The 57,671-nt window shown below is 42.8% G+C and carries 45 protein-coding genes and 1 riboswitch (2 of these 46 only partly in view); of the genes, 28 read left to right on the forward strand and 17 right to left on the reverse strand.

The window, feature by feature from the left end:
* Positions 1-336 carry the 3' portion of a 2-amino-4-hydroxy-6-hydroxymethyldihydropteridine diphosphokinase gene (folK, locus tag L3V25_RS06200; protein WP_237294578.1) on the forward strand. The gene continues 147 nt to the left of window position 1, outside the view, so the window shows 336 of its 483 coding nt (coding positions 148-483); its start codon lies beyond the left edge, outside the window; it ends in the stop codon at positions 334-336.
* Between the two features lie 96 nt (positions 337-432).
* Here the strand turns inward: folK and L3V25_RS06205 are convergent, their stop codons facing one another.
* Together L3V25_RS06205 and L3V25_RS06210 are read right to left on the reverse strand one after the other, a co-directional pair.
* Positions 433-1,203 carry an undecaprenyl-diphosphate phosphatase gene (locus L3V25_RS06205; protein ID WP_237294579.1) on the reverse strand — a complete coding sequence of 257 codons (771 nt, stop codon included), beginning with the start codon at positions 1,201-1,203 and terminating at the stop codon, positions 433-435.
* Positions 1,204-1,327: 124 nt separating this feature from the next.
* Positions 1,328-2,551 carry a multifunctional CCA addition/repair protein gene (locus L3V25_RS06210; RefSeq protein ID WP_237294580.1) on the reverse strand — a complete coding sequence of 408 codons (1,224 nt, stop codon included), beginning with the start codon at positions 2,549-2,551 and terminating at the stop codon, positions 1,328-1,330.
* Positions 2,552-2,714: 163 nt separating this feature from the next.
* Between L3V25_RS06210 and L3V25_RS06215 the strand changes: the two genes are divergently transcribed.
* The 4 genes from L3V25_RS06215 to L3V25_RS06230 all read left to right on the forward strand — a co-directional run bounded on the left by L3V25_RS06215 (position 2,715) and on the right by L3V25_RS06230 (position 7,797).
* Complete coding sequence (locus L3V25_RS06215; protein WP_237294581.1) at positions 2,715-4,457, forward strand: AAA family ATPase; 1,743 nt, start codon at positions 2,715-2,717, stop codon at positions 4,455-4,457.
* A complete protein-coding gene (locus L3V25_RS06220; RefSeq protein ID WP_237294582.1) occupies positions 4,457-5,299 on the forward strand; it encodes a general secretion pathway protein GspB in 843 nt (280 codons plus the stop codon). The genes L3V25_RS06215 and L3V25_RS06220 overlap by 1 nt, the downstream gene beginning before the upstream one ends.
* 132 nt (positions 5,300-5,431) lie before the next feature.
* Positions 5,432-6,430 (forward strand): hypothetical protein, encoded by a 999-nt coding sequence (locus tag L3V25_RS06225; RefSeq protein WP_237294583.1) that lies wholly within the window; start codon positions 5,432-5,434, stop codon positions 6,428-6,430.
* Positions 6,431-6,540: 110 nt separating this feature from the next.
* Positions 6,541-7,797 carry a uracil-xanthine permease family protein gene (locus L3V25_RS06230; RefSeq protein WP_237294584.1) on the forward strand — a complete coding sequence of 419 codons (1,257 nt, stop codon included), beginning with the start codon at positions 6,541-6,543 and terminating at the stop codon, positions 7,795-7,797.
* 94 nt (positions 7,798-7,891) lie between these two features.
* On the opposite strand, the gene L3V25_RS06235 is transcribed toward L3V25_RS06230, so the two are convergent.
* The 3 genes from L3V25_RS06235 to L3V25_RS06245 all read right to left on the reverse strand — a co-directional run bounded on the left by L3V25_RS06235 (position 7,892) and on the right by L3V25_RS06245 (position 10,850).
* Complete coding sequence (locus L3V25_RS06235; protein ID WP_237294585.1) at positions 7,892-8,503, reverse strand: TIGR04211 family SH3 domain-containing protein; 612 nt, start codon at positions 8,501-8,503, stop codon at positions 7,892-7,894.
* A gap of 290 nt (positions 8,504-8,793) precedes the next feature.
* Entirely contained in the window at positions 8,794-10,053 is a 1,260-nt protein-coding gene (locus L3V25_RS06240) for an inorganic phosphate transporter (RefSeq protein ID WP_237294586.1), read from the reverse strand.
* A 116-nt stretch (positions 10,054-10,169) separates the two neighbouring features.
* Positions 10,170-10,850, reverse strand: a complete 681-nt coding sequence (locus L3V25_RS06245) for a TIGR00153 family protein (protein ID WP_237294587.1) — start codon at positions 10,848-10,850, stop codon at positions 10,170-10,172.
* A gap of 226 nt (positions 10,851-11,076) precedes the next feature.
* Between L3V25_RS06245 and L3V25_RS06250 the strand changes: the two genes are divergently transcribed.
* Positions 11,077-12,600, forward strand: coding sequence for an inorganic triphosphatase (locus L3V25_RS06250; protein WP_237294588.1), 1,524 nt, complete (start codon positions 11,077-11,079; stop codon positions 12,598-12,600).
* 113 nt (positions 12,601-12,713) lie between these two features.
* On the opposite strand, the gene L3V25_RS06255 is transcribed toward L3V25_RS06250, so the two are convergent.
* Positions 12,714-13,469: an ion transporter gene (locus L3V25_RS06255; protein WP_237294589.1), complete on the reverse strand. Its 756-nt coding sequence runs from the start codon at positions 13,467-13,469 to the stop codon at positions 12,714-12,716.
* Positions 13,470-13,623: 154 nt separating this feature from the next.
* Here L3V25_RS06255 and glnE point away from each other — a divergent pair, with 154 nt between their 5' ends.
* Together glnE and hldE are read left to right on the forward strand one after the other, a co-directional pair.
* On the forward strand, positions 13,624-16,482 hold the full coding sequence (gene glnE, locus L3V25_RS06260; RefSeq protein WP_237294590.1) for a bifunctional [glutamate--ammonia ligase]-adenylyl-L-tyrosine phosphorylase/[glutamate--ammonia-ligase] adenylyltransferase: 2,859 nt from the start codon (positions 13,624-13,626) through the stop codon (positions 16,480-16,482).
* A gap of 99 nt (positions 16,483-16,581) precedes the next feature.
* On the forward strand, positions 16,582-18,012 hold the full coding sequence (gene hldE, locus L3V25_RS06265; protein WP_237294591.1) for a bifunctional D-glycero-beta-D-manno-heptose-7-phosphate kinase/D-glycero-beta-D-manno-heptose 1-phosphate adenylyltransferase HldE: 1,431 nt from the start codon (positions 16,582-16,584) through the stop codon (positions 18,010-18,012).
* Between the two features lie 113 nt (positions 18,013-18,125).
* Here hldE and tolC read toward each other — a convergent pair whose 3' ends face one another.
* Positions 18,126-19,481: an outer membrane channel protein TolC gene (gene tolC / locus L3V25_RS06270; protein ID WP_237294592.1), complete on the reverse strand. Its 1,356-nt coding sequence runs from the start codon at positions 19,479-19,481 to the stop codon at positions 18,126-18,128.
* A gap of 230 nt (positions 19,482-19,711) precedes the next feature.
* Between tolC and nudF the strand changes: the two genes are divergently transcribed.
* From nudF to parC, 6 genes are all read left to right on the forward strand, one after another.
* Positions 19,712-20,338, forward strand: coding sequence for an ADP-ribose diphosphatase (gene nudF, locus L3V25_RS06275; RefSeq protein WP_237294593.1), 627 nt, complete (start codon positions 19,712-19,714; stop codon positions 20,336-20,338).
* A 77-nt stretch (positions 20,339-20,415) separates the two neighbouring features.
* Positions 20,416-20,847, forward strand: a complete 432-nt coding sequence (locus L3V25_RS06280; RefSeq protein ID WP_237294594.1) for a DUF1249 family protein — start codon at positions 20,416-20,418, stop codon at positions 20,845-20,847.
* 72 nt (positions 20,848-20,919) lie between these two features.
* The gene (gene cpdA, locus L3V25_RS06285; RefSeq protein ID WP_237294595.1) at positions 20,920-21,729 is read left to right on the forward strand and encodes a 3',5'-cyclic-AMP phosphodiesterase; all 810 of its coding nucleotides are present in this window, start codon (positions 20,920-20,922) and stop codon (positions 21,727-21,729) included.
* 66 nt (positions 21,730-21,795) lie between these two features.
* The gene (gene yqiA, locus L3V25_RS06290; protein WP_237294973.1) at positions 21,796-22,383 is read left to right on the forward strand and encodes an esterase YqiA; all 588 of its coding nucleotides are present in this window, start codon (positions 21,796-21,798) and stop codon (positions 22,381-22,383) included.
* Between the two features lie 238 nt (positions 22,384-22,621).
* Positions 22,622-24,508, forward strand: a complete 1,887-nt coding sequence (gene parE / locus L3V25_RS06295; protein WP_237294596.1) for a DNA topoisomerase IV subunit B — start codon at positions 22,622-22,624, stop codon at positions 24,506-24,508.
* Positions 24,509-24,539: 31 nt separating this feature from the next.
* Entirely contained in the window at positions 24,540-26,813 is a 2,274-nt protein-coding gene (gene parC / locus L3V25_RS06300) for a DNA topoisomerase IV subunit A (RefSeq protein ID WP_237294597.1), read from the forward strand.
* Positions 26,814-26,916: 103 nt separating this feature from the next.
* Here the strand turns inward: parC and L3V25_RS06305 are convergent, their stop codons facing one another.
* The 4 genes from L3V25_RS06305 to zapG form a co-directional block, all read right to left on the reverse strand.
* Complete coding sequence (locus L3V25_RS06305) at positions 26,917-27,792, reverse strand: DMT family transporter (protein WP_237294598.1); 876 nt, start codon at positions 27,790-27,792, stop codon at positions 26,917-26,919.
* Positions 27,793-27,817: 25 nt separating this feature from the next.
* Complete coding sequence (degS, locus tag L3V25_RS06310) at positions 27,818-28,882, reverse strand: outer membrane-stress sensor serine endopeptidase DegS (RefSeq protein ID WP_237294599.1); 1,065 nt, start codon at positions 28,880-28,882, stop codon at positions 27,818-27,820.
* 131 nt (positions 28,883-29,013) lie between these two features.
* On the reverse strand, positions 29,014-30,387 hold the full coding sequence (locus L3V25_RS06315) for a Do family serine endopeptidase (protein WP_237294600.1): 1,374 nt from the start codon (positions 30,385-30,387) through the stop codon (positions 29,014-29,016).
* Between the two features lie 94 nt (positions 30,388-30,481).
* Positions 30,482-30,922 (reverse strand): Z-ring associated protein ZapG, encoded by a 441-nt coding sequence (gene zapG, locus L3V25_RS06320; protein WP_237294601.1) that lies wholly within the window; start codon positions 30,920-30,922, stop codon positions 30,482-30,484.
* 182 nt (positions 30,923-31,104) lie between these two features.
* Between zapG and zapE the strand changes: the two genes are divergently transcribed.
* The 9 genes from zapE (at position 31,105) to metA (ending at position 38,887) form a co-directional block, all read left to right on the forward strand.
* Complete coding sequence (gene zapE / locus L3V25_RS06325; protein ID WP_237294974.1) at positions 31,105-32,205, forward strand: cell division protein ZapE; 1,101 nt, start codon at positions 31,105-31,107, stop codon at positions 32,203-32,205.
* A gap of 319 nt (positions 32,206-32,524) precedes the next feature.
* Positions 32,525-32,953: a 50S ribosomal protein L13 gene (gene rplM / locus L3V25_RS06330; RefSeq protein ID WP_017024950.1), complete on the forward strand. Its 429-nt coding sequence runs from the start codon at positions 32,525-32,527 to the stop codon at positions 32,951-32,953.
* Between the two features lie 15 nt (positions 32,954-32,968).
* Positions 32,969-33,361, forward strand: coding sequence for a 30S ribosomal protein S9 (gene rpsI, locus L3V25_RS06335; RefSeq protein ID WP_027697786.1), 393 nt, complete (start codon positions 32,969-32,971; stop codon positions 33,359-33,361).
* A gap of 518 nt (positions 33,362-33,879) precedes the next feature.
* Complete coding sequence (gene petA / locus L3V25_RS06340) at positions 33,880-34,473, forward strand: ubiquinol-cytochrome c reductase iron-sulfur subunit (RefSeq protein ID WP_237294602.1); 594 nt, start codon at positions 33,880-33,882, stop codon at positions 34,471-34,473.
* Positions 34,473-35,741, forward strand: coding sequence for a cytochrome bc complex cytochrome b subunit (locus L3V25_RS06345; protein ID WP_237294603.1), 1,269 nt, complete (start codon positions 34,473-34,475; stop codon positions 35,739-35,741). The genes petA and L3V25_RS06345 overlap by 1 nt, the downstream gene beginning before the upstream one ends.
* A complete protein-coding gene (locus L3V25_RS06350) occupies positions 35,738-36,478 on the forward strand; it encodes a cytochrome c1 (protein WP_237294604.1) in 741 nt (246 codons plus the stop codon). Before L3V25_RS06345 ends, L3V25_RS06350 begins: the two co-directional genes overlap by 4 nt.
* A gap of 157 nt (positions 36,479-36,635) precedes the next feature.
* A complete protein-coding gene (sspA, locus tag L3V25_RS06355) occupies positions 36,636-37,271 on the forward strand; it encodes a stringent starvation protein SspA (RefSeq protein ID WP_027697782.1) in 636 nt (211 codons plus the stop codon).
* A 2-nt stretch (positions 37,272-37,273) separates the two neighbouring features.
* The gene (sspB, locus tag L3V25_RS06360) at positions 37,274-37,759 is read left to right on the forward strand and encodes a ClpXP protease specificity-enhancing factor (RefSeq protein WP_237294605.1); all 486 of its coding nucleotides are present in this window, start codon (positions 37,274-37,276) and stop codon (positions 37,757-37,759) included.
* A gap of 186 nt (positions 37,760-37,945) precedes the next feature.
* On the forward strand, positions 37,946-38,887 hold the full coding sequence (gene metA / locus L3V25_RS06365; RefSeq protein WP_237294606.1) for a homoserine O-succinyltransferase: 942 nt from the start codon (positions 37,946-37,948) through the stop codon (positions 38,885-38,887).
* Between the two features lie 146 nt (positions 38,888-39,033).
* Here the strand turns inward: metA and L3V25_RS06370 are convergent, their stop codons facing one another.
* The gene (locus tag L3V25_RS06370; protein WP_237294607.1) at positions 39,034-40,377 is read right to left on the reverse strand and encodes a sodium:proton antiporter; all 1,344 of its coding nucleotides are present in this window, start codon (positions 40,375-40,377) and stop codon (positions 39,034-39,036) included.
* 217 nt (positions 40,378-40,594) lie between these two features.
* Between L3V25_RS06370 and metH the strand changes: the two genes are divergently transcribed.
* The gene (metH, locus tag L3V25_RS06375) at positions 40,595-44,293 is read left to right on the forward strand and encodes a methionine synthase (protein ID WP_237294608.1); all 3,699 of its coding nucleotides are present in this window, start codon (positions 40,595-40,597) and stop codon (positions 44,291-44,293) included.
* A 243-nt stretch (positions 44,294-44,536) separates the two neighbouring features.
* On the opposite strand, the gene lysC is transcribed toward metH, so the two are convergent.
* A complete protein-coding gene (gene lysC, locus L3V25_RS06380) occupies positions 44,537-45,886 on the reverse strand; it encodes a lysine-sensitive aspartokinase 3 (RefSeq protein WP_237294609.1) in 1,350 nt (449 codons plus the stop codon).
* A 127-nt stretch (positions 45,887-46,013) separates the two neighbouring features.
* A riboswitch (Lysine riboswitch) is annotated at positions 46,014-46,194 on the reverse strand.
* 303 nt (positions 46,195-46,497) lie between these two features.
* Between lysC and L3V25_RS06385 the strand changes: the two genes are divergently transcribed.
* The gene (locus tag L3V25_RS06385) at positions 46,498-47,619 is read left to right on the forward strand and encodes an alanine--glyoxylate aminotransferase family protein (RefSeq protein WP_237294610.1); all 1,122 of its coding nucleotides are present in this window, start codon (positions 46,498-46,500) and stop codon (positions 47,617-47,619) included.
* Positions 47,620-47,805: 186 nt separating this feature from the next.
* On the opposite strand, the gene L3V25_RS06390 is transcribed toward L3V25_RS06385, so the two are convergent.
* The 4 genes from L3V25_RS06390 to L3V25_RS06405 all read right to left on the reverse strand — a co-directional run bounded on the left by L3V25_RS06390 (position 47,806) and on the right by L3V25_RS06405 (position 54,452).
* Positions 47,806-49,596 carry a PglL family O-oligosaccharyltransferase gene (locus L3V25_RS06390; protein WP_237294611.1) on the reverse strand — a complete coding sequence of 597 codons (1,791 nt, stop codon included), beginning with the start codon at positions 49,594-49,596 and terminating at the stop codon, positions 47,806-47,808.
* A gap of 177 nt (positions 49,597-49,773) precedes the next feature.
* Positions 49,774-52,599, reverse strand: coding sequence for an excinuclease ABC subunit UvrA (uvrA, locus tag L3V25_RS06395; protein ID WP_237294612.1), 2,826 nt, complete (start codon positions 52,597-52,599; stop codon positions 49,774-49,776).
* Positions 52,600-52,820: 221 nt separating this feature from the next.
* Positions 52,821-53,672: a UTP--glucose-1-phosphate uridylyltransferase GalU gene (gene galU, locus L3V25_RS06400; RefSeq protein WP_237294613.1), complete on the reverse strand. Its 852-nt coding sequence runs from the start codon at positions 53,670-53,672 to the stop codon at positions 52,821-52,823.
* A gap of 120 nt (positions 53,673-53,792) precedes the next feature.
* Positions 53,793-54,452, reverse strand: coding sequence for a LuxR C-terminal-related transcriptional regulator (locus tag L3V25_RS06405; protein WP_237294614.1), 660 nt, complete (start codon positions 54,450-54,452; stop codon positions 53,793-53,795).
* 310 nt (positions 54,453-54,762) lie between these two features.
* Between L3V25_RS06405 and L3V25_RS06410 the strand changes: the two genes are divergently transcribed.
* From L3V25_RS06410 to L3V25_RS06420, 3 genes are all read left to right on the forward strand, one after another.
* The gene (locus L3V25_RS06410; RefSeq protein ID WP_237294615.1) at positions 54,763-55,302 is read left to right on the forward strand and encodes a single-stranded DNA-binding protein; all 540 of its coding nucleotides are present in this window, start codon (positions 54,763-54,765) and stop codon (positions 55,300-55,302) included.
* Positions 55,303-55,440: 138 nt separating this feature from the next.
* Positions 55,441-57,432, forward strand: a complete 1,992-nt coding sequence (gene csrD, locus L3V25_RS06415; protein ID WP_237294616.1) for an RNase E specificity factor CsrD — start codon at positions 55,441-55,443, stop codon at positions 57,430-57,432.
* Positions 57,433-57,539: 107 nt separating this feature from the next.
* Positions 57,540-57,671, forward strand: partial view of an MSHA biogenesis protein MshI gene (locus L3V25_RS06420; RefSeq protein ID WP_237294617.1) — the 5' end (the start) only. It continues 1,236 nt past the right edge of the window; 132 of the gene's 1,368 nt are visible here — the first part of the coding sequence; it begins with the start codon at positions 57,540-57,542; the stop codon falls past the right edge of the window.

Here is a 57,671-nt window from a genome sequence, read left to right on the forward strand (position 1 = left end):
TATAACCTAGTGTTTGAGTTGGAAACTTCATTAAGTTTGTCTGAATTGCAAATCAAGCTTAGAGATATTGAGTTGAGGTGGGGCCGCGAGGTTGAAGCGAAAAAATTCCAAGACCGAACGTTAGATCTGGATATTTTGTTGTATGGAAACATGGCTTCAACGGTTAAGCCGATCTTGCCAAGAGCCGATATTTTTAATTATGAGTTTGTGTTGCAGCCGTTATATGAATTATGCCCAGATTTGAGCGTACCCAATGATGGCCGAACTATTCGCCAGCTATGGGATAGTTTTACGCCGAAAGGTAGTCTTCAAGCGGTTCCGTTTAATTTTAGATAACAAGACCCATTTTTAGGTGAAATAGAGACAAAATGGGAGTGATACTTAACCGTATCACGCCCATTTTATTATATTTGAACCTGTCGGTAGGTTTGATTAACCCCAAGCCATGCCAAGTAATAACATGCCAAATAGAATGCGGTAGATACCAAACCCGACAAAGGTGAACTTAGCTAAGAAGCTGATAAACCACTTAATGACAAAGTAAGCCACAATGAAGGCTGTCACAAAACCAACTGCAAGGTTAGTAAAGTCAGCGGTAGTGAAGTCTTGGTAGTGCTTTAATAAATCATAACCTGATGCTGCGGCTAAAACCGGTAAGCCTAGTAGGAATGAAAACTCAGCACAAGTTTTACGATTCAACCCGACAAGCATGGCACCAATAATGGTGGAGCCTGCGCGGCTAGTACCTGGAATCAAAGCAAATATCTGCGCGAAACCAATCCACATCGCTTGCTTCATAGTGACGTCATTGACATCGGTGGTTGGGCAGGATTCTTCTTGGTAATATTTTTCTACTGCGATGAAAATAATCCCGCCGACGATAAACATTACTCCCACTACCGTGACACTAAACAACGCTTTCACCACATCACTCATTAGAAAGCCAATGATACCGATAGGTAAGAAAGCCACCGCAACTTTTACCCAAAGATCAAAGAATCTAGGATGAAACTTTTCTTTATAGTTAGCGATAACGGCCAAAATGGCGGCTACTTGAATAATCACTTCAAAAGCTTGGTTGGTATCGGTATTGGCAATGCCTAACCAATCACCGACAACAATCATGTGTCCAGTCGATGAAATAGGTAAAAACTCAGTAATACCTTCGATTATTCCGAGGATAATGGAATCAAAAATGGTCATTGGAAGTGTGTATCCCTAGTTAGATAGTGTTGCTGGTAAAATCACTTACCGGACTACGTTTATTAATGTGGTAATGCAAAAATTGGCCGCATTGTACGATGATTCCCATAGATAATACAGGGGATTATTTGAGCAGTTTTACCGCCTGAATGGCCGCTGTTCTTTGCTTATCTAATTCCTCTCGGATAGCTTGCCCAGCAAAGCCTTGGGAGATAATCGCTTGAACATCAATGCTTACTGCTGCGCGGTAATAATCTAACATGCGTTTTTTTTGTGGATAGGGTTGTGACTCCAATCCTAAGCGTCCTTGATGATCGGCCTGACAGCATAATAAGACTTGTTCAAAGCGTTGTGGTTTGCGCCAAGCATCAAGCTGGTTGAGCAATTTGAGTACCGTTGAGGCTTTGAGTTCCATGGTGCGATGAATATTAGAATGATGCTGGCAAACCAATAGTGCTAAATCGCGGCATTCATTAGGAACCGTTAAGCGTTGGCAAAGTTGTTTGATCAGTTTTAGGCCAGAATGGCAATGCATTTTATGGCTTGGCCATTCTGATTCAGGAGTGACGGCTTTACCTAGATCATGCACTTGCGCGGCAAATCGTACCGCAATATCAGAACTTAATTGCGCGGCTTGTTTAGCGACCATTAAAGTGTGAATGCCAGTATCAATTTCAGGGTGCCAACGCTCAGGTTGCGGGACGCCAAATAATGCATCGATTTCCGGTAAAATCACGGCCAGTGCGCCACATTGTTTTAAGGTTTCTAGAAAAACCTGTGGAGAGTCGGTGTTTAATGATTTTTGCCATTCTTGCCACACGCGCTCAGCCGTCAAATATTGTAATTCTCCAGAATCCACAATTTGCTGCATTAACAGCATGGTTTCAGGGGCGATGGTAAAGCCAAAGGGGTGTAATTTAGCGGCAAACCGTGCAACACGTAACACACGCAATGGATCTTCGCTAAAGGCGGGGGAGACATGACGTAGTATTCGAGCTTGTAGATCTTTTTCGCCGTGGTAAGGATCGTGCAATGTACCATCTGGGCTTTGTGCTATGGCATTAATGGTTAGATCGCGGCGGGCCAAATCCTCTTCTAGGGTTACATCGGGTGCGTAATGGCATTCGAATCCAGTATAACCTTGCCCCGATTTGCGTTCGGTACGAGCCAGTGCGTATTCTTCTTGCGTTTTAGGGTGAAGAAATACTGGGAAATCTTGCCCAACCGCACGAAAGCCTTGTGCCAACATTTCTTGTGGACTGCTACCAACCACCATCCAATCTTTATCGTAACTTGGAATGCCAAGAAGTCGGTCACGCACCGCACCACCTACCAGATAAATTTCCACCTGAATTCCTTATTTACCGTCATATTGATCGGCATTTTAGCAATAAACTAGAACTTCGCCACGATGAAGCGGTCAGTAAGTATAAATTTAGCCTTGATTGGTGTACTTTAGGGCATCTGATTTTAGCTATCGATAGCTTTTCTTTTCTGGTTTGAGAGTGTACATGTACAAGGATTTTTTTGGTTTATCAGAACTGCCGTTTACGATTGTTCCTAGCTCTCGTTATATATTTCTGAGTGCGCGTCACCGTGAAGCCATGAATCACTTGCAAGCGGGTTTAGGTGGCGGGGGCGGTTTTGCCTTGCTCACCGGTGAAGTTGGCACGGGAAAAACCACCGTTTCTAAAGCGTTGCTTTCAGTATTAGAGTCGAATGTTAAAACCGGACTATTGTTGAATCCAACCTATACCAGTACAGATTTGTTAGAAGCAATTTGTGATGAGTTTTCTATTGGATACCAAGAATCAGCCAGCCTTAAGCAACTCACCCAAGCGATCTACCAATACTTACTAGACAATCATGGTAAGGGCATCAAAACACTACTGCTGATTGATGAAGCGCAGCACTTATCAGCCGATGTGTTGGAGCAATTACGCTTATTGACCAACTTAGAAACCGAAAGCCAAAAGCTACTTAGAGTGCTATTGATTGGTCAGCCTGAGCTGCAATATAAGCTGCAAACCGAAGAGTTGCGTCAACTTGCGCAACGTATCACTGGGCGTTATCACCTACTGCCTTTAACTACCGATGAAGTCTCGCAATATATTCAATTTCGCTTGCAAGTAGCGGGTGGGCAATATGACATTTTTACGGCCAAAGCGGTTAAGCTGATAGCCAAGCAAACTCAAGGTGTGCCTCGTTTAATCAACCTAGTGTGTGATAAGTGCATGCTGTATGCCTACTACAGTGGTGAAGCTCATATTTCTTTGTCTAACGCGGAAAAAGCGTGTGAAGATGTGATGAGCTTTCAGCGTCCAATTGGCCGTTCTAATCCTGCGTTAAATGGTAGAACCGAATCGGCCAATCAATCTCAACCTTGGCTAGCGTATATCGCAAGTTTGTCGGTGGGGTGTTTGTTAGCGGCGGCAGCGTGGTTTTGGTTACCGGGTTGGATGGCCAATGAAAAATTTGAGAGTGCTAAGCTAGAGTCAGTTACCGCGCCAGTCTCACCACAGGTGGATCGAGCTGACAATTTAGCTCAGCCTTTAGATGCTCAAGGTAGCAATGATTTATCATCTCAAAGTAGCATTTCTCAAAACAGCAGTTCTAAAAACGACAATGTCGCCGAGTTGGTTGAGCCGCTGATTCGCCAAAGTTATAACCCCATTGCCGCGATGAAAACATTAATGGCTTTATGGGGATATAAGGTGGCGAATGATGAAGCCAATTGCCAACAAGCTGAGCGCGCGAATTTATACTGTTACCAAGATTCCGGTACTTTAAATGATCTGGCGGTGATTAATCGCCCAGCCATGTTGACACTACAAGATCAATACCATTCTTATTTTGCCATTTTATATAAATTATCTGATGACAAGGCGCAATTACTACTCGCTGAGAAAAGAATTGAAGTTCCAACCGAATGGCTGAAACAACATTGGAGCGGAGAGTATCAGTTGTTGTGGCATAGTGAACTGGCCGATCAAACCTTGAAGTTAAATTCTGAAGGGCCAGAAGTGACGAAACTGAATAATCTATTATCTCAAGTACTAGGTGAGCCACTGAAAGAGCGTCGTCAGTTTGACCAAAGTGTGAAAAATAAAGTGGAAGCCTTTCAAATGTGGCAAGGCATTAATGTTGATGGTATCGCAGGTAAAAGAACACTGATGCTGCTTGATAGCTACGTTAATAATAAAGCGCCCAGTGTGGTTGATAATATCTTACCGTTAGCCACGGAGGATAAGTAATGTCTGAAGTCATGAAAGCGCTTCAACAATCAGAGCAAGCTTATCAAGCGCAAATATCACAGCCTCATTTATCCTCCCCAGCTCGCGTTAATGCCAGCAAAACCACGCGCTGGTGGTTGGTTGGGGTATTTGCTGTGTTACCTATTATTGCGATATTGGCAGTAATGGCTTATTTGCATTTCAATCAGACAGAGAATACATCCTCTCAGCTTGAAGCTACTGATGCTTCAAAAAATCAACAACAAGCGACTAGGCTTGAGCCAAATGAATCAAGTGAGCCATTGGCCAAGTTGTTACCTTATCCTGAACTCACCGGATTAGCGGTATTACCTAAAGCGGTCGCTAAACCTTTACCAGTAAAGCCAAAACCGACCACTACCGTGAGTCGAAATAATGCGCCATCAGAAGGTCGACGTATTAAGACGGATCAAGTTAATGTTAGTCATGGCTCAAAGCAAGATTGGAATGTCGATGATCTTGATCTTTCAGGTTTATCACCAGAGCTTGCTCAGCGTTTTCAATCGGCACTAGAAAAGCATCCCGCTCAAAGTAAACCTCAAGCGAAAACCACCGTGACGCCTACTAAACCGCAAGATGCCATTAATTTGGTAGGGCATGAAAGTGACTATCGAGGCCGCTTACCAAAAATGAATTTTGAAACTCACATGTACTCTTCTAAATCTCAAAGCCGTTGGATTAAAGTGAATGGCAATAATGTGCATGAAGGCGAATGGGTGATTAATAAATTGGTTAAGTTGGATTTGATTTTACCCGGTAGTTTGATTGTGACGTTTGATAATCAACAACTGCAAATTCCAGCCTTGTATGAGTGGCAAGGATAGGCCACGGATCAAAAACAAAATATATAGCGAAAGTGGTAAAGATAGCTTTCACTTTTACTGAGTTGTCTAAAATACCAACAGCCACTAAAATTTGCGGCCGTTTTATTGCAAATTTTAGAAGTGAAAAAAGTTATGTTTCAGGTTAAAAAGTTAGCCTCTTTACTTATGATGGTAATGGGTGTGACGCTTAGTAGCTTAGCGGTTGCTAATGAAGGACCAGAACAAAACAAGGATGTAAAATCGGTTGATACTCAGATTTCAACCAATGCCCCACAAAAGCAACTATCGATGGCTGAAGCGGCTAAAAAGTCGGCGAACCCAGTGTCAGATATTTGGATGCTAATCGTACAAAATGACTACACTGCATTAAAAGCAGAAGATGGTCATCATGAAATGAAAAACCGCCTGAGCTTTCAACCTGTTATGCCTGTACCTATCATGGGCGGCGACTATAACTTGGTAAACCGTGTGGTACTTGAACAATTCAGTTCCCCGGGTTCCGGTAATCTTGAACCAGATCTAGATAGCATGTTTATGGATGATCGTACTCATGGTCTGGGTGATACGGTTTTCATGTCTCTTGTGGCACCTAACCGTGATGATGGTTTAATTTGGGGGGTTGGTCCAACTGTGATTGCTCCTACTGCAACCGATGAAACGCTTGGCCAAGATAAATGGCAAGTTGGTCCGGCAGCATTAGTGGCGAAACTCGGTGCCGATCACGGCGATGTGACCAGCCTAGATAGTTGGAACCTAGGGATCTTAGCTCAGCAATGGTGGAGTGTTGGTGGCAATAGTGATCGCGCTGATACCAGCCAATCGGATATCCAGTACTTTATTAACTATAAAGTCAGTGAAACGGGCATGATCGGTATGACGCCAGATATCACCATCGATTGGAAAAAAGAAGGCAAAGATCGTTTTAATGTGCCAATTGGTCTAGGTTATATTGGTTTATTTAAAATTGGCCCAATGCCGGTACGTTGGGGTGCGGAAATACAATATTACGTGATGCACTCTGATCCAGATAAGTTGGATATAAATCGTTGGGATGATGATTCCATCGCTTATGCACCAGATTGGAACTTAAAGTTCTTCATCGCTCCAATCACAGCAAACCCATTTAAGTAACCTAATCAAGTTAAGTAATTTTCGAAATAGACGCTACCATTAAAAAATATTGCTCTTTTTAATGGTAGAATCCCTGCGGTTTTTTATCAGGATAAAGCAGGTAGGGTGTTATGTTTCAGATTTTACAAGGTGCCCAAATGTTATTCGTAGCATTTGGTGCACTGGTTTTAGTTCCTCTTTTAACTGGGTTAGATCCTAGTGTCGCGTTATTCGGTGCCGGTATCGGTACTCTTATCTTCCAAGTGATCACCAAGCGAAGCGTTCCCATTTTTCTTGCCTCTTCTTTCGCTTTCATTGCTCCTATTATGTATGGCATCCAAGCATGGGGTGTTGCTAGTACCCTAGGTGGTTTGATGACCGCAGGTGCCGTGTATGTGATATTAGGTGCCGTGATTAAAGTGCGTGGCAGTGGCTTCATCCACAAGTTATTACCACCGGTGGTCGTTGGCCCTGTGATCATGGTTATCGGTCTAGGACTGGCTCCTGCGGCCGTTAATATGGCGCTAGGTAAAAGTGGTGATGGTGGTATTCAAATTGTCGCTCATGATGCTGCATTATGGATTTCTGCGATTTCTTTGATTGTGACCATTATTTTAAGCGTGATGGGTAAGGGCTTCTTTAAACTAGTGCCGATTCTTGGCGGTATCGTTTCTGGTTATATCGTGAGTTTATTCTTCGGCGTAGTGGACTTTTCACCTGTTCAACAAGCGGCATGGCTTGCGGTTCCTAACTTTACTTTCCCAGAGTTTAATATCAATGCGGTGTTATTTATGATCCCGGTGGCGATTGCGCCAGCGGTTGAGCACGTAGGTGATATTCTGGCGATCTCTAATGTGACCGGCAAAAACTACCTGAAAAAGCCAGGCTTACATCGCACTATGACGGGTGATGGGGTCGCAACTATGGCGGCAGCTATGTTTGGCGCACCACCCAATACCACCTACTCAGAGGTGACTGGAGCGGTAATGCTCACCAAGGCGTTTAATCCTGTGATCATGACATGGGCGGCGGTGACAGCTCTAGTATTGGCGTTTGTTGGTAAGCTAGGCGCAGTATTGCAAACCATTCCGGTTCCAGTGATGGGCGGCATTATGATCTTACTATTCGGTTCGATTGCTGTCGTTGGTTTGAATACCTTGATTAAAAACCAAGTTGATTTACATAAGTCACGTAACCTAGTGATTGTGGCGGTGACATTGGTCTTTGGTATTGGTGGAATGGCGTTCGGTATTGGAGAGTTTAGCCTACAAGGTGTTAGCTTATGCGGTATCGTGGCGATTATTCTTAACCTAGTACTTCCTAAAGATATTGGCGAAAACCATATTGTCGATAACGCGCAAATGGAAGGCGATTCAGAGATTAAGTAATTTAGCCGATACGCCGATACAAAGTTAAAGTGATAGATACAAAAAGTGCGCCTCAGTGAGGCGCACTTTTTTATATAATAACGATAACTGAGGTTTAAGCCCAACCACCCGGGTTTTTCTTACGGCGTGGAATAATGTGTGGCAAAATTAAACCAAACAATAGACCTAGACCTGCAACGCCACCGCCATACATGAAGTAACGAAGTAGTAAGTCATCTTTTTGAGTGTCAATTCTTGCTCGTAACGCGCGAACTTCTTCTTGAGAGTCAGCAAGCTGCTGATTGATTTCACGGTAGTTCGTTTCTAGATCGGTAATTTGCTTTTTGCTTAACTCTAAAGAACTGACTAGACCTGCTTTTTCAGTGTCCGACGTTTCACGAGCTTTGCTTAATTGCTCTTTTACCGTTGCCAATTCTTTTTCAAGTTTAGGCATGCGAACAGCCATGCTGACATCTTGAGTCACATACTTGCTCTCAATCCAGCCTTTACGACCTTTGCTGTCTAAGATTTGCGTAAATTTCGTTGAGTTGTTGCGACCTAATACTTTAATCACTTCACCGGCATCAACACTACCAATAATACGGTAGTCATTACTTGGGCCTGAATGCACATAAGTAAAAAGTTGGTCTGAAATGTAGAAGTCACGTGCGTATGTCATTGGAGCAAAAAAACATGCCAATAATACTAAGCAAAGAAGCTTTTTCACATTTTGTCCCTTTTAATTTGGTATAAAGCTTTCAAGTGGAATAAAGCTTTTTCATTGATATAAATCTAAAGGAGATGAACAGCAATTGGCCGGTTCATTAGCCTGTCCAAGAAACAGGTACCTTTACTATCCCCATCACCGTGCGGATATAAACGATAAGCTTATCGAATAGTAAGAAGTTTCAGCTTGAGGTGCAACAAAAGAGGGAGCTTTCGCTCCCTCTTTTTACCTTGTCGTAAAAATTATGACATAGCTATGACAGAATGCCTTACGACAATCGCTGGATTGTATTATGCAAAGACGCCTTGAATTGCGTAGAAGAATACAATCGAAAGCACGGCACCTGCTGGTAGAGTAATGATCCAAGATGCCACGATATTACGTACTACACCTAGGTTCAATGCTGCGATACCACGAGCAAAACCCACACCCAATACCGCACCAACTAAGGTTTGTGTGGTTGAGATAGGCAAGCCAGTACCTGATGCCAATACTACGGTAGTTGCGGTTGCAAGTTGAGCTGCAAAACCACGGCTAGGAGTCAGTTCGGTAATACCAGTACCAACAGTTGCCATTACTTTGTGACCCATAGTTGCAAGACCGACTACGATACCAATACCGCCTAGAGGAAGAATCCACCATGCAATGGCACTTTTAGCGGTTAACTGACCCATGTGCTCAACGGTAGATACGACAGCAGATAGTGGACCGATCGCATTAGCGACATCGTTTGAACCATGGGCAAATGCCATCGCACACGCAGTGATAACCATTAATACGCTAAAGATGCTCTCAACACCGGCAAAGCTGTGATCTTCTTTTTGGTTGGCAAACTTTCTATTGATATAGATGTAACCGCATACCATGACAAGAGCAGAAACCAACGCTGAGTACATCCAAGCTTCACCATGAGTTAGATGTAGACCAATGTGCTTTAAGCCTTTCTTGATGGTAACTAAAGCGATCACCATAGTGGTAATAAACATGTAAACCGGTACAAAACGCTTCGCATTGTGAACAGGGTTTTCAGTGTCGAAAATTAGCCGTTGTGCACTGACAAATATGCCGTAGGCAAATATACCTGCGATAAAGGGCGTGACAATCCAACTCCCCACGATGCCTTGTACTGAGTGCCAGTCGACACCTTCAGTACCTACTGAAACACAAGCAAAACCAATGATTGCACCGATAATTGAGTGCGTAGTCGATACCGGCCAGCCCATGTATGAAGCTAAAAGCAACCATGTACCCGCTGCAAGTAATGCCGACATCATACCGTATACCAATACGTCTGGTTGGGATACGTAGTATGAGGTATCAATCACCCCTTTACGAATGGTGTCAGTTACTTCACCGCCTGCTAGGTAAGCACCAGCAAACTCGAAAATCATAGCAATAACAATTGCTTGCTTTACTGTTAGAGCTTTAGAGCCAACAGAAGTACCCATTGCATTGGCAACATCATTTGCACCAATACCAACAGCCATTAGGAAACCAAAGAACGCTGCAACTAAAATTAAAATAGTGCCGTAGTTTGCGAGGATATCCATCGTAATACCTAGTTTTTGAGATAACAATTCGGGTAAGTTTGGCGCAGGGAATCACACCCTGCACTTACCGCATCAGTTATTTTTTACTGTTTTGTTTATTGTAGCTGTGTCGAACGTTAAGAACGAGACAGCATGACTTCCAAGCGAGCACCTACACGTTGTGCTTGATCGGCAATACCACCAACCCATTCAAGGATCTTGTATAGGAATACAATATCGATTGGGTTGTATTTAGATTCAATCGCCATTAACTGCTGACGAAGTGCAATTTGCATCGTGTCAGTGTCATCTTCAATTTCATCTAATTGGTGAATCATTTCAGCAACTAAAGTGACTTCGCGACCTTTAAAGCCTGTTTCAAGTAGTTCATCCAATTCGTGAATTACTTCTTGTGCCTGACCTGCGGCGTCAAGGCAGCGAGAGACATAAGCTAGAAAAGCTTCTTGCATTTGCGTTGGGATCTCTAACTGACGGCCAATGACTCGGCCCGCGATATCTTTAGCAAGGTTAGCAAGTTTGTCTTGTTGAGTGAGGAGTTCAAGCATGTCGGTACGATCTACCGGCATGAAAAGACCACGTGGAAGTTTGAGACGGATCTCACGCTTCAATACGTCAGCTTCACGCTCTAGACGAGAGATGTTTTCACGAATGTTATTCGCTTCTTCCCAGTCGCCTTTGGCGCAAGTTTCAAAGAAAGGGATTAGATGTGAACAGCATTCATTTACACAAACAACATGTTCTTGCAAAGGCTTAATAGGGGACTTTGCAAATAACCCCATTATCGTATTTACTGGCATGGTTATTCAACCTACAAAAAAATATAACCCATTGGACATTTGGCTTAACTTTAGCTCAAATACTGGACTGTGCTATAAAGTCGCGCATGTTAACTTAATCTGAAAAGCATTCATACTATTTTAGATCATGTAATCTGCAGATCATATTATTGTGATTTATATTTCCCTCTTGCTCACTACTCAATTCCGCAATATCCTTTCTGGGTAATTAACAATAGGTATCATTATGGAAACCGAGATAGAACTTAAGTTTTTTGTTTCACCTGATTTCTCCGATATTTTAAAGCAAAAAATTGCCGAGACGAAAGTCCTTCAGCATAGCCGCAAAGAGCTTGGCAATACTTATTTTGATACCGCCGATTCTTGGTTACGTGACCATGATATCGGTTTGCGAATCCGTCAAAGCGATGGCGTGTATGTTCAAACCGTTAAAACCTCTGGCCGAGTCGTTGCAGGCTTGCATCAGCGTCCCGAGTACAATGCTGAGCATTCCAGTAATGAGCCAAACCTTTTACTTCACCCTGATGATATTTGGCCAGCAGGTCGAGAAGTGTCAGTCTTACAAGATCAAGTCGTCCCACTTTTTGCGACTAATTTTGAGCGAGAGCAATGGTTATTGAGCATGCCAGATGGAAGCCAAATAGAAGTGGCTTTCGATCAAGGTGTGGTAGTAGCCGGTGAGCAACAATCGCCTATTTGTGAAGTAGAGTTAGAACTGAAATCTGGGCAAACCGAATCCTTATTTACTTTAGCGCGTATTTTGTCTGATCAAGGTGGCATGCGTTTAGGTAATTTAAGTAAAGCGGCACGCGGCTATCGGTTAGCACAAAACTATGTATCCGATCCGGTGTTAGATTTCGCTTTAATTGAAACCGACCCTAAATTCAGTGTCGAAGAATGTTTCGTTCAATCATTAGAGCATGGTTTGTCGCATTGGCACTACCATGAACAAATCTACTGCGAGCAACAAACGGTAGAGGCGTTAGAGCAAATAGACTACGCCATCCACTTTATTCGTCAGCTGTTTACGGTTTATGGTGGGATCATTCCTCGTCGTGCCAGTGCATTATTGCGCCAAGAGTTTAAATGGTTAGAAGAAGAGTTATCTTGGTTGAAAACCTCGCAGTATTTAGAGGATTTAACCGAAGATAAAGGCTATACCCTACGTAAGCTCGATTGCCAAAAGCAATTAGTCGCGGTACTGAATGAACAAAAAGAAGCCCTGCCTAGTTCAGATTTGATTTTAAAGTTATTTGAATCTGCACGTTATACCGCCGTGTTGCTGGATTTAAGTCGTTGGATTTTATCGAAAGGTTGGCAACCATTTTTAGACGACAAAGCGCGTGAAAAAATGGCGCAAGACGTTAAACCTTTTGCGATGAAGCAGCTAGATCGCAGCTGGGCTGAGCTAATTGAAGCCTTCCCTGTGGAGCGTGAATTGTCGCGGCAAGACTATATCGACCAACAATCTCGCTTGAGACGTAACTTGTTTACCGGATTGGCGTTCGCCTACTTGTTCGATTTAGAGTTGCGTACTCAATTTCGTTTGCCTTGGGTAGACTTATTAGAAGGGGTTGATGATTTATTGACTCTAGAGCCGTTACAACAATTATTGCCTGAGCTTGAAGAGTCCGATCAAGAGCAGCTAGAGCGTTGGATAAGACGTCAAGAAATGTCGATTCTGCACGCCATGGAGCAAACGCGTGCTCGTTGTATTGAAGCAGCACCGTATTGGCATCGAAACAATTAATCGGCGCCAATTCATGGCTGATTAAGTCTAATAACGAACAAAGGGATCGAAAGATCCCTTTGTTATTTCTACTGGTTGAGTATTTGAAGTCAGCGAAGCTAGTTCTTTCGATTCTAGTTATCTCGATTCTTCTGCTGTAACTGTTGCTCTAAGCGTTCTATTTTATCGAGTATGACTTGTTGCTGAGATAGCAATTGTTGCAGTGCATTATTATCTTCTGCTGCGGTTTTTACCGGCGAAGTTAAAATTGATGTGATCAAACCAGAAATCATACCGAATATCCCCACACCACAGATAATCATTGCGGTAGCCAGTACTTTGCCACCAACGGTGACAGGATAGTGATCACCATAACCTACTGTAGATATAGTGACTAAACTCCACCACAAGGCATCTCCGGCAGTATGGATGTTGCTATCAATCGCATCACGTTCAAACATCAACATAAAAATAGAGCCACTGCAGACTAAAATGATCAATAAAGTGAAAATAGTCGCTAAGGTTGCTTCTTTACGGTTCTGTTTAACTTGCTTGATAAAAGAGTTGCTATAGCGGAATAGAGACAGCATTCTGACAATATGCCAGATCCTAGCAAGGCGAAGAATTTCAATGGTAGGAATACTGGCAACGATATCCAGCCAATGGGATTTCAAATAGTCTAATTTGTGTGCCGAGCGGCAGCAATCAATCGTCAGTTGCAGTAAAAAGAGAACACAAATAGCGGTATCTATGCCTAATAAGGTATGGCGAGTTTCTTGATCGACTGGAAACAGGAGCAAATAAATGACAATGCCGACTGAGATAAACGAAAGCAATAATGACATTAAGCTCATTGGTTTAAAATCGGAGCCGTTATGCACCTTAGCCATGGTGTTTCCTTATTAATTGATTTCTAACGTAGAATATACCCAAGTGGCTGGGGCACATACTCAAGTCACTTGGGGATAAACAAACTATCCGCACTTTATCATGCACAAGATAAACGACCAATATAATGGTCTATTAATGAAACAAGGAGTTTCTATGAGTTTGCCTGCTGCGCTACAAGCCCTTTCTGATTCTGCATTCACTACATTGCTTGAGCGTCATTCAAATAGCTTAGAAGATTGGTCACAAGACGAAAAGCAGCAACTCGAAACTGTTTTAGGTCTAAGCGACTTTATTACTGAATCTCTAATGAGCGATGAGACGTTGCTTGAACAGCTGCCTCAACTCCTTAAAGTAAACAAACGTGCTGAGAATTATCGTCAGGAGTTGCAACAACGCTTATCGCAATGTTCCAATGAAATCGAGTTTTTACACCAGCTTCGGTTATTCCGTCGTCAAGAAATGGTGATCATTGCTTGGCGTGATTTTTTGCAACAATGGCCTTTGGAAACGAGCCTACAGCATTTGTCTATGTTGGCAGAGGCGATGATTGTCGAAGTCTACCAATGGCAATATAAAGCATGTTGTGAAGAGTGGGGAACGCCGTGCAACGCGCAAGGAGAAGCCCAACCTATGCTGATTATTGGTATGGGTAAACTCGGCGGTGCTGAGCTGAACTTCTCTTCCGATATTGATTTGATTTTTACCTACCCAGAAAATGGCGAGACTCAAGGTAAGCGTCGCAGCTTAGATAATGCCCAGTTCTTTACTCGCCTAGGTCAACGTGTGATCAAAGCGCTCGATCAGACTACCTTTGATGGATTTTGTTATCGAGTCGACATGCGGTTACGCCCATTTGGTGAAAGTGGTCCATTGGTGATGAGTTATGCTGCACTAGAAGATTATTACCAAGAGCAAGGACGTGATTGGGAACGTTATGCGATGGTGAAAGCTCGCGTTATGGGATGCGAAATGTATCCACAATACCAAGAGTTGCGTCAGATGCTCAGACCGTTTGTGTTCCGTCGTTATATTGATTTTAGTGCGATCCAATCTTTGCGCCGAATGAAGTCGATGATCAGCGCTGAAGTGCGTCGCCGCGGTTTGAGCAATAACATTAAGCTTGGCGCAGGCGGTATCCGTGAAATTGAATTTATCGTGCAAGTTTTTCAATTAATTCGTGGTGGACGAGAGCCGAGTTTGCAAGGGCGAGGTTTGCTGGAAACCTTAACCGCGATTGATGAGCTTGGCTTGCTTGAGTCACATGAAGTGCAAACCTTGCGTGAATCTTATTTATTTCTACGTCGCCTCGAAAACTTATTACAAGCGATTGGTGATAAGCAAACCCAAACCTTGCCAGATGATGAGCTAGACCAGCAGCGTTTAGCCTTTGCCATGTCGATGCCTGATTGGTCTTCACTCATTCAAACTACCTTCCAACACATGCAGAATGTTCATCAGGTTTTTGTTGATTTAATTGGTGAGGAAGAAGAGTCCGAAGATTCGGTTGCACCGCATTTTGTTGAGATGTGGGATATGGCCAGCGAAGCGGATGTCTTAGAAACCATTTTGCAGCAAGATGTTGGTTCGGAACATGCGACGTCTTTATCTGAAGTGATCGTTCGTTTTAAGCAAGATCTTGCCAAAAAGACGCTAGGTCCACGCGGACGTGAAGTACTGGTTCGTTTAATGCCTAAAGTCTTCGAGGCGGTTTTTGCCCATAAAGATGCTCAGTTTGGTTTGGCGAGAGTATTACATCTACTTAATCGAATCGTGACTCGAACCACCTATCTAGAGTTACTCGAAGAACATCCCGGCGCGTTAAAGCAACTAGTGCGCTTGTGTACCGCAAGCCCGATGATTTCTGAAAAGTTAGGCCGCTATCCAATTTTGCTCGATGAATTAATCGACCCTCAGCAATTGTATAACCCGATTGAATTGCATCAATATCGTTCTGAATTGCGAGATTTTCTAGCGCGCATTCCAGAAGATGATATGGAGCAGCAAATGGAAGCGCTGCGCCAATTTAAGCAGATTTGTATTTTGCGGATTGCGGCCGCCGATATTGCAGGAGTACTTCCTGTGATGAAAGTAAGCGATCACTTAACTTACTTGGCTGAAGCGATTGTGGATGCGGTGGTGCAACAGGCATGGCTACAACTGACGGAAAAATACGGTGAGCCGAGTCATTTAGCGGATAGAGAAGGCCGCGGCTTTGCGGTGGTCGGTTATGGCAAAGTAGGTGGTTGGGAGCTAGGGTATAACTCAGATCTCGATGTGGTGTTTTTGCATGATTGCCCAACCAACGTTTATACCACAGGGCAAAAAGAAATTGATGGTCGCCAATTTTACCTAAGGTTGGCGCAACGCATTGTGCATATTTTTTCCGTAAGAACCCCATCAGGAATTCTCTATGAAATGGATACTCGCTTACGTCCATCGGGCGCTTCTGGTTTACTGGCTTGTGCCACAGAAACCTTTGAAGAGTATCAATTACAACAAGCTTGGACTTGGGAGCATCAAGCACTCGTGCGAGCTAGAATGATTTATGGCGATTCTCAATTAGCAGAAAGCTTTAGCCATATTCGACATAAGGTACTTACCCAATCGCGAGATGGTGAAAAACTCCGCCAAGAAGTTAGCGATATGCGGGAGAAAATGCGTGAACACTTAAGCGCTAAGAAGCCGGGGCGTTTTATGCTTAAACAAGATAAAGGCGGCATTACCGATATTGAGTTTTTAGTGCAATATTTGGTGCTGCAACATAGTCATGTTCATTCGCCTTTAACCCAATGGTCGGATAATGTGCGTATTTTGGAAAAAGCCGCCGAACAAGGGCTCATGTCTAAGCAAGACAGCGAGCAATTGACGGAAGCTTATACTTGCTTGCGTGATGAGACGCACCGTAGAAACTTGCTAAACTTAGACGCAGATGTTGATGATGCTTTTTTCATTGAACAAAGAGAGTGTGTGATTGCTCATTGGCAGCATTGGTTTGTTAATCTCGGCGACTAAATACAAGCTTATAAGCCTGTGATATTATCGACATAACAACGTTAATTTTGTCTTAATGGCAGATAAATAGACAAGACCATTAAGCATGCGGAGAACAGTATGAAACCTATTTTGCCCGATTACGCCCAATCTGGTGTATTGATCATTGGTGATGTGATGCTAGACCGTTACTGGTATGGCCCAACAGGTCGTATTTCGCCTGAAGCACCGGTGCCGGTAGTTAAAATTGAAAATAATGAAGAAAGACCGGGTGGCGCAGCAAACGTTGCAATGAATATCGCGGCATTAGGTGGTAATGCAAAATTAGTCGGTTTAACCGGTGAAGATGAACCCGCTCAAGTGTTAAATCAAAAGCTATCGTCACTTAATGTTACTTGTGATTTTGTCACCGTGCCGAATTTACCGACGATTACTAAACTACGAGTGATGAGCCGTGGCCAGCAATTGATTCGTTTAGATTTTGAAGACAGCTTTGAAGATGTTGATTCTAAACCAATGCTAGAGCGTATGGCACAATACCTACCTCAAGTGAAATCATTGATCCTATCTGATTATGGTAAAGGCGCATTAGACGATGTGCAAACCATGATTCAGCAAGCTAAAGCGGCTAATGTTCCTGTGTTTATTGACCCGAAAGGTGCCGACTTTGAACGCTACCGTGGCGCAACCCTACTTACGCCAAACTTATCAGAGTTTGAGTTGGTAGTAGGTAAAACCAAGAACGAACAAGAGCTAGTAGAAAAAGGTTTAGCTCTGATTGAAAAGTTTGATTTCGAAGCGTTATTGGTGACTCGTAGTGAGCATGGCATGACACTACTACGTCGTGGTGAAGAACCTTTCCACCTGCCAACTCAAGCACAAGAAGTGTTTGATGTGACAGGTGCTGGTGATACGGTCATTTCAGTATTAGCCGCTTCGGTTGCCGCTGGTAAAGATTTAAAAGAAGCTTGTGCATTAGCGAATGCAGCAGCAGGTGTTGTGGTTGGTAAACTAGGTACTTCAACGCTATCAACCATTGAATTAGCTGAAGCGATCCATGGTAGTAAAGATACCGATTATGGTGTGATCAGTGAGTCTGCTTTAATTGAAGCGGTCAAACGTGCCCGTGCCCGCGGTGAAAAAGTAGTGATGACTAACGGCTGCTTTGATATTTTGCATGCTGGTCATGTGTCGTATTTAAATAATGCTGCAGAGCTTGGTGATAAGCTCATCGTGGCAGTTAATACTGATGCGTCAGTGAAACGTCTTAAAGGTCCTGGCCGTCCGGTGAACCCTACTGATCGCCGTATGGCAGTGTTAGCCGGACTGGGTGCAGTTGATTGGGTAGTACCGTTTAGTGAAGATACGCCACAACGCTTAATTTCAGAAGTACTACCAAGTATTCTTGTTAAAGGCGGCGATTATAAGCCGGAAGAGATTGCTGGTGGTGAAGAAGTGATTGCGGCTGGCGGTGAAGTCAAAGTATTAAACTTTGAAGATGGCTGTTCAACGTCAGAGATCATCAATGCGATTAAAGGCGGTAAAGGTTAATCCTTTCTGCTTTGAATAACCAAGCTAAAGAGATACAAAAACGCCACTTCAATTGAAGTGGCGTTTTTATTTAAGCGAGAATCAAAAAGCTCTGATTGTTGTCAGATCAGAGATTATGATGGACGTTTAAGACCGGCATTGATATCTAGGATATCTTGCTCGCTCAATGTACCCACCGCTTGTTTTAGTTGAAGTACACTGATTACATAGCTGTAACGTGCATCAGAAAGCTGACGGTTTGCATCATATAGACGACGTGTTGCATCTAATACATCAACGATAGTACGAGTACCCACTTCATAACCCGCTTCCGTTGCTTCTAAAGCAGACTTAGCGGAAACCACAGATTGCTCGTAAGCACGGATTGAGCCAATCGAAGCATTAATGTTGTTGTAGTAAGCACGAACATTTTTCACTACGTTACGGTAAGTCGCTTCTAGTTGCTGACTTGCTGATACGTATTGGTATTGTGCGGTTTTCACGTCGGCGTTGGTTGAGCCACCTTGGTATAGTGGAACCACTAAATTAATACCAATGTTGTAGTCGTTGCTAGTGTAGTTTCCTGCCGCCGTGTGGTCTTTGTGTTCATCAATATCTGAATATTGATAACCACCATCAAGAGTTAGTGATGGTGTATAACCAGATTGAGCTAAAGAAATGTTGCTTTTAGCAATATCTTGCGCAATACGAGCGGTTAATAGATCAAGGTTCTTTTGCTGTGCTTCATCAACCAAGGAATTTTGGTTAGTTTGCGGTACGTTGGCAGCAAAACGTTTGGTATCTAACACGCTTAGATCTTTATGATCTTGGCCCGTGATTTCACGTAGCGCTTCATAGCTGTTAGTCACATCATTTTTTGCCAAGATTTCATCCGCCAATACGCTATCGTATTGTGCTTGCGCATCATGTACGTCAGTGATTGCAGATAGACCAACTTCAAAACGTTGTTTAGTTTGTTCAAGTTGACGACCTACCGCTTTTTTCTCCGCTTGGATAAAGGTTAGGTTGTCTTGAGCTTGCAGTACGTCAAAGTAGGCTTGAGAAACACGCAAAATCATTGCTTGTTGTTCTGCGGCGTAAGCTGAATCTTGTTGGCGAGCATTTTGCTCAGCAATATCTAAATTTACCCAGCTGTCACGACGGTATAATTCTTGAGAGAAATCTATGCCCGCAGTGAAAGCATTTTCTTCTGATGGTGAACCAAAAGTAGGGCCAGAAACAGAGTGTGAACCAGTGTGGTTATTAATATTACGGTTGATATTGTAACCCGCGGTCAAATTAATTTGAGGTAAAAGGTCACCGCGGCTTGACTCGATCGCTTCAAAAGAGGCGTCACGGTCAGCTTTTGAACGTAATAATTGAGGATCGTTTTCTTTTGCTTGATTATAAATCTCTGCCAGATCATCAGCGTGTGCAAGGTGAACGCCACCTAGAGTCAGGCCAATGATAAGTGGAAGCAGTTTTTTCATGGTTCTTTTCCCGCTTATAAAATTAATAGACAACATGGCTTAGATTGTAACCTAAGTAGCTAGAATGTTATGCAAACTTTTACACTATTTTACCATTTGCTATCCAGTTGGATAATAAAATAAGTGAAAATTAAAAAAAACTCAATGTTTATCAAATAAATTTATAACAACGCTTGTTGATTGATTGCTATCGTGATTAGATCATCGATCCGATAAAAAGGAGTTTCACTATGAACTTTAAACCATTTAAGTCGCTTTTTCAGCCTAGTGACGTTCAAATTGAGAGTAAGAAAACGGTATTTAATGGTTTTTTTAAAGTAGTGAAATACACCTTTAAGCATCGTTTATTTGCTGGTGGATGGAGTCAGCCGGTTGTTCGTGAAATGTTTGAACGAGGCCATGCCGCCGCTTTACTAGCTTATGATGCTAAGCGTGATCAAGTGGTATTAATCGAGCAAATTCGAGTCGGCGCACTAGAGCACTCATCACCCTGGCAGTTAGAAATTATTGCCGGTATCAATGATAAGGATGAGCCACTCGATCAAGTGGTTCGACGTGAAGCCAAAGAAGAAGCGGGCATTGAAATTGGCGAAGTGGAACATATTAGCCACTATTACCCTTCGTCTGGCGGCTGCTCTGAAACTTTAGATGTGTTTATTGGCCAAGTCGATGCCAGTTTAGCGTCTGGTGTTCACGGGGTAGATGACGAAGATGAAGATATTCAAGTACATGTAATGAGTCGTCAGCAAGCGTATCAGCTGGTCGAATCTGGTGTGATTGAAAATGGTGCCACTATCATTGCTCTACTATGGTTAGAGTTAAATCATCAAAAGCTCAAACAGCGTTGGGCTGAGTAAAGACAGCTATAGTCGATGAACTATCTCAATGTTTTGATGACTAAAAATATTCAAGAAAAAGGTTTCTAAGGTTATTAATGCAAAAGTTGCAAAAAGCGTATCATGTTGATTTGGCGGGTTTAATGCGAGTGTATGAAACCAATTATGCCAAAATGAATTCTTTACTGCCGTTTGATCCTACGGTAGGGGATACGCGTTCGTATCAAGTTTCGCAAATGGCTTATCAATTAGAAGTAAAAGAGATTACGCGTTACACGACGTTAGTGGATGTTTGTCAATGTGATGCTCGTCCAGTATTTCCACTGCCACGCATGCAAGTACGCTTATATCATGATGCTAGAGTTGCGGAAGTGTGTGCTAGTGAGCAGATTTCGCGGGTAGAAGCGCGTTATGATTATCCTAATAAAAAAATGATGCAAAAAGACGAAAAGTTCCAAGTAAACCAATTTCTTGGTGAGTGGTTAAGCTTTTGTTTAAGGCACGGAATTAGCCGCGCCCCAATTTATTAATTTCAACCCCAACTTATTAATTTCAACCATAGTATATTTGAGTTAGCAGCCTTGAAAAAAGATTCTCCCAATATGATTGAACCAGAGCGTGAAGATATCACCTTGGTTCAAATTACCGATACCCACCTTTTTGCGGATGACAAAGGGGAGTTGCTTGGTGTGAACACCTTAAGTAGCTTTTCTGCGGTGGTTGCTGATATTGAAAAACAAGCACTCGATTACGATGCTTTGATTATGACTGGGGATGTATCGCAAGATCATACCGATGCTTCTTATGCCAATTTTGAGCAAGGTATTGCTCCTTTGAACAAGCATTGCTATTGGTTGCCGGGTAATCACGATTATCAACCAAGCATGCGAAGTGTTTATCCTTCTACCCAAATTCAACAAGATACTCATCTTCTGGTAGGCAAGCATTGGCAAGTCATTTTATTAGATAGCCAAGCAGAAGGTAGTCCACATGGATTTTTGACTGAGCAGCAACTGCAGTACTTATCGGATTGTCTATCTGACTACCCTGACCGTTTTAGCCTAGTGTTATTGCACCATCACCCATTATTGGTAGGTAGTCAGTGGCTTGATCAACATTGCTTACATAACAGCGATGCATTCTGGAAAACGATAGAGCCGTTTAATAATGTGAAAGCGGTATTATGTGGTCATGTTCACCAAGATTTCCATCAAGTTCATCAAGGTGTTGAGGTGCTGACGAGTCCATCGACTTGCATTCAGTTTAAGCCACAATCAAATGATTTTGCCCTTGATAAAGTGGCCCCAGGCTGGCGCTCTTTGATTTTAAAAGCCAACGGTCAGCTTGAGACTCAAGTGTATCGATTGGAGGGAGAGGAGTTCTTACCAAACTTTGAGGCGCAAGGATATTAATCCCCTTAATATTATTTAACTGTACATAAGTGTACAATAGCGCCTCAATCAATAACTGAGGAGTGTATCGTGTCCAAACCTTCAATGTTGCTGTATTTACATGGCTTTAATAGCTCTCCCGGTTCCCATAAAGCCAATGTTATTCGTCAATACTGTCAGCAACATCGCCCTGATATTAAACTCGAAATTCCACAGCTTCCTCATTTTCCGAAACGTGCCGCCGACTACATCGATGCTTTTGTGAGTAACCATCAACGAGATTATAATATTGGCTTGGTTGGCAGTTCATTAGGCGGCTATTTATCTACTTGGCTTAATGATAAATATGGTTGTCGAGCGGTGGTAGTCAATCCTGCGGTTCGTCCTTATGAGTTATTGGTTAACTTCCTTGGTCAACAAACCAACCCTTATACTCAACAGCATTACGTATTAGAACAGAAACATATTTTAGAGCTTAAAGCACTTGAAGTGGCAAGCCTTAGAACGCCACAAGATTTCTGGTTATTACAGCAAGAAGGCGATGAAGTGCTCGATTATCGTCAAGCGGTAGAAAAATATCAGCATAGTCGCTCAACCGTTGAAGTCGGTGGCGATCATAGTTTTGTGAATTTTGAACGTTACCCACAACAAATTATTGAGTTTTTGCAACTGTAGTCTGTTTACCGTTACTGTGTGAAACTCGTATCTTGAGGTTGTTTGGGGATAACTATAGAATCCTTTCTTTCTTTGTGTCTAAATTTGGCTTTATGGCTTTATGGCTTTATGGCTTTATGGCTTTATGGCTTAACTTGACATTGTATATGGGGATACAGAGTATATTTCCAATTAATACTATGTGACATCATTTGTATGCCAAAATGGCTACCATCTTTTTTGAGAATATCTTTTTATTATGACTGAACAATATAATGCTGGTGCGATTGAGGTCCTAAATGGGCTCGAGCCGGTTCGCCGTCGCCCGGGGATGTATACCGATACGGTACGTCCAAACCATCTGGCGCAAGAAGTTATAGATAACAGTGTCGATGAAGCCTTAGCCGGTCATGCCTCTAAAGTGCAAGTGACCCTCCATGCCGACCAATCGATCGAAGTGACCGATGATGGTCGAGGCATGCCAGTCGACATTCACCCTGAAGAGAAAATCTCAGGGGTGGAGCTGATTTTCTGTAAATTGCATGCGGGTGGTAAGTTCTCAAATAAAAACTACCAATTCTCTGGTGGTTTGCACGGGGTAGGTATCTCGGTTGTGAATGCCTTATCTAAACGTGTCGAAGTGACGATTAGACGTGATGCTCAAGTGTATGAAATTGCATTTGAAAACGGCAATAAAGTCTCTGAACTTGAAGTCACCGGTACTTGTGGTCGTCGTAATACTGGAACCAGTGTTCATTTCTGGCCAGATACTTCTTATTTTGATTCAGGCAACTTCTCCGTTAGCCGTTTGGTTAATAACTTACGCGCTAAAGCCGTACTATGCCCAGGTCTTGAAATTGAGTTTATCGATAAAGTTAATGATAAGACTCACAAATGGCTTTATGAAGATGGCCTAAAAGATTACCTAGTTGAAGGGGTGAAAGGCTTCCCAGTGTTGCCTGAAGAACCTTTTACGGGTGAGTTTATCGCGCAAACTGAAGCGGCGAATTGGGCGATTATTTGGTTACCAGAAGGTGGCGATTTAATTACCGAAAGTTACGTTAACCTGATCCCAACCGCTCAAGGTGGTACTCACGTTAATGGTTTACGCCAGGGTTTGCTGGATGCAATGCGTGAGTTCTGTGAATTCCGCAACCTACTGCCACGCGGTGTGAAACTAACCGGTGATGATATTTTTGATCGCTGTGCTTATGTACTGTCTATCAAGATGCAAGATCCACAATTTGCCGGTCAAACCAAAGAGCGTTTATCTTCTCGTCAATCGGCGGCGTTTGTTTCTGGTGTGGTCAAAGACGCTTTCAGCTTATGGCTTAATGAAAAACCGCAAATCGCAGAGTTACTAGCAGAATCTTGTATTGCTAACGCTCATCGTCGTATGCGTGCTAGTAAAAAAGTGGTGCGTAAGAAAGTCGCATCAGGTCCAGCACTGCCGGGTAAATTGACTGACTGCTCAGTACAAGACTTAAACCGTACCGAACTTTTCTTAGTGGAAGGGGACTCGGCGGGCGGTTCAGCCAAGCAAGCTCGTGATCGTGAATTCCAAGCCATCATGCCGCTGCGTGGTAAAATCTTAAATACTTGGGAAGTGTCTTCAGACCAAGTTCTTGCCTCTGATGAAGTTCACAATATCTCGGTTGCATTAGGCATCGACCCAGATACGGATAATCTTGATGGTTTACGCTACGGCAAAATCTGTATTCTTGCCGATGCGGACTCAGATGGTTTGCATATCGCGACACTACTTTGTGCGCTATTTATGCGTCATTTTGAATCTCTGGTTCGTGCTGGTCATGTATATGTTGCCATGCCTCCTTTGTTCCGTATCGACTGTGGTAAAGAAGTCTTCTATGCCCTAGATGAAGCAGAAAAAGATGGCATTTTAGAGCGATTAAGCAATAAGAAAGCCAAAATTAACGTGCAGCGATTTAAAGGTTTGGGTGAGATGAACCCATTGCAACTTCGCGAAACGACCATGGATCCAAACACTCGTCGCTTAGTGCAATTAACCGTTGATGACGATGAGCAAACCATGGAAATGATGGATATGCTACTAGGTAAAAAACGTGCGGAAGACCGTCGTAATTGGCTACAAGCCTACGGTGATCAAGCAGACGTAGAGCTATAAGCCCTTTATAGAAAAGAATTAAGGTTAATCAATGAGTTCTGAAATGACATTTGATGGCGTTGAACAGTTAGCCCTGCGCAAGTTTACTGAAGATGCGTATCTAAACTATTCAATGTACGTAATTATGGACCGTGCCTTACCGTATGTCGGGGACGGCCTCAAGCCAGTACAGCGTCGTATTATTTATGCGATGTCTGAGCTTGGTTTATCCGCTGCAGCTAAATATAAAAAATCCGCTCGTACCGTCGGTGATGTACTAGGTAAATACCACCCTCATGGTGATTCAGCCTGTTATGAAGCCATGGTATTGATGGCTCAGCCGTTTTCTTACCGTTATCCACTGGTTGATGGTCAAGGTAACTGGGGTGCGCCGGATGATCCTAAGTCTTTCGCTGCGATGCGTTATACCGAAGCCAAACTCTCTAAGTTTGCTGAAGTATTGCTCGGTGAACTAGGCCAAGGCACAGTGGAATGGACGCCAAACTTTGATGGCACCATGAAAGAGCCGAAAATGCTGCCGGCGCGTTTGCCGCACATTTTACTTAATGGCATTACCGGTATTGCGGTTGGTATGGCGACGGATATTCCACCACATAACGTGCGTGAAATTGCTGGCGCGGCGGTGCATTTGATTGATAACCCGAAAGCTGACTTGGGCGAAGTGATGGAGCATGTAAAAGGCCCAGACTACCCAACGGAAGCGGAAATCATCTCGGCACCGGCTGATATCGAAAAAATTTATCGCAATGGCCGTGGCAGCATTAAGATGCGTGCGGTATGGCATAAAGAAGGCTCTGATGTAGTTATTACCGCCTTGCCACACCAAGTATCTGGCGCAAAACTGCTTGAGCAAATTGCCAACCAGATGCGAGCTAAAAAGCTGCCGATGGTCGATGATCTGCGTGATGAATCGGATCATGAAAACCCAACTCGTATTGTGATTGTACCGCGTTCAAACCGTGTCGATTGCGATCAGTTAATGAACCACTTATTTGCTTCAACCGATCTTGAGAAAAACTACCGTGTTAACTTAAACATGATTGGTTTAGACAATCGCCCGGAAGTGAAAGGTTTAGTTCAAATTCTGCTTGAGTGGATTGAATTCCGTAAAACCACAGTACGCCGTCGTTTACAACATCGCTTAGACAAAGTACTCGACCGTCTACATATCTTAGAAGGTTTACTGGTTGCTTATCTAAACCTTGATGAAGTGATTGATATTATCCGTACTGAAGATGAGCCCAAAGAAGTGTTAATGGCGCGCTTTGGAATTACGGAAATTCAAGCTAATGCGATTTTAGATACTCGCTTGCGTAACTTAGCCAAGCTTGAAGAAATGAAGCTGCGTGGCGAGCAAGATGAGTTAGAAAAAGAGCGTCAAAAACTAGAGCAACTGCTAGGCTCAGATCGTCGTTTAAATACTTTGATCAAGAAAGAAATCCAAGCGGATGCGGAAAAATACGGTGATGATCGTCGCTCTCCACTGGTTGAACGTGCAGAAGCGAAAGCCTTAACTGAACGTGACTTGATTCCAAGTGAGCCGATTACGGTTGTACTATCTGAAAAAGGTTGGATCCGTCATGCTAAAGGCCATGATGTTGATGCATCGACTCTGAACTATAAATCCGGTGATGGTTATCTTGCTTCAGCGCATGGTAAGAGCAACCAGCCTGCGGTGTTCTTAGGTTCTGATGGGCGTAGTTATTCATTAGAATCGCACTCGCTTCCTTCGGCACGTAGTCAAGGTGAGCCTATTACTGGCCGTTTAGGGATTGCCGAAGGCAGTCAAATTCGCCAAGTCTTGATGGGCGAAGAAGATCAACTATGGCTAATTGCCTCTGATGCCGGCTATGGTTTTGTCTGTAAAGGTGCCGATCTATTATCGAAAAACCGCAGCGGTAAGGCATTGTTAAATCTTCCTGAAAACTCAGAAGTACTACCGCCGAGCCGAGTTTCGGATATCGAGAAAGATGAGATTTTAGTGATCACTAATGATGGCAGAATGCTGCTATTCCCGATCAAAGACCTACCTCAGCTAAGCAAAGGTAAAGGCAATAAGATCATCAACATTCCTTCAGCCAAAGCTAAAGCGCGTGAAGAAGTGGTCTCGCAACTGATTGCTATTCCTTATGGCGTGACGGTGACCTTATATGCAGGCAAACGTAAGCTAGGCTTGAAACCGATTGATTTGGATAACTTCCGAGGTGAACGTGGCCGTCGTGGTGGTAAGCTACCAAGAGGCTTACAACGTGTGACTCGTATTGAAGTCGAATCAAATGCTTCTGGTGATACAGAAGAAGAGTAATCTTCGATAGTTAGTTATATCTAAAAATGCCACTTGGGTTTAACTCAAGTGGCATTTATTTTGTCTCGTGTCTCGTGTCTCGTGTCTCGTGTCTCGTGTCGAGTTATGTCCACATCACTAAAACTGCCGCAATCGCCACCAGAACCAAACCTAAACCATCCTTAATTTTGACTTTTTGCTTTAACCAAAGTACTGAAATCATCATGGTAAAAAAGATTTCAACTTGCCCTAGTGTTTTAACATATGGCACTGCTTCTAGTGACATGGCACTAAACCAACCAATCGATCCTAAACAACTTGTCGTACTGGCAAGAAAGGTTAGTTTGGGACGCTGCCACAAGGCTTGTAAGGTGGATTTGTCGGTTATAAAAATATAAGCCAGTAAGATAAGAGTTTGTATGCTGATCACTAGCCACAACACCCAAGCGGCGTTATAAGGAAAGGGCAAGTTAAGCGATAGACTGGCTTCTCTGATCCACAACGACGTTAAAGCAAATGCACTACCGCAGCATAAACCAAGTAAAACGGTTGAAAGGGAAATGCCTCGAATACCAGAGGTAGTACTTAATAGAAATACCCCGATGCCACCTAAGCAGACGCCCATCCAACCGAGTAGTGATAATTGAGTACCAAAAAACAACATTCCCAAAATAGCGGCAGCTAATGCTTCACTTTTGGCAAGCCCAGCACCAATTGCGTAATTATTGAGTTTAAATAATTGCACCATTAGCGCGGTGGCGAGGATCTGCATTAAAGCGGCAGCAATAACAAAGGAAACAAAGCGAATATTGAATTCAGGTAAAGCGACAGGGTTAGTTTGATAAAGGGCAAAGAGATACAGCGCAGCAATCGGGCTAGCCCATAAAAAGCGAGCTAAGGTGACCCCTAGTGTTTTGACCTCTGCGGATAGTTTACTTTGAAAAGCATTGCGCCAAGACTGCATAAAGGCAGCCATCAAAGTAAACAATATCCATGTCATAATTTGTTTTCTCTTATGTGACTAGTTAATCCCTAGGATCTTCTTCGATGGTGACAGGTAGTGTGACGGTTTTCCCATCGCGCAACACATCAAAATCAACCGTAGTGCCAGGTCTCAATTCGGTGACCATTTCCATAACGCTTTGGCTGTTAAGTACTTTTTTTCCATCAATGGCAACGAGTACATCTTTCTCTTTTAAGCCCGCTTTATCGGCAGGTCCACCTTCTGCAATGCTGAGTACAATGATGCCACTCACATGATCAATACCGAGTAGGCGCGCGGCAACCGCGTTCATGTCTTGGCCATCAATGCCTATGTAACCACGGATAACCCGACCATCGGCAATAATTTTGGTCATGATTTTATAAGCCAAAGGGTAGGGAATAGCGAAAGAGATGCCATAGGTTTCAAGGTCGGTCGCTTGTTGAAATGAAGCGGTATTAATCCCGATAAGCTCACCGCGAGTGTTTACTAATGCGCCCCCTGAGTTACCTTTATTAATAGCCGCATCCGTTTGGATAAATGCTTGACGGCCATCGGCGCTAACAGAGGAGCGACCAATAGCCGAAATAATACCAAATGTGGTGGTTTGACCTAGGTTGTAAGGGTTACCGATTGCTAAAACAATATCACCAACTTTGGTTTTACTGTGCGAGTTTTGTGGAATAACCGGTAGATTGGTCATTTCAACTTTGAGTACCGCAATATCGGTTTGCTTATCGGTGCCGACTAATTGAGCGCTCGATACTCGGCCATCTTGCAATGCGACCACGATTTGATCGGCCTGTGCGACGACGTGGTAGTTGGTAATGATATAGCCTTTATCTGAGACAATAACTCCAGAGCCAAGTCCTTGAGTTTTAAGCTTTAAGCGATCACCTTCTACATATTGACGACTGTAAATATTCGCCACCGCAGGGCCTGCGCGATGTACCGCGTGGCTGAATGAAACTTGCACATCATTGATATTTTCAGCTTTAGATTCGCTTTCGATATGAACTAAATCCTGACGTAATGAGGGAACGGCAATAAGAATGACCGCTGCTGTTGCTAGCCCGATAAGAATAGGTCGAAGCAAAAATTTAAGCATTTTTTCCTCAAATAGGCAGAATTAGAAAAGAGATGATTTGGCAAAGAATAGCACTGGATGGAAAGCAAAGAAAAGAGAAGTTTACAGGGAAACTTCTCTTTCAGTGAGGCTTTATGCTGTTTGAGAGGATTCTATTTCACCACAAGATAAATGGTTCGATCGCCTCGTTGAATATTTAAAGCCAGAATATTGGTTTTTTGATCGAGCACTTTTTTCATTTGCGCTAGGTTTTTCACGCGAGTTCGATTGACACCAATAATAATGTCGCCTTGTTGTAGTTGGTAGGCTTCGGCAGGCGAACCTTTGGCAATATCGGTAATTTTAATCCCTGAAATAGCATCACTACTATCGGTATTACTGAATTTCGCCCCTTCTAGTCCTGGGTGAATATCACTGGCACTAGCTTGAATTTGTTCGGCTTCGCCAAGGGTCACGGTTTTAGATAACGCTTTACCATCACGAATTAAGCCAAGTTTGACAGTTTTGCCCGCTCCTATGGTAGCGATTTTCGCTCTAAGCTCTCCGAAAGTATCAATGTTTTTATCATTTATTGAAGTGATCACATCGCCCGCTTGTAGGCCAGCTTTCTCGGCTGCACTGTCTGGCAGTACTTGGCTGACAAATGCACCTTTACTACTGTTATAACCCATGGCTTCAGCAAGATCTGGTGTAATTTCTCCACCTTGAATCCCCAAAATGCCACGTTTTACGCCGCCGAATTCAATAATTTGCTCGGTTAGGTTTTTCACCATGTTGGAGGGAATGGCAAACCCAATACCTACATTACCTCCACTTGGCCCAAGGATAGCGGTATTGATCCCGACGAGTTCACCGTTGAGGTTCACCAGTGCGCCGCCTGAGTTACCGGTATTGATAGCCGCATCGGTTTGAATAAAGTTTTCAAAGTTCTCAATGTTAAGCCCACTACGTCCTAGCGCAGAAATAATGCCCGAGGTTACGGTTTGCCCAAGTCCAAATGGGTTGCCTATCGCCACTGCAAAATCACCGACACGCAATTGATCGGAGTCGGACATTTTTATTTGTACTAAGTCGGATACTTTTTTGTCGAGTTTGATGATCGCAATATCGGATAACTTATCGCCACCAATTAACGTAGCTTTCACTTCTCGTCCATCTGACAGTGCCACGAGAATTTTATCGGCATCATTGATGACATGGTAGTTAGTGACGATGTAGCCATTTTTAGCATCAATAATAACCCCAGAGCCTAGTCCTCTAAATTGTCTCTCAGGTAGAGATTGCGCAGGAAAGTCAGGGCCGAAGAAAAAGCGAAATTGCTCAGGAATAGATTGATTGCTGGCGTTTTTTTTACCCTCAACCAACACCGAGACAACCGCAGGCGTCACTTGTTCTAGCATAGGTGCTAGGCTGGGCATTTGTTGACCATTGACTGAATTAGGAAGGCTTGCTGAAGCTGAAACCGGGGTAAAGATAGCGCTGAGGCTTAGTGAGATAGCGCTCAAAACAAGTAAAGGTTTTTTCATTCTAATACTCCTTTATTGAACAAAATCAATATCAAGGGATTAGAACTAAAAACCTTTACAAAGTTCCCAAAATGAACCGTTTAATGAGCGCTATTTATGACGCTTTATTCAACTCTGGAGAATCAACATAAGTCTTTGGTTGTTCTTTTAATAACCCCGTTGAGCCATTAGCGTAGTCTTTAGGTTGAATCTCAGGTGCTTCTTCAGGCTTACTACGTTCTTCAGATGGTGCTTCAGTAGTTTGAGTGATAAATGGATTATCTTGCTTGGGAATATTTGGCAATAGATCAGTTGAAGTCTGTGCCATGTGTTGATAAAGCTTAGTGTAATTTTTACCAAGAGTATCAAGCATTTCAGCGGCATTTGAAAAGTGATCAGAAAGATCTTGGCGATGCTGCTCTAGTTCAAATTTAGCAGTCTCGAGTTCTTTTTGTAGTTGTTTGTGTTTCTTGTACTCAGGCGTCATTAAGCGGGCAACGATAATGCCGATAATGATACCGATAACCAAACCTACTGCAGCATAAAGAAAAGCCATATAAGCTCCTTACTATTGATTTTTAACATGTTTATTACGACGTGTTATACATGTTTGCAATACATGGTACTATGAGATTCTTGCTCTATAAAGCAAAAACTGCCCTTAAAAACGTCTAACGTAGATGGGCTGATTTTTCTCAACATTCCACTTTATTTCGTATTCATGGATGACATTGAATGATGACGCCTAAGCAAAAGTATCAGCACGACATTGAACATTCTGGGTTTCAATATGACCCAGCGCAACAATATGCCGTTGAGAAACTGGATCAACTTTATCACCAATTTCTTGAGTATGTATCAACTCCACCAGAAAAACCGAGTTTATTTTCAAAATTGTTAGGTCGGAAGGCTCAAGTCACCATTCCTAAAGGGCTATATTTTTGGGGCGGGGTAGGTCGTGGTAAAACTTATCTGATGGATTTGTTTTTTGATGCGTTGCCTTATGAAAAAAAGAGCCGCATGCACTTTCATCGCTTTATGCAAAAGGTGCATGCTGAGCTTTCTAGTTTAAAAGATGTCAGCGATCCGTTGCAGGTCGTCGCTGATAGGTTTAAGCAGCAAGCGGATATCATTTGTTTTGATGAATTTTTTGTTTCCGATATCACTGATGCAATGATTTTGGGGACTTTGTTTGAAGCGCTATTTGAGCGTGGCATTGTGCTTGTGGCGACATCAAATATTCCGCCTAAAGATTTATATCGTAATGGCTTACAACGCGCCCGCTTTCTACCGGCCATTAAGCTGATTGAACAGCAATGTATCGAAGTGAATATTGATAGCGGTATTGATTATCGAATGCGAACGCTTGAACAAGCTGAAATTTACCACTTCCCATTAGACGAAAAAGCGCAGGCCAATTTAGAGCATTATTATTCGCAACTCAGCCGAGATGAATGTCGAGACACTAAATCTGTCGAGATTAATAATCGTAATATTGAGGTTAAAGGCGCATGTGATGGCGTGTTGTATGCCAGTTTTTCTCAGCTTTGTGAAAGCTCGCGTAGTCAGTCTGACTATATTGAAATGTCTCGCCTGTACCACACAGTCTTACTTTCTGAAGTGAAGCAAATGGGGCGTAATCGAGATGATGCGGCACGCCGGTTTATTGCTTTGGTGGATGAGTTTTATGAGCGTAATGTGACGTTAATTATTTCAGCGGAAGTGGCACTAGAGTCTTTATATAGTGAAGGGCAGCTTGAATTTGAATTTCAGCGGTGCCAATCACGTTTAATCGAGATGCAGAGTCTTGATTACTTAGCCAATGAACACTTGGCTTAATATAGGGTTGTGGGTCAGTGCAGGCTAGATTTCTATACTAAAATATAGAATTAACTAGTGATTCATCGGTTTTTATAATTAATCTCAGTTTTTTGGTAAAAATAGATGATTTTTCCCTCACTCTTCTCTATAATCCTGCGACCCACCGTTACTGCAGGCTAAGTTCTATGAACGAAGCCGAGAGTACCAACGACTCGAAGGGGTGATGAATGGGACTCTTAGACAGTGGGAATAAGCTTTTAGAGCTTCTTATCCTAAGGGTAATAAGCGGTTGCTTGTTCCTTAAACTATGAATTTAAATTAAACGGGTATTATTAGCATGAAAACTTTCGTTGCTAAACCAGAAACTGTAAAACGCGACTGGTATGTTGTAGACGCTGAAGGTAAAACTCTTGGCCGTCTAGCAAGTGAAATTGCATCTCGCCTACGTGGCAAACACAAAGCTGAGTACACTCCTCACGTTGACACTGGTGATTACATCATCGTTGTAAACGCTGAGAAAGTAGCTGTTACAGGTAACAAAGCGAAGGGTAAAATCTATTACCGTCACTCTGAGTTCCCTGGTGGCCTAAAATCAATCTCTTTCGAAAAACTGATTGATAAGAAGCCAGAAATGGTTATTGAACTAGCTGTTAAAGGTATGCTACCACGTGGTCCTCTTGGCCGTGCTATGTACCGTAAGCTAAAAGTTTACGCTGGCGCTGAGCACAACCATGTTGCTCAACAACCACAAGTACTAGACATCTAATCGAGGATTATCGAAATGGCAGAGAATCAATACTACGGCACTGGCCGTCGCAAAAGCTCAGCTGCTCGTGTTTTCATCAAACCAGGCAGCGGCAACATCGTAATCAACAAACGTGACCTAGACACCTACTTCGGTCGTCCAACTTCACGTATGGTTGTTAAACAACCTCTTGAACTTGTTGAAATGGTAGAGAAACTTGACCTATACATCACTGTTAAAGGTGGTGGTATTTCTGGTCAAGCTGGTGCGATCCGTCACGGTATCACACGCGCTCTTATGGAATACGATGAAACACTACGTCCTGCTCTACGCGCAGCTGGCTATGTTACGCGTGACGCTCGTTGCGTTGAACGTAAGAAAGTTGGTCTACGTAAAGCACGTCGTAAACCACAATTCTCTAAGCGTTAATTTTCTCTACAGAGTTTTCTCTGTATTGCAAAATCAACGTCACCAGTTTTCTGGTGTGTGGTTACAAAAGCTCGGCTTCGGTCGGGCTTTTTTGTGTCTGTAATAAATGTATCTTTTTTATTACTCCTGTTTTTCTAAACCCACCTTAAAATCTAAATGTTACATAATGTGTCATTTAGGCTTGATTATCTTGCAATATCCGACTGATTTCCGACCTTTTAGGCTTTCTGGTTATTCTTCATCCTCTTGTATTTAGGCTTTTTGGGCGCTTTTGTGAAGTCCTAAACAAATATGGGTCACAGATGTTACTAAAAGGTAGCTTTACCTTGTCTCTATGTAGCGGTTTCTTTATCATTTAAAAGAATTTTTATAAACATGTGCATGATAATAAGCATATTAATGTCGATGCTACTAAATCGATTTTAAAAAAATGAAAATGCACGTTAAGAGTACAAAGGTCGCAAGATCTAAGGATTGGGTTACTCTTTTGTATTTAATACAGATTGGGAGATGTTTGGATGAGCAATGCGCCTATCAATAATGGCCGTCGGCGCTTTTTGACTGCCACCACTGCGGTTGTAGGTGGAATAGGGGCTGTGGCTGTAGCCGTGCCTTTTATTAAATCTTGGAATCCAAGTGAAAGAGCAAAAGCGGCTGGTGCTCCAGTTGAAGTCGATGTAAGTAAAATAGAAGAAGGTCAGCTGGTTCGTGTTGAATGGCGAGGCAAACCGGTTTGGGTTGTACGTCGTTCTCAAAGCACCTTAGAGCAACTAGAGGCGTTGGATGATAAGCTTCGTGATCCTGCATCAGAGCAAGAGCAACAACCTAGTTACGCTCAAAATAAATATCGTTCAATAAAGCCTGAATACTTTGTTGCGGTTGGTATTTGTACCCACCTTGGTTGTTCACCAACTTATCTACCAGACACTTTTAGTGAGCAAGTTCAAGGCGTGAAATCAGGCTTTTTCTGTCCATGTCATGGTTCAAAATTTGATTTGGCGGGGCGTGTATTCCAAGGGGTACCGGCACCGTTAAACCTAGTGGTTCCAGAGCATGGCTATTTGAGTGATACACGGATTATCATTGGCGAAAGTCGTGAGGAGGGAGCCTGATGCAAGCCTTACTTGATTGGGTAGAAAAACGTCTACCTGCGATGGATGCTTATAAAAAGCACTTATCTGAATATCCAATGCCGAAGAACTTCAACTTTTGGTACCTTTTTGGTTCTTTAGCTATGTTGGTACTGGTTAACCAGATCCTTACCGGCATCTGGCTAACCATGAACTATGTTCCTTCTGGCGATGGCGCTTTTGCCTCGGTGGAATACATCATGCGTGATGTGGAATATGGTTGGTTACTCCGTTATATGCACTCAACCGGCGCTTCTGCGTTCTTCGTTGTGGTGTATTTACACATGTTCCGTGGCCTTATCTACGGTTCGTATCAAAAGCCACGTGAGTTATTGTGGATCTTCGGTATGTTGATCTTCTTAGTGTTGATGGCTGAAGCTTTCATGGGTTACTTGCTACCTTGGGGACAAATGTCTTACTGGGGTGCTCAGGTAATCATTTCTCTATTTGGTGCCATTCCGGTTATTGGTGATGATTTAACGCTATGGATTCGTGGTGACTACGTTATCTCTGGCGCGACATTAAACCGCTTCTTCGCACTGCACGTGATTGCATTACCGATTGTATTGTTGCTATTGGTTGTTTTACACGTACTAGCCTTGCACGAAGTAGGTTCAAACAACCCAGATGGTATTGATACTAAGATCCCGAAAGCGCCAGATGATAACGGCGAACATAAGACTCAGTTTAAATTCCATAAGCAGTTTACCAAGAAATACAACATCATCGACTCGGTTCCTTTCCATCCTTATGGCACGGTTAAAGACTTAGTAGGTGTGGCTGGTTTCTTATTCTTCTTTAGTTATGTGTTGTTCTTTAACCCAGAGATGGGTGGGTACTTCCTTGAGCCGCCTAACTTTGAAGCTGCTAACCCGCTGAAAACACCTGAGCACATTGCACCGGTATGGTATTTCACACCGTTCTACGCAATTTTACGTGCGGTTCCTGATAAATTATTAGGTGTAGCGGCAATGGGCGCATCGATTCTGTTTCTATTCTTACTACCTTGGTTTGACCGTTGTAAAGTGCGTTCATACCGCTACCGTAGCAAGTGGCACTTATTGAATATTATCCAGTTTGTGGTGTGTTTCATTGGCCTAGGTATTTTAGGTACTTTACCTGCAACAACTCTGTATACCCTGTTATCACAGATCTTTAGCCTAGGATATTTCATGTTCTTCGTTCTACTGTATTTCTATAGTAAAAATGAAGCGACGAAACCATTGCCAGAGAGGGTAACATTCAAATGAAAAAGTGGATTGTAGGACTTTTGACTATTATGTTGCCATTCTCAGTAATGGCAGCAGGTGGAAATGTACATTTAGACAGTGCTAATAATGACTTAACAGACAAGGCATCTTTGCAACGTGGTGCTAAAACCTTTATGAGTTATTGTGCCGCATGTCATTCAACGCAATATCAACGTTATCAGCGTGTTGCGACAGATTTGGGTATTCCTGATGATTTAATGATGGAAAACCTAGTGTTTGATCCTAATGCGAAAATCGGTGACTTGATGACCAATGCTATTCCAGCAGAAGACGCTGGTAAATGGTTTGGTACGCCTCCACCGGATTTAACTTTAGTCGCTCGAGTGCGTGGTGTTGATTGGTTGTACACTTACTTGCGCAGCTTTTACGCTGACCCATCTCGTCCATTTGGGGTGAATAACACAACTTTCCCTAATGTTGGTATGCCACATGTACTTGAAGGCTTACAAGGGATCCCTGAGCCAGTGCTTGAAACCACAGTCGTTGATGGTGAAGAGCATAAAGTCGTCACGGGAACTAAAATCGTCAAAATGGGTGAGTTAACCACAGAAGAGTATGACAATACTGTCCGTGATTTAGTTAACTTCCTTGAGTATTCTGGCGACCCTGTGAAGCTTGAACGCCATGCACTAGGTTGGTGGGTAATGGCTTTCTTAGTGATCTTTACCATCGTAGTGGTCTTACTGAAGAAAGAATACTGGCGTGATGTTCACTAATAGCCAAGGCTTGTTGAGCTATAATCAATAAGCCTTGGGAATAAAAATTAGCCTGAATGTAAACATTTGTGCTAAAATTCCTTGCTAATTTTTATGTAATGGGGGCATTGAGCCTCCATTCTTTTTTATTTTTTTAAGTGTGCTGGAGGGCTTCTCAATGGCTGTAGCTGCCAATAAACGTTCTGTGATGACTCTATTTTCAAGTGCTTCAGATATGTATAGCCATCAGGTTCGTATTGTTCTAGCCGAAAAAGGGGTTAGTGTTGAAGTTGAGTTAGTTGAAGAAGATAACTTACCAACTGAACTTATTGAATTAAACCCTTATAAGTCAGTTCCGACTCTAGTCGATCGTGAGCTTGCACTATATAACTCAAATATCATCATGGAATACCTTGATGAACGTTTCCCTCACCCACCTTTGATGCCGGTTTATCCTGTTGCTCGTGGTAATAGTCGTTTGATGATGTACCGTATTGAGCGTAACTGGTATTCACAAGCTGAGAAAATTGTTTCAGGTACACCTGAGGAAGCGGAAGCAGCTCGTACTAAGCTACGTAATGACTTGTTAACTTTAGCCCCTGTTTTTGCTGAATATGAGCACTTTATGAGTGAAGAATTTAGCTTAATCGACTGCTACTTAGCACCATTACTATGGCGTCTACCGACATTCGGTATTGAGCTATCAGGCCCGGGTTCAAAAGAGTTAAAAATCTACATGAGCCGCGTATTTGAGCGTGATTCATTCTTAGCTTCATTAACAGAAGCTGAACGAGAAATGCGTTTGGTTCGTTAATCATGGATATGGACAAAATGACACCAAGACGCCCTTATTTGGTGCGCGCGTTTTATGAATGGTTAGTGGATAATGAACTGACGCCACACTTAGTGGTGGAAGCAACATTACCTGGTGTTCGTGTACCGGTAGAGTTTGTGCAAGACGGACAAATTATTTTGAATGTTGCGCCACGAGCGGTTGGTAATTTAGAAATCAGCAATGATGCCATTATGTTCAATGCTCGCTTTAGTGGTCGTCCACATTCAGTCATTGTTCCTATGTATGCGGTACAGGCTATCTATGCACGTGAAAATGGCGCTGGAACGATGTTTGAACCAGAAGATGCTTACACGGCTGAAATGGAAGCGGGTATCGAAGAAGAGCCAGTATCTTCACTATCAAGTGTCGATGGCTCAAGTGATGAAGCTCCTGAAACGTCAAGTACTGATGAACTTGAAGCTCCGGCTAAACCTAAAGGTCGTCCGAGTTTAACTATCGTTAAGTAGTGATAACTAAATCATTTCATTTTCAAAAGCAGCGCACTTAATGCGCTGCTTTTTTTTGCGCTAAACTTAATCTAATGAGTCTAAATAAGCTCGAAAGACCTTCTAAATATTCCTTCTCGACATTCCGCTTTGTCTTGATATACTCGTAGGTGTTTAGACGTCTAGATTGCTTATGGAGAGAGTGCAATGCCAATCAAGATTCCCGATCAACTTCCTGCTTCTGATATCTTACGTCAGGAAAGAATCTTTATTATGTCGGAGACGCGTGCGACTACGCAGATGATCCGTCCACTTAAAGTGTTGATCTTAAATTTGATGCCGAAAAAAATTGAGACGGAAACTCAGTTCTTACGTTTACTTTCAAACAGTCCGCTGCAAGTTGATATTGAACTGCTGCGTATTGATGATCGCCCAAGTAAAAATACCCCAACCGAACATTTGAATAATTTTTATCGCCAATTTGATACGGTAAAAAATCGAAACTTTGATGGTTTGATTATTACTGGCGCGCCATTGGGGCTAGTGCAATTTGAAGATGTGGCTTACTGGGATCATTTACAGACGATAATGTCATGGGCTAAAGATCACGTGACTTCTACATTATATGTTTGTTGGGCAGCTCAGGCGGCCTTAAAGCTTCTGTATAACTTGCCGAAACGTACGCGTAAAGAGAAGTTGTCAGGTGTCTATCACCATGATGTCGTGAGCGAGTTTCATCCGGTAGTCAGAGGCTTTGATGATAACTTCTTAGCGCCTCATTCTCGCTATGCTGACTTTACTGCGGAATACTTATCTGAACATACGGATTTAGATATCTTAGCCACTTCTGATGATGCTGGTGTATATCTCGCGAGTAGTAAAGATAAGCGACATGTATTTGTCACAGGGCACCCTGAATATGATGCTCATACTCTACACAATGAATATGTACGAGATTTAGCAGAAGGGATGGATCCGGCAATTCCAGTGAACTACTACCCAAATGACAACCCAGATAACCCACCTATTGCCAGCTGGCGAAGTCATGGTCATTTGTTGTTTTCTAACTGGTTAAATTACTGTGTTTACCAGCAAACGCCTTACGATCTTGACCATTTCTCGATAGAGAATTTCACCAAAGACGATTGATTCAGAAAGTCTTAGTACAAATTAGTATCTATAAACCTAGTAGCAATAGACCTAGTAGCAATAAAAAAAGCAGCATAACTATTTGGAATGATTCCTTAACGTTATGCTGCTTTTTTTGTGAAGCTAATAAGCTAATTTATTTGCTATTAGCTTGGCTTATTTTCCTGATCTTTCGAATCCGTTTCTACTTGCGCGCGTAGTTGATCCGCTTCTTCCATTTGTTTTTGTACCACTTTGGCTTTATTGATCATTGGGGTAATCGTTGAGCCCTGAATTAGGATTGAGAATACTACTACCGCGTAGGTCATCACCATGATGATCTCTTTAATATCAATATTAGCTGAGGTTACAAAGTACTTACCGTGTGGAATCGAAAGCGCCATAGCCAGTGCTAAACCACCACGTAGGCCACCCCAAGTTAGGATTTTCACTGACCACTTGTTGTAGGCTCTAAAGCGTTTAAAGCCGATAAATGGAATCCAAACACTTAGGAAACGAGACAGTAGAACAAGTGGGATAGCAATTGCCATCATGATCCAATCTGTAGAGTGGAATTCGAACAACAATAGTGACATACCGATAAGTAAGAATAGGATACCGTTGAGGAATTCATCAATCAGTTCCCAGAAGTGATCCATGTGCTCGGTACTTTCTTTAGAAAAACCAACATAGCGTGTCCAGTTACCAATCATGATACTGGAAACCACCATCGCCAGTGGACCTGATACTTCAAGCGTTTCAGCAAAAGCGTAACCGGCGGTTGGAATACAGACCATTAATAGTAATTCCATTGAATGATCATTGGTTGAACTGATTAGGTAGTGGAACACGAGACCTAGAACAAAACCGTAGGCGATACCACCCACGGCTTCTTGTAAGAATAATGTCAGTACGCCGCCAGGAGTAGGAGCGTGGCCACTAAAGGCAACGGTAAAGATGGTGACGAAAATAACTAAGCCAATACCATCATTGAATAGCGACTCACCTTCAATTTGAGTTGAAATACGTTGCGGTGCTTGGAGTTTCTTCACAATGGCCAGTACTGCAATTGGATCGGTTGGTGAGATAAGTGCACCAAACAGAATGCAGTAGATCAAATCGATGTGAATGTTAATCGCATCGCAAATCGCATATAAGCTGAAACCGATAAAGAAAGTAGAGAATAGGGTGCCGCCAAAAGCAAGAATAGCGATTTCCCATTTTTGATCAGCAAAATGCGGTAGCTTGATACCTAGACCACCGGCAAATAGCAAGAAGCCAAGCACACCGTTTAGTAGGAAGCTTTCAAAGTTAATTTCCGTCATCGTTTTTGAGGCGATGTCGATAAGGTTAAACCAGCCACTATGGCCAGCAATAATAATAATCAGCGAGAGCATCATTGAGCCCGCTGTAATAGCAATAGTCGTTTGTAGACGACCAAACTTACTGTTAATCAATGCAATCACCATCGCAGCAAACGATAGGAAGCAAAGGGTATTATAGACCGACATAGTTTAACCTTGGCTAATGTAACAAATTGTAATCCCGCAATTTTCGTGCGCTTACTGATAAATATCAATATATTTTTAACAAGATTAGAGTAAAGCAGATAAAAAGCATGTTAAAAAGGATATATTAGATTTTTAAATTTCATTTTAGACGTCTAGATTTCCATTACAAATAAAGCATGTTAGGATGTATTAAAGACTTAAGGAAAGAGGTTGTATCGTGGCTGGAAGCACAAATTCTCATCACAATGAAGTAAAACATCAAATTCAAGAATTATTAAAATCTCGCATTTTATTGATTGATGGTGGCATGGGAACCATGATCCAGTCTCATCAATTGCAAGAAAATGATTACCGAGGCGAACGCTTTGCCGATTGGCATAGTGACTTGAAAGGTAATAACGACTTATTGGTTTTAACTCAACCACAGTTAATTAAAAAGCTGCACAGCGACTACTTAGCTGCGGGTGCCGATATTCTTGAAACCAACACCTTCAATGCCACCACTATCGCGATGGCCGATTACGACATGGAAAGTTTAAGTGCAGAGATAAACTTTGCCGCGGCGAAACTTGCTCGTGAAGTTGCTGATGAGTGGACAGCAAAAACGCCAGATAAACCAAGATTTGTGGCCGGCGTTCTAGGGCCAACTAACCGTACCTGCTCAATTTCTCCTGATGTAAATGACCCTGGCTTTCGTAATGTCAGCTTTGATGAGTTAGTGACTGCTTACTCTGAATCTACCCGCGCGCTAATCGAAGGTGGTGCGGACATCATCATGATTGAAACCATCTTTGATACCTTAAACGCCAAGGCATGTGCTTTCGCGGTGTTAAGTGTGTTTGATGAACTCGGTTTCAAACTGCCAGTCATGATTTCTGGCACGATCACAGATGCCTCTGGCCGTACGCTTTCTGGGCAAACCACCGAAGCATTTTATAACGCACTACGTCATGTTGAGCCGCTGTCATTTGGTCTTAACTGTGCGCTAGGCCCTAATGAACTGCGTCAATATGTTGAAGAACTATCGCGCATTTCAGAAAGTCATGTTTCTGCTCACCCGAATGCAGGCCTGCCAAATGCCTTTGGTGAATATGATCTTGAGCCACGTGAAATGGCTAAGCATATTCAAGAATGGGCGGAAAGTGGCTTCCTAAATATGGTAGGTGGTTGTTGTGGTACTACGCCTGAACATATTCGTCAGATGGCACGTGTTGTTGAAGGGGTTAAACCTCGCGCATTGCCTGCACTACCAAAAGCCTGCCGTCTATCGGGTTTAGAGCCACTTACCATAGATAAAGATTCACTCTTTGTGAACGTTGGTGAGCGTACTAACGTAACCGGTTCCGCTAAGTTCAAGCGTCTGATTGTTGAAGAGCAATATGATGAAGCGCTTGATGTGGCTCGTGAACAGGTGGCCAATGGCGCGCAAATCATCGATATCAATATGGATGAAGGAATGCTCGATGCTAAAGCGTGCATGGAACGCTTCCTGAATCTATGTGCCTCTGAGCCAGAAATCTCTAAAGTGCCGATCATGGTCGATTCCTCTAAATGGGACGTCATCGAAGCGGGCTTAAAATGCGTGCAAGGCAAAGGCATCGTCAACTCTATCTCAATGAAAGAAGGGGTTGAGAACTTTATTGAGCAAGCCAAATTGATTCGTCGCTATGGCGCGGCAGTGATCGTGATGGCATTTGATGAAGTGGGCCAAGCCGATACTCGTGAACGTAAAACCGAAATTTGTACTAAGGCTTACCGCATTCTGGTTGATGAAGTGGGCTTCCCACCAGAAGATGTTATTTTTGACCCTAATATTTTTGCCATTGCGACCGGTATTGATGAACACAATAACTACGCCGTCGATTTCATTGAAGCCGTCGGTGATATTAAGCGCGATCTCCCTTATGCGATGATTTCTGGTGGTGTCTCTAACGTTTCTTTCTCATTCCGTGGCAATAACTACGTACGTGAAGCGATTCATGCAGTATTCCTCTACCACTGTTTTAAACGTGGTATGGATATGGGGATCGTGAACGCAGGGCAATTGGAAATTTACGATAATGTACCGGAAAAACTGCGTAATGCGGTGGAAGACGTGGTACTTAACCGCCATGCCGATGCGACCGAAAACTTACTCGAACTGGCGGAACAATACCGTTCAAATGGAGTAGGTAAAGTAGAAGATCCTGCTCTATTAGAATGGCGTACCTGGGAAGTCGAAAAGCGTCTTGAGCATGCATTGGTTAAAGGTATAACCGAATTTATTGTTGAAGATACTGAAGAAGCTCGCGCTAAAGCGGCCAAACCTCTTGAGGTGATTGAAGGCCCATTGATGGATGGCATGAACGTCGTTGGTGACTTATTTGGTGAAGGGAAAATGTTCCTTCCTCAAGTCGTAAAGTCGGCACGTGTGATGAAACAAGCAGTGGCTTATTTAGAACCTTATATCAATGCTGAAAAGCAAGTTGGACAAACTAACGGTAAGATCTTACTGGCGACAGTTAAAGGCGATGTGCACGACATTGGTAAGAACATTGTTGGGGTAGTGTTGCAGTGTAATAACTACGAAATCATCGACCTTGGCGTGATGGTGCCAACCGAAACGATCTTGAAAGTCGCCAAAGAACAAAATGTCGATATCATTGGCCTGTCTGGTCTTATCACGCCATCACTCGATGAAATGGTGCATGTCGCCAAAGAGATGGAGCGCCAAGGTTTTGACTTGCCACTTTTGATTGGCGGGGCAACGACCTCTAAAGCTCACACTGCGGTGAAAATTGAACAAAACTATTCTCAACCAGTTGTGTATGTAAACAATGCTTCACGAGCGGTTGGGGTGTGTTCGGCTCTGCTTTCTGACACTTTACGTCCAGCCTTCGTTGAGAAATTAAACCTAGACTACGACCGTGTGCGTGATCAACATGCACGTAAGCGCCCTCGTACTAAACCAGTAACCTTAGAGCAAGCTCGAAACAATAAGGTGAATATCGACTGGCAAACTTACACACCACCGGCTCCAGTTAAACCGGGCGTGCATGTGTTTGAACATATTGATACGGCGATTTTACGTCAATACATCGACTGGACTCCGTTCTTCTTAACTTGGGGATTAATGGGCAAGTACCCATCGATTTTTGACCATGAAGAAGTCGGTGAAGAAGCGAAGCGTTTGTATGAAGATGCCAATGTTTTCTTAGATCAAATCGAGCAAGAAGGCATTCTGAAAGCTAGCGGTATGTGCGGTATGTTCCCGGCAAATAGTGTCGGGGATGATATCGAAGTGTATGCGGACGAAACTCGTAGCGACGTGATTAAAGTATTGCACAATCTTCGTCAACAAACTGAAAAGCCAAAAGGTCCGAACTACTGTTTATCGGACTACATTGCGCCAAAAGACAGTGGTAAAGCCGATTGGATTGGTGGCTTTGCCGTCACCGGTGGTATTGGTGAGCGTGAACTAGCCGATGCTTATAAAGCGCAAGGTGATGACTTTAATGCCATTATGATCCAAGCGGTAGCCGACCGTTTAGCCGAAGCGTTTGCAGAATATATGCATGAACAAGTGCGTAAAGATATTTGGGGCTATGCCGCGGATGAGAATTTAACCAATAATGATTTGATCCGTGAAAAGTACCAAGGTATCCGCCCTGCGCCAGGTTATCCTGCTTGTCCAGAACATACTGAAAAAGGCAGCTTGTGGGAGCTTCTAAAAGTTGAAGAAACCATCGGCATGTCTTTGACCACTAGCTATGCCATGTGGCCGGGCGCATCGGTTTCTGGTTGGTATTTCTCACATCCAGATTCACGCTACTTTGCAATTGCCCAGATCCAACAAGATCAAGCGGAAGAATACGCACAGCGTAAAGGCTGGGATGAAGTGGCAATGGAGAAATGGCTGGGGCCGAATTTGAGTTGATTATCGTTACTCGGGCGCTTTGCTGCTAGGACGCTTACGCTACTCGTAATACGAAAAAGAAAACGCTATCAGAGTTACATCTGCTGGCGTTTTTTGTTTTTGATAAAAGGACATAGAATAAAAAGGGGTCGAGATTTATTCTTTTGTAGGTAGAGATAAAAAAAACGGTACTGATCATTCTTCAGTACCACTTTGCTTTTTCGAGAAACGAGCACCGAGAAACGAAGTGCCCGATAATCGAACTTACTCAAACAACTCCCGATGCAACACTTCTACCGCAGTTTTCGCTTCCGCTTCTCCTACCAAGAAACATAAGTTATGCGGGCTCGCGCCGTAACAAATCATACGTAAGTTGAAATCTTCTAGCGCGCTGAATACTTGTTTAGCGTAGCCTTTTTTAGCACTCATCTTATTACCGATTAATGCGACTAGGCTTAGGTTATACTCCACTTCAACTAGGCTGAGCTGTTCTAGCTCTGCTCGAACCTCAGCTGGTAGTTCAGGAGCTTGGCCAGAGGTATTGGTTTGATCCAGAGTCAATGACACACTGACTTCAGAGGTTGTGATCAAGTCTACTGAGATTTGATATTTCGCTAAAATATTAAAAACTTGCGCTAAGAATCCATAAGTTTGGAACATATCAGGGCTGCGTAATGTCACCATGGTTTGGTTATTACGTAACGCTAATGCGCGGAATAGTGGTGCGCTTTCTACTTGTTTGCGGATCCAAGTGCCACCTTTTTCTGGTTCGCGAGAAGATCCAACAAATACTGGGATCTGGTGACGAAGCGCAGGAAGTAGGGTCGAAGGATGCAAAATTTTGGCACCAAAGTTAGCCATTTCAGAGGCTTCACTAAAGCTAATTTCAGGAATCGGAGTTGCTTTTGGCGCAATGCGAGGATCGGTGGTGTAGATCCCCGGAACATCGGTCCAAATTTCTAAACCTGAAGCTTTAACCGCCTCGGCAATTAATGCTGCGCTGTAATCACTACCACCACGACCAAGCGTTGTGGTGTTGCCATCAGCATCGCTGCCAATAAAGCCTTGGGTGATCACGACATGTTGCTGGCAAAGTGGAGTGAGCTTTTGTTGTGCCAGAACAGAAATATCGGCAATAATTGGCTCTGCTTTACCATGATCAGAATTGGTACGTAGTACTTCGCGAATATCAAATCGAACTGCGTTAATGCCGCGCTCTACCATCAATTGCGTCAAAATGTGAGTCGACATTAATTCGCCACACGCCACGATATGATCAGTTAGTTTGTCGCTCGATTGGAATGAAGCCGCTTCAGCCATGCTAGAAAGGGTAGTTAAAATAGTATCTACCGCATGTCGCGTTTTTTCTTGATCGGAAAATTGCTCAATAATGCTGTAATGAATAGCGCGAATTTTCTCTAAAGTCGCAAGGCGATCATCCGAGTTTTGTACCCCAAGCGCTAACTCAACCAATAAATTAGTCACGCCAGAACAGGCGCTACTGACAACCAGTTTCGTTGACGGGTTATCTTCAATAATTGCGGCACAACGGCTCATGGCTTCGAAATTCGCCACACTGGTGCCACCAAACTTTGCTACGTTAAATGCGCTCACGGCATTGTCTCCCATAATTCTCAAATAAAGCTCATTGATATCAATAAGCAAACGTCCAATGTTGAAGAGAGATTTCTTAGAGCGGGGGAAATACATAGAAGTGAATCACTAGAATCGTGACCATGTAAATCTTAGAAGCTCTTCACTAAGTGAGGTACTCAGTGACAATTGCCAGGATTCAACCTGAACAACCGATGCGATAAATTTCCGAGCATTTACCCATCTCGGCGTAACTCCCCCTGAATGACAAGTTTTGGATCTCGGGATCCACTAGTCATCTGCCTGGGTTACGCTCCTCTTCCTTTTCAACCATTATCCTATGGTCGAAAGAGTCTCCATTGAACGTTGTTGCACCAAAAAAGTCAATAATAGAAAAGTATTTGATAACATTTTTTCAACTTTATTTGTCGACAATAAAATTCAATAATGTACACAATTAATTGAGCAAGCTCACAGCTTTATGGCTTCGCGATGAGGAGACTCTCAGAGCGTGGTAATTTTATTTATACAGCACACAAATTTCGCCGTTGTTTTTACGAGGCTCCCCAAAAGCTGAAGTAAAGTTGTTATCGAGCGAATGATAAATATGGAATACACCATTAAGGATTATTATGACAATTCAGCGCTTTTTTCCACCTCGTCGCATTTTGATGGGCCCGGGTCCTTCTGATATTTCATCGGATGTTCTGCAAGCTTTAAGTCGCCCAACGGTCGGTCACCTAGATCCACTGTTTATCGGCATGATGGATGAAGTGAAAACGCTTCTGAAATATGCTTTTCAAACCGAAAATGACTTTACGATTCCAGTTTCAGCACCCGGCAGTGCCGGTATGGAAGCGTGCTTTGTTAACCTGATTGAGCCCGGTGATAAAGTGATTATTTGCCGTAATGGTGTGTTTGGCGAACGTATGCGTGAAAATGCGATTCGTAGTGGCGCGGAAGTGGTGCTGGTGGATGATGAATGGGGCAAACCGGTTAGTGTCGATAAAGTAGCCGCCGCTTTTGCGGAAAACTCAGATGCTAAAATTCTGGCCTTTGTTCATGCTGAAACCTCAACCGGTGCATTAAGTGATGCGCAAGTACTATCAAAAGTGGCTAAGCAATATGATGCGTTGACCATTGTTGATGCAGTCACCTCACTTGGTGGTGTGCCTCTTAAAGTCGATGAGTGGCAGTTAGATGCGGTGTATTCCGGTAGTCAAAAATGTCTATCGTGCGTACCGGGTTTATCGCCAGTGACTTTCTCTCCAAAAGCGATTGCTAAGATTCAAGCAAGAACAACACCAGTACAAAGTTGGTTTTTAGATCAAAGCCTAGTGCTTGGTTACTGGAGTGGCGAAGGTAAACGTAGTTATCACCATACTGCGCCAGTGAATAGTCTATATGCGTTACATGAAGCTTTACTTGGTTTGTATAACGAAGGGCTAGAAAATGCCTGGCAACGTCATGCTGATATGCACCAGAAACTCAAACAAGGTCTAGAAGAATTAGGCTTTACCTATGTAGTAGATGAAGAGTGTCGTTTGCCGCAATTGAACTCTGTGTATTTACCAGAAGGCGTTGACGATGCCAAAACCCGCCAGCATTTACTTGAAGAATATAATCTTGAAGTCGGCGGCGGTTTAGGTGCGTTAGCTGGCAAGGTATGGCGTATCGGCTTGATGGGATATAGCGCCAAAAGTGAAAATGTGGCGTTATGTTTGAAAGCGTTACAAGAGACGATAGAGAGGTAACGACTCTCGGAGGCTTCGCTTATCGTAGCTCGTTACTCGAAATATACTTCGGATCTTTTTGCTACAAGAAGTAAAAAATTCGAGCAACGAGTTACCGAGTTTCAACCATGCTTTCTCGTGATGTGAATTTAGCTTTTGCTTTTTCTAGTCACTAGAAGCGAAGCGCTCAAGTAACGAGCTACGTTTCTATTTTTCCTGTACCGCTTTAGCCTCCGATGCCGCCTCTGCCCTTGAAACCCTCTCCTCTGGCGGAATATAACGAATCTTTGAAAAATCCTGTTTAGGGAATAAGAAACTGGCTTCCTTACGGATTTGTTCTGCTTTTCTATCATCGCCAATGCCTTGGTAGGCTACGATCAGTTTTGAATAAAATGCCGCTCTTGGTTTGCGCTTGATGACTTGGGTCGCCCAATCAATATAAGGCTGGATGTATTCTGGATTATCAAGATGCAAGCCAATGTTGAGTTGAGTACTGTACACATCCCAATCAAATCTATCTTTCCAAACGCTAGGGTTGGTCACTTGGTTTAATAAATCTGGATTGATCGGTCTGGTATATTCAAATCGACTGAGAACATTATTGGTATGCAGCGCGGTGATCATAAAAAACGCGGTAATGATCGGGATGACTAATGAAAATACACTCAATAAACTTTTGGTTATCTTGCTAAAGCTCACCACTTTATATTGAGAGGTTAACTGATCGACCCAGTAGATAAGTATCACAAAGATGATCCAGTGGATCGCAGAGTGATAAAACGGATATTCAAGTTGGGTATGCAGCACGATTGGGAAAAATAAAGCGATTAACGCCAAACGGGTTCCTGATTGAGACTTTCGCACTTTACGAAACACCATCAAGGCCGCAATGAGCAAACCAAGTACCGATACGATGCCGCCTTCTACCGCCCAATATAAAATCTCATTATGTGGATGATCCATCGAAGGTAATCCCGGATGGTAGTCAGGATTTAGCTGGTGCTGCCTTGCGGTGTAAACCATATAAGCCGGTTCAAACTGACCATAGCCATATCCGGTTAGTGGCTTTTCTATCACCATATCTAAGGTTTGCGGAAAGGTATAACGACGCGGACTTTCTAAATTAGATTTTTGAGCAATTAACTCATTACCACCATTGGCAGTTGCAAGCGTATAACCGCCAGCCAAACCGATAATGATTGAAATAAGCCATAATGACATTATTCGCTTTGGTAAGAATTTAGCGAGATATGGGATCAGCAGAACGGTAGAAACGGTCGCGCCTAACCAGCCGGTACGCGAGGCCAGTACCCATAATAATGGAATGGTGATAATTGGCATTAACAGCAACAAGCCGGAGAATACTTTATGTATCTGGACATTGGTTTGATTCTGTCTCGCCAATAAGTAAGAACCTATGGCGAGCCCTGTAGCTAGAAAGCTCGCGGTGACATTAGGTTGTTGGAATATTGCGAATGGACGATTCTGTTCGGTGTTGTAACCAAATGAATTACCCGGCTCTAAAAATAAGTATTGAAAGTAACTGTAGGCAGCTTCGATACATACCGCGCCAACGATGAGAAGTAAGAGCGTCTGCTTTTGTTTAATCGACAGCGGATATTGATGCAAAATCAGTAGCAACAACCAACCTGCCCATAGCCCGATCAAACGTAGCATGGCATCTTGAACATTGGCGGTCGAATAGAAAATTGGCAGAGTCAAAATAATACAAGCAATAAACATCACTATGGTGAGGCTAGTAATGCGTAACACTCGCTGATTGGCAATCGCATACAAGCCAATCCCAAAGCTAACACTTAAGGCTAACCAAGTGGTGGAATTGAAAGATAAAGCGAGTCCCGCACCACCTGGATTTGGTTGGAAAAAATGCATGGCAAGTAAGAACACCACACCTAGCGACCAAAGAAATGGTTTGGCTAAGATATTAGGTTCAGGCACTTCTTCAAGTTTTGTGCCTTGGATATGTAACGTTGCCATGTACAGTGCAGCCTCTAGATGTTTGATTTGCCTATAGGGCGGCTATATTAGCATTGTTTGTAGAAAAAGTGATTTACGAATCTCGAGCACTTCGTTTTTCGTTTCTCGTTACTCGACCTATGCTTTGCTTTTCCGATAAACGAGTAGCAAAGCGGCCTAGCAACGAGATACGAATCCTTACTTCAACAACGGCTTAAGAAAGTGCGCTGTATGCGATCCTTTCACCTTAACCACTTGCTCTGGTGTGCCTGCTGCGATGATTTCGCCGCCGCCGCTGCCACCTTCAGGGCCTAGGTCGACAATCCAATCAGCCGTTTTAATCACATCTAGGTTGTGCTCAATCACCACTACGGTATTGCCGTGATCACGTAGGCGATGTAGAACGTTTAATAGCTGCTGAATATCGTGGAAATGCAGCCCGGTTGTCGGCTCATCCAAGATATATAAGGTTTTACCAGTATCGCGTTTGGACAGCTCTTTCGCCAATTTAACGCGTTGTGCCTCGCCGCCAGATAACGTGGTGGCTGCTTGGCCTAGTCGGATATAAGACAGACCCACATCAATCAGAGTTTTCAGTTTTCTGGCAATCACAGGTACAGGTTCAAAGAAAGTGTGAGCATCTTCGACCGTCATTTCCAGCACTTCATCAATGCTCTTACCTTTGTAACGTACATCTAAAGTTTCGCGGTTATAACGTTTACCTTTACAGGCATCACAAGGTACATACACATCCGGTAAGAAGTGCATTTCTACTTTGATAACCCCATCACCTTGGCAAGCTTCACAACGACCACCTCGGACGTTAAAGCTAAAGCGGCCTGGTTTATAACCACGAGAACGAGACTCTTGTGTGCCGGCAAACAGTTCACGAATTGGGGTAAAAATGCCCGTGTAGGTGGCAGGATTTGAACGTGGGGTTCGGCCAATTGGGCTTTGGTTGATATCGATGACTTTATCAAAGTGCTCTAGCCCATTAATTTTTTTATAAGGTGCGGCCTCAGCAGTAGTCGCGCCATTTAAGCGAGCATGAGCAATTTTAAAGAAAGTATCGTTAATCAGAGTCGATTTACCTGAGCCAGAAACACCTGTAACACAAGTTAATAAACCAACTGGAATGGAGAGGTTAACGTTTTGTAGGTTATTACCTGTTGCGCCAAGCAGTTCAACGGTTTTCTTCTTATCAATCGGAGTGCGCTTCTTGGGTACTTCAATTTGCTTAACGCCACTTAAGTATTGGCCGGTAAGAGAGTTAGGGTTGTCGAGAATATCTTGCATTGTCCCTTCGGCAATTACGTTACCACCATGGACACCCGCACCCGGGCCAATATCAATGACGTGATCGGCTGCGCGAATCGCATCTTCATCGTGCTCAACAACGATAACTGTGTTTCCTAGATCACGCAGATGGATCAAGGTTTTCAGTAGGCGTTCATTGTCTCTTTGATGCAAACCAATCGACGGTTCATCGAGTACGTACATAACGCCCACTAAACCAGCACCGATTTGACTGGCAAGACGAATACGTTGTGCTTCACCGCCAGAAAGGGTTTCAGCACTACGCGATAAATTGAGGTAATTTAAGCCGACATTAATTAGGAAATTTAAGCGGTCATTGATTTCTTTTAAGATCTTCTCTGCGATCTGAGCACGTTGCCCGGTGAGTTTTAATGACTCAAAAAATTGCAACGCACCATGAATACTCATTTCTACCACTTGAGGTAGCGCTGTACTTTCAATAAACACATGACGAGCCTCGGTCTTTAGACGCGCGCCACCACAGCTAGAGCATGACTTATTGGAGATATATTTAGACAGTTCTTCACGTACCGAGTTAGATTCAGTTTCATGATAACGGCGGTTAAGGTTATTTAAGATCCCTTCAAAAGCATGACGTTTAATTCGAGTATCTCCGCGATCATTAACGTACTTAAATTCGATTTCTTCCTTTTTCGAACCATGTAGTACTACATCACGGACTTTCTTCGGCAGTTTGTTAAATGGCTGCTGTAGGTCAAAACCATAATGTTCGGACAGTGCAGTTAGCATGTGGAAGTAATAGAAGTTCTTTTTATCCCAGCCACGGATCGCGCCATTAGCGAGACTTAAACTCTCATCTTGAATTACGCGCTCTGCGTCAAAGTATTGCTGAACCCCGAGTCCGTCACAGGTTTCACAAGCACCTGCTGGGTTGTTAAAAGAAAATAGACGCGGTTCTAGTTCACGCATGCTGTAGCCACAATGCGAGCAAGCGAAATTAGCAGAAAAGATAATGTCGTCTTGCTGTGAATCGTCCATCCAAGTAATGGTGGCCGTACCGCCCGATAATTCTAATGCGGTCTCAAAAGATTCAGCTAAACGCTGTTGCAATCCATCACGCACTTTAAAGCGATCTACTACTACTTCAATCGTGTGTTTCTTATGTAACTCAAGGGTAGGTGGATCAGAAAGATCGCACGTTTCGCCATCAATACGTGCGCGGATAAAACCTTGAGCTGCGAGGTTTTGCAGTGTTTTTACATGCTCGCCTTTTCGTTCTTTGATGATAGGCGCTAACAGCATTAGTTTGCTGTTTTCTGGTAGCTCTAATACTTTGTCTACCATTTGTGAAATAGTTTGCGCCGCTAATGGAGTGTTGTGATCTGGGCAGCGTGGCTCACCGACACGAGCGTACAATAAACGTAAATAATCGTAGATTTCAGTGATTGTACCCACGGTTGAACGAGGGTTATGCGAGGTGGATTTTTGCTCGATGGAAATAGCAGGAGACAAACCTTCGATATGATCGACATCGGGCTTTTCCATTAACGATAAAAACTGGCGAGCATAAGCAGAAAGCGATTCAACATAGCGGCGTTGGCCTTCAGCATACAAAGTATCAAAAGCCAGCGAAGATTTACCAGAACCCGATAATCCTGTGATAACAATAAGTTTGTCACGTGGCATGGTCAGGTTGATATTTTTTAGGTTATGGGTACGGGCTCCGCGAACTTCAATTGTTTCCATGCTTCACGCTCTCATAAATGATAGAAGTGATACCAATTTGTGCATTGGTGAGTATTGAATACTAAGTATAAGTAGTAGATAAGTATTACATAGGTTAAGAAAAGTGGAAATAGTTAGCTGTATAAAAATACAGTTGTAGTGATTGATGATAGATATAAAGAAAGGCCGTAATAGCAATCTATTACGGCCTAGGAGAGTTTACGACTTAAGAAGATTACGGGTTACTTCTTACTAGTCTTAGTATCTTGATCTTTTAGATACATATTTTCGTAGCAGTAGTTAGTCGCTTCGATGTAGCCTTCAACGCTACCACAGTCAAAACGCTTACCTTTAAATTTATATGCTAGAACGCAACCTGATTTAGCTTGCTTGAGTAGGGCGTCGGTAATTTGGATCTCACCGCCTTTACCTGGTTCCGTTTGTTCAATTAATTCAAAAATATCTGGAGTCATAATGTAACGGCCAATGATTGCAAGGTTACTTGGCTCAGTGCCCGGTTCTGGTTTTTCAACCATGTCATCTACACGGTAAAGATCGTCTTTGATCATCTCACCGGCAATCACACCATATTTGTACACTTCATCTTTTGGCACTTCTTGTACCGCAACAATAGTGCAGCGAAATTGCTTATACAGTGCAACCATTTGCGCTAAAACGCCTTGATCTGGGTTAACACATAAGTCATCCGCCAGTACCACTGCAAACGGTTCATCACCAACTAATTCACGGCCAGTTAAAATTGCATGGCCTAAACCTTTCATTTCACGTTGACGAATATAAGTGAAGTTAGCACTGTCGATGATATTACGGATATCAACTAATAGTTCTTCTTTATTAGTACCGCTAATTTGGTGCTCTAATTCGTAGTTTTTATCAAAGTGATCGGTTAATGAATGTTTACCACGACCGGTAACGATGCACATGCCATTCATACCTGCTTGGATGGCTTCTTCAACGCCATATTCAATTAACGGCTTATTAACCACTGGCATCATTTCTTTTGGCATAGATTTAGTCGCCGGTAAAAAGCGAGTGCCGTAACCTGCAGCAGGGAATAGACATTTTTTGATCATGTTCGAGACCTTGTATAAATAGGGGATATCTGTGCGCTAAAATAGCATTTTTTTCATTAGAAACACAAATATAGCAAAGAACATGGCGGTTGCGGGCAACATCTTCGTGATTACTAGAAATTAACCCTCAGATAAATAAAGCTGAGCCCAGTAGATAGCTTGTCTACGGTTACTGACATTAAGCTTTCTAAATATTCGGTATAAATGGGATTTAATCGTATGTTCACTGACGAATAGTGAATCCGCAATATCTAGGTTCGATTGACCTATTTGTAGGTGAGTCAAAATTTCTAACTCTCTACGGGTCAATGATAGTTTAGCCTTTATAGTAGGGTTGGCTTGTTGGTGGTTAAGGGCTTGCCAGTGTTTAAATAATTTGATTAATAGTGATTTAGGCAAGCAATTATGTCCGGCGATCATTTTTATCAACTCGTCACAAAATTGCTCGTTGGATGTTGCGTGATAAAAATAACCGGCCAAGTTATACCATTGAGAGAGTAAGACTAAATTGGCTTTTTCGGGAGCAAAGATAAGAGCGCTTGCTTGAGCTTTTTTTAAAATAGGGTGGGTTTGTAGCTCAAATAATTCTTCTTCGGTAAAGCGCGCATCGACAAGCAAAATGTAAGGTTCTTGCTGATGTAATATTTTAGTCACTTCATCGTAATTGATAAGCGTTAATTGAATATCAATCCGTGTTTTGACTATTGAAAGAAAAGCGTCATTGGCCTCAATAAATGGCGATAACAAATACACGGAGGTTTCTTGGTTTTGGCAAGTCATGTCAACAGACCTTCTTGATAACACGGTTGATTTTTAATACCGCGACTGTATGAAACTTGCAGCTTGAATAGTATAAACTTATGCTGGTTTTTTATACGATTCTTGGTTTTGAGAAGAGATTCATTGTATTCAATAATTTATGATGAATGCTTTGGAAGTTACTATGCTAGGTAGTGACTTTCGCTATTGGTTATCGTGAACATAAAGGCTAATCTCAAAGTGAGTTGAGGCGATATTATTATACCGTTAGCTGTATAAATCATGATATGATCGACAGCTATTTTTGAAATGTATTAAGACGGAGCAGAACATGGCTAGCCGCGGAATAAATAAAGTAATTTTAGTCGGAAATCTAGGTAACGACCCAGAGATTCGTTATCTACCAAGCGGTGGTGCGGTTGCAAACATTACCATTGCTACTTCTGAAACATGGAGAGATAAAGCGACAGGCGAACAACGTGAAAAAACTGAATGGCACCGCGTTGCTTTGTTTGGCAAGCTAGCTGAAGTGGCTGGTGAGTACCTACGTAAAGGCTCTCAAGTCTACGTTGAAGGTCAATTGCAAACACGTAAATGGCAAGATCAAAGTGGTCAAGACCGTTACACTACTGAAGTGGTTGTACAAGGCTTTAATGGCGTAATGCAAATGCTAGGTGGCCGTTCTCAAGGCGGACAAGCACCAGCAGCTGGTGGCAATCAAGGTAACTGGGGTCAACCTCAGCAACCACAAGCGCAACAATCTGCGCCGCGTGCTCCTCAGCAACAAGCACCTCAACAGCAAGCACCACAGCAACAGGCTCCACAATATAATGAGCCACCAATGGATTTTGATGACGACATTCCATTTTAATCTCAGTGTATTTAACTGAATAAAAATGCTCGTCATCGCACGATTTGATAAAAAGCCGCATCTTAAATGCGGCTTTTTTGTTATTATAACAAATAGATAGAACTAATAGACTTCACTCGATATGGAACTTCGACTTAAATGAAACCAACTCCAACATTAAAACTAAGTACCCGCTTGGTTGCTTTTGTCACCATGATTGTTGTGAGTGCCATGTTTATATTATTCGTGGGCGGCGTGTTTACCTTTAAAAAAATGGGTGGGCAATATGTCGATCAAAACTTACAGCGCCTGACAACGGTTATTGATCAAGAGTTAGCGACTCCACAAGATTTTGATGCGATGCGTCATTGGCTACCTAAACTGTTACAGACCAGTGATGTTGGGGAGCTAAAAATCACCTCGCCAGCAGGTGTTATCTATACCTTCCAAAATAAATCTCTGCTGCAACAAGATGAGTTACTGCTGTATAAAAAAACCTACCCACTTGAGCGCAATCAAGATTATTTTGCTGAATTCCAAGTTGTGCCGCCTTATGCCAATAATAGTTATTCTTTTGAAGCCTTCTTTTCGTTAACACTGGCAGTTGTGCTAGTGATGTTTTGTTTATTGAAAGGGTTGCAATGGTTAAGAGATCAACTCTATGGCTCAGAGCTACTTGAAGAACGCGGCCGGATGATTTTAGCCGGACAAGTTGAGCAGTACACCAAAGGTGATGAAAGAGAATTTCCATATTCAGCCAGCCAAGCTTTGACTCAATTGATTGAAGAATTAAATGATGCCAGACAAGAGCGCAGTCGCTTTGATACCTTCATTCGCACTCATACTTTCTTAGATAAACTTACCGGCGCTGCCAATCGAGTGTTATTCGATAGTCGTTTAACCTCAGCACTGCAAGAAACTGGTGCAGGTGGTGGCGTTCTAGCGGTTGAAATTAATGGTTGGGATGAGTTTATTGAAACCTCAGAAAAAACTGAATATGAAGCGTTTTTGGTGGCAGTCGGTCAAGTATTGACGAATTTAACTCAAAAATATCCGAATGCAGTATTTGCCCGTTATTACAGTGGCCAATTTACTTTATTAATCCCTCATCAATCAGAAAAAGAAATTTCAACCCTAGCGAGCCAGTGCATTAATCAGCTTAAAAAACTCGATATTCCGAACGATTTAGACGGTGAAAACTGGTGCCACATTGGCGCAACAATTTTTTCACAAGGAGAGCGTCGCGGTAAGATCATTGATGAGGCGGAAACTGCTATAAAAAGTGCTCGACTAGAAGGGGTTAATGGTTGGGCTAAGTTCAAGAAATATAAGCATAAATCGGTAGAATATCGTGGTGGAGTTCGCTGGCGAAACCTATTTGATTTATCTTTAAGTCCAAATAAGCTATTTATTTATGAACAGCCTTGTTATCTAATAGAAAATGACAGCTCAAAAATCACAGAACACTATCAATTATTCACCAGAATTCAAGATGAGAAGGGTGACATAATTAAAGCTTCTCGTTTCTTAACAGCAATTGAACAAGTTGGTTACGAGAGAATTTTGGATCAAGCAATACTCAAAACTGTGTTTAATCAGCTGAGATCTGAATGGCTAGAAAATCGCTATGCGGTAAATTTATTTACTGTGCCATTTAAGAGAAAAGATTATCGGCGCTGGTTAAGAGACGAACTACTGCAAATACCTACGGAAGCAAGGCATCGATTAAGTTTCTCTTTTATTGAGCGAAACTTAGTGACGGATCTGGACGTTATGCGCCCAGTGTTAAAGATGCTTTCAGGCTTGGGCTGTCAAATAATAGTTAATCAAGTTGGCAGAACAATCGTCAGTACTCACTATATAAAAACACTGCCGATTAGTTATTTAAAATTGCACCGTAGCTTGGTAAAGCAAATAGATAGAAGAAGCGAGAATCAGCTATTTATTCGTAGCATATTAGGTTCTTGTATTGACAGTAACACTAAGGTTATCGCGGTAGGCGTGGAAACTGAAAATGAATGGTCTGTCTTATCTCAGTTAGGGTTGGATGGTGCTCAAGGGCGCTTCTTCGCCACTGAAAAACAATTGCTGCCAAATATAGAAACAACACGCGTGATTAAGCCCGGTCGTAGAAACCGTTGGCGTAAATAGAGGAATTTAAACAACCTATGAGTATTCACTCAATGCTCCAGAACTTTATGAATAGAGGTCCGGAGGTATCAACACTTAGTATTGTTATGCTGAGTGAAGGTATTTACTTGTCTAAAGTTGACCCAGAGTCTGGCCTAGAAGCTGCCTCTTTTTATGAGTTAACGGATAACAATTGGGATTTCGTTTTAAGTTCGGCGCTAAAAGAGCATCAATGTCAAAACTTGAACGCTACCGTGACT

It is taken from the genome of Vibrio sp. CK2-1 (assembly GCF_021726515.1).
In the GTDB taxonomy this organism is placed as follows: Bacteria; Pseudomonadota; Gammaproteobacteria; order Enterobacterales; family Vibrionaceae; genus Vibrio.

Coding starts and splice junctions, on each gene's coding strand:
- L3V25_RS06205 (WP_237294579.1), bottom strand. CDS start 1,203: ATGACCATTTTTGATTCCATTATCCTCGGAATAATCGAAGGTATTACT.
- L3V25_RS06215 (WP_237294581.1), top strand. CDS start 2,715: ATGTACAAGGATTTTTTTGGTTTATCAGAACTGCCGTTTACGATTGTT.
- L3V25_RS06220 (WP_237294582.1), top strand. CDS start 4,457: ATGTCTGAAGTCATGAAAGCGCTTCAACAATCAGAGCAAGCTTATCAA.
- L3V25_RS06225 (WP_237294583.1), top strand. CDS start 5,432: ATGTTTCAGGTTAAAAAGTTAGCCTCTTTACTTATGATGGTAATGGGT.
- L3V25_RS06230 (WP_237294584.1), top strand. CDS start 6,541: ATGTTTCAGATTTTACAAGGTGCCCAAATGTTATTCGTAGCATTTGGT.
- L3V25_RS06240 (WP_237294586.1), bottom strand. CDS start 10,053: ATGGATATCCTCGCAAACTACGGCACTATTTTAATTTTAGTTGCAGCG.
- L3V25_RS06245 (WP_237294587.1), bottom strand. CDS start 10,850: ATGCCAGTAAATACGATAATGGGGTTATTTGCAAAGTCCCCTATTAAG.
- L3V25_RS06250 (WP_237294588.1), top strand. CDS start 11,077: ATGGAAACCGAGATAGAACTTAAGTTTTTTGTTTCACCTGATTTCTCC.
- L3V25_RS06255 (WP_237294589.1), bottom strand. CDS start 13,469: ATGGCTAAGGTGCATAACGGCTCCGATTTTAAACCAATGAGCTTAATG.
- glnE (WP_237294590.1), top strand. CDS start 13,624: ATGAGTTTGCCTGCTGCGCTACAAGCCCTTTCTGATTCTGCATTCACT.
- hldE (WP_237294591.1), top strand. CDS start 16,582: ATGAAACCTATTTTGCCCGATTACGCCCAATCTGGTGTATTGATCATT.
- tolC (WP_237294592.1), bottom strand. CDS start 19,481: ATGAAAAAACTGCTTCCACTTATCATTGGCCTGACTCTAGGTGGCGTT.
- nudF (WP_237294593.1), top strand. CDS start 19,712: ATGAACTTTAAACCATTTAAGTCGCTTTTTCAGCCTAGTGACGTTCAA.
- L3V25_RS06280 (WP_237294594.1), top strand. CDS start 20,416: ATGCAAAAGTTGCAAAAAGCGTATCATGTTGATTTGGCGGGTTTAATG.
- cpdA (WP_237294595.1), top strand. CDS start 20,920: ATGATTGAACCAGAGCGTGAAGATATCACCTTGGTTCAAATTACCGAT.
- parE (WP_237294596.1), top strand. CDS start 22,622: ATGACTGAACAATATAATGCTGGTGCGATTGAGGTCCTAAATGGGCTC.
- parC (WP_237294597.1), top strand. CDS start 24,540: ATGAGTTCTGAAATGACATTTGATGGCGTTGAACAGTTAGCCCTGCGC.
- L3V25_RS06305 (WP_237294598.1), bottom strand. CDS start 27,792: ATGACATGGATATTGTTTACTTTGATGGCTGCCTTTATGCAGTCTTGG.
- degS (WP_237294599.1), bottom strand. CDS start 28,882: ATGCTTAAATTTTTGCTTCGACCTATTCTTATCGGGCTAGCAACAGCA.
- L3V25_RS06315 (WP_237294600.1), bottom strand. CDS start 30,387: ATGAAAAAACCTTTACTTGTTTTGAGCGCTATCTCACTAAGCCTCAGC.
- zapG (WP_237294601.1), bottom strand. CDS start 30,922: ATGGCTTTTCTTTATGCTGCAGTAGGTTTGGTTATCGGTATCATTATC.
- zapE (WP_237294974.1), top strand. CDS start 31,105: ATGACGCCTAAGCAAAAGTATCAGCACGACATTGAACATTCTGGGTTT.
- rplM (WP_017024950.1), top strand. CDS start 32,525: ATGAAAACTTTCGTTGCTAAACCAGAAACTGTAAAACGCGACTGGTAT.
- rpsI (WP_027697786.1), top strand. CDS start 32,969: ATGGCAGAGAATCAATACTACGGCACTGGCCGTCGCAAAAGCTCAGCT.
- petA (WP_237294602.1), top strand. CDS start 33,880: ATGAGCAATGCGCCTATCAATAATGGCCGTCGGCGCTTTTTGACTGCC.
- L3V25_RS06345 (WP_237294603.1), top strand. CDS start 34,473: ATGCAAGCCTTACTTGATTGGGTAGAAAAACGTCTACCTGCGATGGAT.
- L3V25_RS06350 (WP_237294604.1), top strand. CDS start 35,738: ATGAAAAAGTGGATTGTAGGACTTTTGACTATTATGTTGCCATTCTCA.
- sspA (WP_027697782.1), top strand. CDS start 36,636: ATGGCTGTAGCTGCCAATAAACGTTCTGTGATGACTCTATTTTCAAGT.
- sspB (WP_237294605.1), top strand. CDS start 37,274: ATGGATATGGACAAAATGACACCAAGACGCCCTTATTTGGTGCGCGCG.
- metA (WP_237294606.1), top strand. CDS start 37,946: ATGCCAATCAAGATTCCCGATCAACTTCCTGCTTCTGATATCTTACGT.
- L3V25_RS06370 (WP_237294607.1), bottom strand. CDS start 40,377: ATGTCGGTCTATAATACCCTTTGCTTCCTATCGTTTGCTGCGATGGTG.
- L3V25_RS06385 (WP_237294610.1), top strand. CDS start 46,498: ATGACAATTCAGCGCTTTTTTCCACCTCGTCGCATTTTGATGGGCCCG.
- L3V25_RS06390 (WP_237294611.1), bottom strand. CDS start 49,596: ATGGCAACGTTACATATCCAAGGCACAAAACTTGAAGAAGTGCCTGAA.
- uvrA (WP_237294612.1), bottom strand. CDS start 52,599: ATGGAAACAATTGAAGTTCGCGGAGCCCGTACCCATAACCTAAAAAAT.
- galU (WP_237294613.1), bottom strand. CDS start 53,672: ATGATCAAAAAATGTCTATTCCCTGCTGCAGGTTACGGCACTCGCTTT.
- L3V25_RS06405 (WP_237294614.1), bottom strand. CDS start 54,452: ATGACTTGCCAAAACCAAGAAACCTCCGTGTATTTGTTATCGCCATTT.
- L3V25_RS06410 (WP_237294615.1), top strand. CDS start 54,763: ATGGCTAGCCGCGGAATAAATAAAGTAATTTTAGTCGGAAATCTAGGT.
- csrD (WP_237294616.1), top strand. CDS start 55,441: ATGAAACCAACTCCAACATTAAAACTAAGTACCCGCTTGGTTGCTTTT.